This window comes from Methanobrevibacter thaueri (genome assembly GCF_003111625.1).
In the GTDB taxonomy this organism is placed as follows: Archaea; Methanobacteriota; Methanobacteria; order Methanobacteriales; family Methanobacteriaceae; genus Methanocatella; species Methanocatella thaueri.
Map to the genome: position 1 here is coordinate 1 of NZ_MZGS01000032.1, position 57,671 is coordinate 57,671.

At 36.7% G+C, this 57,671-nt stretch carries 42 protein-coding genes (1 of these 42 running past the window's edge); 11 read left to right on the top strand and 31 right to left on the bottom strand.

What is annotated here, in order from left to right; translation table 11 throughout:
* Positions 1–228: 228 nt before the first annotated feature.
* From hisB to MBBTH_RS10560, 12 genes are all read right to left on the bottom strand, one after another.
* Positions 229–807, bottom strand: coding sequence for an imidazoleglycerol-phosphate dehydratase HisB (hisB, locus tag MBBTH_RS10505; protein ID WP_116592991.1), 579 nt, complete (start codon positions 805–807; stop codon positions 229–231).
* 39 nt (positions 808–846) lie between these two features.
* On the bottom strand, positions 847–1,050 hold the full coding sequence (locus MBBTH_RS10510; RefSeq protein ID WP_116592992.1) for a 4Fe-4S binding protein: 204 nt from the start codon (positions 1,048–1,050) through the stop codon (positions 847–849).
* A 9-nt stretch (positions 1,051–1,059) separates the two neighbouring features.
* On the bottom strand, positions 1,060–1,752 hold the full coding sequence (locus MBBTH_RS10515) for a TOBE domain-containing protein (protein WP_116592993.1): 693 nt from the start codon (positions 1,750–1,752) through the stop codon (positions 1,060–1,062).
* 57 nt (positions 1,753–1,809) lie between these two features.
* Positions 1,810–3,369: a flippase gene (locus MBBTH_RS10520; RefSeq protein WP_116592994.1), complete on the bottom strand. Its 1,560-nt coding sequence runs from the start codon at positions 3,367–3,369 to the stop codon at positions 1,810–1,812.
* A 51-nt stretch (positions 3,370–3,420) separates the two neighbouring features.
* Positions 3,421–3,996, bottom strand: coding sequence for a flavodoxin family protein (locus tag MBBTH_RS10525; RefSeq protein ID WP_116593032.1), 576 nt, complete (start codon positions 3,994–3,996; stop codon positions 3,421–3,423).
* Positions 3,997–4,222: 226 nt separating this feature from the next.
* Positions 4,223–4,546, bottom strand: coding sequence for a DUF2149 domain-containing protein (locus MBBTH_RS10530; protein ID WP_116592995.1), 324 nt, complete (start codon positions 4,544–4,546; stop codon positions 4,223–4,225).
* Positions 4,547–4,550: 4 nt separating this feature from the next.
* Positions 4,551–5,198 (bottom strand): MotA/TolQ/ExbB proton channel family protein, encoded by a 648-nt coding sequence (locus MBBTH_RS10535; protein ID WP_116592996.1) that lies wholly within the window; start codon positions 5,196–5,198, stop codon positions 4,551–4,553.
* 9 nt (positions 5,199–5,207) lie between these two features.
* On the bottom strand, positions 5,208–5,918 hold the full coding sequence (locus MBBTH_RS10540; protein WP_116592997.1) for a DUF2162 domain-containing protein: 711 nt from the start codon (positions 5,916–5,918) through the stop codon (positions 5,208–5,210).
* A 100-nt stretch (positions 5,919–6,018) separates the two neighbouring features.
* A complete protein-coding gene (locus tag MBBTH_RS10545; RefSeq protein WP_243409824.1) occupies positions 6,019–11,181 on the bottom strand; it encodes a cobaltochelatase subunit CobN in 5,163 nt (1,720 codons plus the stop codon).
* 167 nt (positions 11,182–11,348) lie between these two features.
* Positions 11,349–14,459 carry a DUF3344 domain-containing protein gene (locus MBBTH_RS10550; protein ID WP_116592998.1) on the bottom strand — a complete coding sequence of 1,037 codons (3,111 nt, stop codon included), beginning with the start codon at positions 14,457–14,459 and terminating at the stop codon, positions 11,349–11,351.
* 65 nt (positions 14,460–14,524) lie between these two features.
* Complete coding sequence (locus MBBTH_RS10555) at positions 14,525–18,289, bottom strand: DUF3344 domain-containing protein (protein ID WP_116592999.1); 3,765 nt, start codon at positions 18,287–18,289, stop codon at positions 14,525–14,527.
* A gap of 183 nt (positions 18,290–18,472) precedes the next feature.
* Positions 18,473–20,857, bottom strand: coding sequence for an Ig-like domain-containing protein (locus MBBTH_RS10560; protein ID WP_116593000.1), 2,385 nt, complete (start codon positions 20,855–20,857; stop codon positions 18,473–18,475).
* A gap of 164 nt (positions 20,858–21,021) precedes the next feature.
* Between MBBTH_RS10560 and MBBTH_RS10565 the strand changes: the two genes are divergently transcribed.
* The gene (locus MBBTH_RS10565) at positions 21,022–21,873 is read left to right on the top strand and encodes a phosphoserine phosphatase (RefSeq protein ID WP_116593001.1); all 852 of its coding nucleotides are present in this window, start codon (positions 21,022–21,024) and stop codon (positions 21,871–21,873) included.
* Here MBBTH_RS10565 and MBBTH_RS10570 read toward each other — a convergent pair.
* The 4 genes from MBBTH_RS10570 to MBBTH_RS10585 form a co-directional block, all read right to left on the bottom strand.
* Complete coding sequence (locus MBBTH_RS10570) at positions 21,870–22,151, bottom strand: zinc ribbon domain-containing protein (RefSeq protein WP_116593002.1); 282 nt, start codon at positions 22,149–22,151, stop codon at positions 21,870–21,872. The genes MBBTH_RS10565 and MBBTH_RS10570 overlap by 4 nt on opposite strands.
* Positions 22,152–22,204: 53 nt before the next feature.
* Entirely contained in the window at positions 22,205–23,446 is a 1,242-nt protein-coding gene (locus MBBTH_RS10575) for a bifunctional 5,6,7,8-tetrahydromethanopterin hydro-lyase/3-hexulose-6-phosphate synthase (RefSeq protein WP_116593034.1), read from the bottom strand.
* Between the two features lie 52 nt (positions 23,447–23,498).
* Positions 23,499–25,322: a threonine--tRNA ligase gene (locus MBBTH_RS10580; protein WP_116593003.1), complete on the bottom strand. Its 1,824-nt coding sequence runs from the start codon at positions 25,320–25,322 to the stop codon at positions 23,499–23,501.
* A gap of 260 nt (positions 25,323–25,582) precedes the next feature.
* Positions 25,583–35,572 (bottom strand): Ig-like domain repeat protein, encoded by a 9,990-nt coding sequence (locus MBBTH_RS10585; RefSeq protein WP_165814076.1) that lies wholly within the window; start codon positions 35,570–35,572, stop codon positions 25,583–25,585.
* 371 nt (positions 35,573–35,943) lie between these two features.
* Here MBBTH_RS10585 and cfbB point away from each other — a divergent pair, with 371 nt between their 5' ends.
* Complete coding sequence (cfbB, locus tag MBBTH_RS10590; RefSeq protein ID WP_116593005.1) at positions 35,944–37,287, top strand: Ni-sirohydrochlorin a,c-diamide synthase; 1,344 nt, start codon at positions 35,944–35,946, stop codon at positions 37,285–37,287.
* A gap of 5 nt (positions 37,288–37,292) precedes the next feature.
* Positions 37,293–38,336: an oligosaccharide repeat unit polymerase family protein gene (locus MBBTH_RS10595; RefSeq protein WP_116593006.1), complete on the top strand. Its 1,044-nt coding sequence runs from the start codon at positions 37,293–37,295 to the stop codon at positions 38,334–38,336.
* A 45-nt stretch (positions 38,337–38,381) separates the two neighbouring features.
* Here the strand turns inward: MBBTH_RS10595 and MBBTH_RS10600 are convergent, their stop codons facing one another.
* Positions 38,382–39,284 (bottom strand): restriction endonuclease, encoded by a 903-nt coding sequence (locus MBBTH_RS10600; RefSeq protein WP_116593007.1) that lies wholly within the window; start codon positions 39,282–39,284, stop codon positions 38,382–38,384.
* Positions 39,285–39,398: 114 nt separating this feature from the next.
* On the opposite strand from MBBTH_RS10600, the gene surE reads away from it, so the two are divergent.
* Positions 39,399–40,175 carry a 5'/3'-nucleotidase SurE gene (gene surE / locus MBBTH_RS10605; RefSeq protein ID WP_116593035.1) on the top strand — a complete coding sequence of 259 codons (777 nt, stop codon included), beginning with the start codon at positions 39,399–39,401 and terminating at the stop codon, positions 40,173–40,175.
* 5 nt (positions 40,176–40,180) lie between these two features.
* Here the strand turns inward: surE and MBBTH_RS10965 are convergent, their stop codons facing one another.
* Complete coding sequence (locus MBBTH_RS10965; protein WP_165814077.1) at positions 40,181–40,324, bottom strand: hypothetical protein; 144 nt, start codon at positions 40,322–40,324, stop codon at positions 40,181–40,183.
* A 76-nt stretch (positions 40,325–40,400) separates the two neighbouring features.
* On the opposite strand from MBBTH_RS10965, the gene MBBTH_RS10610 reads away from it, so the two are divergent.
* A complete protein-coding gene (locus MBBTH_RS10610; protein WP_243409825.1) occupies positions 40,401–40,598 on the top strand; it encodes an LSM domain-containing protein in 198 nt (65 codons plus the stop codon).
* Here MBBTH_RS10610 and MBBTH_RS10615 read toward each other — a convergent pair.
* The 5 genes from MBBTH_RS10615 to MBBTH_RS10635 all read right to left on the bottom strand — a co-directional run bounded on the left by MBBTH_RS10615 (position 40,595) and on the right by MBBTH_RS10635 (position 45,487).
* Positions 40,595–41,599, bottom strand: a complete 1,005-nt coding sequence (locus MBBTH_RS10615; RefSeq protein WP_116593009.1) for a methanogenesis marker 12 protein — start codon at positions 41,597–41,599, stop codon at positions 40,595–40,597. The two genes, MBBTH_RS10610 and MBBTH_RS10615, sit on opposite strands and share 4 nt — an antisense overlap.
* Positions 41,600–41,653: 54 nt before the next feature.
* Positions 41,654–42,646, bottom strand: a complete 993-nt coding sequence (gene ilvC / locus MBBTH_RS10620) for a ketol-acid reductoisomerase (protein WP_116593010.1) — start codon at positions 42,644–42,646, stop codon at positions 41,654–41,656.
* A gap of 131 nt (positions 42,647–42,777) precedes the next feature.
* Entirely contained in the window at positions 42,778–43,305 is a 528-nt protein-coding gene (locus MBBTH_RS10625; RefSeq protein ID WP_116593011.1) for a beta-class carbonic anhydrase, read from the bottom strand.
* Position 43,306: 1 nt separating this feature from the next.
* Complete coding sequence (ilvN, locus tag MBBTH_RS10630; RefSeq protein ID WP_116593012.1) at positions 43,307–43,792, bottom strand: acetolactate synthase small subunit; 486 nt, start codon at positions 43,790–43,792, stop codon at positions 43,307–43,309.
* Positions 43,793–45,487 (bottom strand): acetolactate synthase large subunit, encoded by a 1,695-nt coding sequence (locus tag MBBTH_RS10635; RefSeq protein WP_116593013.1) that lies wholly within the window; start codon positions 45,485–45,487, stop codon positions 43,793–43,795. It lies immediately after the preceding gene.
* 95 nt (positions 45,488–45,582) lie between these two features.
* Here MBBTH_RS10635 and MBBTH_RS10640 point away from each other — a divergent pair, with 95 nt between their 5' ends.
* Together MBBTH_RS10640 and MBBTH_RS10645 are read left to right on the top strand one after the other, a co-directional pair.
* A complete protein-coding gene (locus MBBTH_RS10640) occupies positions 45,583–45,915 on the top strand; it encodes a DUF2085 domain-containing protein (protein WP_116593014.1) in 333 nt (110 codons plus the stop codon).
* Positions 45,905–46,147: a zinc-ribbon domain-containing protein gene (locus MBBTH_RS10645; RefSeq protein WP_116593015.1), complete on the top strand. Its 243-nt coding sequence runs from the start codon at positions 45,905–45,907 to the stop codon at positions 46,145–46,147. Before MBBTH_RS10640 ends, MBBTH_RS10645 begins: the two co-directional genes overlap by 11 nt.
* Positions 46,148–46,151: 4 nt before the next feature.
* On the opposite strand, the gene argF is transcribed toward MBBTH_RS10645, so the two are convergent.
* The 3 genes from argF to purD all read right to left on the bottom strand — a co-directional run bounded on the left by argF (position 46,152) and on the right by purD (position 49,287).
* Entirely contained in the window at positions 46,152–47,060 is a 909-nt protein-coding gene (gene argF / locus MBBTH_RS10650; protein ID WP_116593016.1) for an ornithine carbamoyltransferase, read from the bottom strand.
* 62 nt (positions 47,061–47,122) lie between these two features.
* Positions 47,123–47,953 carry a TMEM175 family protein gene (locus MBBTH_RS10655; RefSeq protein ID WP_116593017.1) on the bottom strand — a complete coding sequence of 277 codons (831 nt, stop codon included), beginning with the start codon at positions 47,951–47,953 and terminating at the stop codon, positions 47,123–47,125.
* A 23-nt stretch (positions 47,954–47,976) separates the two neighbouring features.
* Positions 47,977–49,287 (bottom strand): phosphoribosylamine--glycine ligase, encoded by a 1,311-nt coding sequence (gene purD, locus MBBTH_RS10660; RefSeq protein WP_116593018.1) that lies wholly within the window; start codon positions 49,285–49,287, stop codon positions 47,977–47,979.
* A 111-nt stretch (positions 49,288–49,398) separates the two neighbouring features.
* Between purD and MBBTH_RS10665 the strand changes: the two genes are divergently transcribed.
* The 4 genes from MBBTH_RS10665 (at position 49,399) to MBBTH_RS10680 (ending at position 52,462) form a co-directional block, all read left to right on the top strand.
* Positions 49,399–50,046 (top strand): Ig-like domain-containing protein, encoded by a 648-nt coding sequence (locus tag MBBTH_RS10665; protein ID WP_116593019.1) that lies wholly within the window; start codon positions 49,399–49,401, stop codon positions 50,044–50,046.
* 109 nt (positions 50,047–50,155) lie between these two features.
* Positions 50,156–51,526 carry an MATE family efflux transporter gene (locus MBBTH_RS10670; RefSeq protein ID WP_116593020.1) on the top strand — a complete coding sequence of 457 codons (1,371 nt, stop codon included), beginning with the start codon at positions 50,156–50,158 and terminating at the stop codon, positions 51,524–51,526.
* Complete coding sequence (locus MBBTH_RS10675; protein WP_116593021.1) at positions 51,516–51,932, top strand: MarR family winged helix-turn-helix transcriptional regulator; 417 nt, start codon at positions 51,516–51,518, stop codon at positions 51,930–51,932. The genes MBBTH_RS10670 and MBBTH_RS10675 overlap by 11 nt, the downstream gene beginning before the upstream one ends.
* Positions 51,929–52,462 carry a nitroreductase gene (locus MBBTH_RS10680; protein ID WP_116593022.1) on the top strand — a complete coding sequence of 178 codons (534 nt, stop codon included), beginning with the start codon at positions 51,929–51,931 and terminating at the stop codon, positions 52,460–52,462. Before MBBTH_RS10675 ends, MBBTH_RS10680 begins: the two co-directional genes overlap by 4 nt.
* 35 nt (positions 52,463–52,497) lie before the next feature.
* Here the strand turns inward: MBBTH_RS10680 and argS are convergent, their stop codons facing one another.
* The 5 genes from argS to MBBTH_RS10705 form a co-directional block, all read right to left on the bottom strand.
* Positions 52,498–54,198: an arginine--tRNA ligase gene (gene argS, locus MBBTH_RS10685; RefSeq protein ID WP_116593023.1), complete on the bottom strand. Its 1,701-nt coding sequence runs from the start codon at positions 54,196–54,198 to the stop codon at positions 52,498–52,500.
* A gap of 18 nt (positions 54,199–54,216) precedes the next feature.
* Positions 54,217–54,642 carry a signal peptidase I gene (locus MBBTH_RS10690; protein WP_116593024.1) on the bottom strand — a complete coding sequence of 142 codons (426 nt, stop codon included), beginning with the start codon at positions 54,640–54,642 and terminating at the stop codon, positions 54,217–54,219.
* Positions 54,643–54,646: 4 nt separating this feature from the next.
* A complete protein-coding gene (gene hemL, locus MBBTH_RS10695; RefSeq protein WP_116593025.1) occupies positions 54,647–55,921 on the bottom strand; it encodes a glutamate-1-semialdehyde 2,1-aminomutase in 1,275 nt (424 codons plus the stop codon).
* Between the two features lie 9 nt (positions 55,922–55,930).
* Positions 55,931–56,560, bottom strand: coding sequence for a cobalt-precorrin-8 methylmutase (locus MBBTH_RS10700; protein ID WP_116593026.1), 630 nt, complete (start codon positions 56,558–56,560; stop codon positions 55,931–55,933).
* A gap of 77 nt (positions 56,561–56,637) precedes the next feature.
* A protein-coding gene (locus tag MBBTH_RS10705; RefSeq protein ID WP_243409826.1) for a BaiN/RdsA family NAD(P)/FAD-dependent oxidoreductase crosses the window boundary here: on the bottom strand, positions 56,638–57,671 show its 3' portion. Its footprint extends 208 nt past the window's final position; 1,034 of the gene's 1,242 nt are visible here — the last part of the coding sequence; its start codon lies off the right edge, out of view; it ends in the stop codon at positions 56,638–56,640.

Here is a 57,671-nt window from a genome sequence, read left to right on the forward strand (position 1 = left end):
TAAAACGAATATACAACGAAACAATACAAAACGAACTCATACACCAAAACAACAAACAAAATACCTGAAAATAATAAAAATTAATGCAAAAAAATTTTTAAAAAATAATTAATTTTGAGTCGCCCTCTTTTTTAAAAATCAACGCCACACCAAAATGATGTAATCCAAAACAAGTGAATACTCTCTATTTGAAATAATAAAAATAAAAAAAAGATAGCTAATGATTAGCTATAATACTCCTTTTGTAGAAGGAATCTGATCATGTTCAATTTTAACCGCTTCTTTTAAAGCTTTGGCGAATGCCTTGAACACTGCTTCCGCCTTGTGGTGATCGTTTGCACCTTCGACTGTGCCGTAAATGTTCAGCTTGGCGCTTGAGGCAAATGATTCGAAAAAGTGAATGACGACATCAGAGGTCATGTCTCCAATCTTTTCATTTTTGAAGTTCAGTGCCATGTTGCAGTAGCTTCTTCCGCTAATGTCAATTGCCACTGTGGATATTGATTCATCCATAGGAACCATTGCATGGGCCATTCTTTTTATTCCCTTCTTATCTCCAATGGCTTCAAGGAAAGCCTCACCAAGCAAAATTCCGACATCCTCAATTGTGTGGTGGTCATCGATTTCGACATCCCCTTTTGCCTTTATGTCCAAATCTATCATGGAATGTTTGGAAAATGATTCCAACATGTGATTAAAGAAGTTGATACCTGTATCAATGTTGTATTTACCTTCCCCATCCAAATTCATTTTTATTGCTATATCGGTTTCTGATGTTTTTCTTGAAACATTTGAAATTCTAGTCATAGTTTAACCTATCGAATAATTAATTTTACCTTAAAGGATTTAAACTTCTTCGCCCGGACGTATAATTTTAATGCAGTCTGTAGGGCATTCCATTGCACATAGTGTACAGACATGACAATATCTTAAATCCAATATACGTGCAACGCTGCCAACTTTCCAAATTTTAGCTGATTTGGGGCAAATCTCAGCACATTTTCCACAACCAATGCATTTCTCCTCATCAACTAAAATCTGTAACGGCATAATATCACCTTATAATTTTAAAGTTGCGACAGACATCGCCTTGAATCCTACATAGACCTCTTTTCCTATGTTGAGGTTCAGCTCTTTTTCAGCGGAAACGGTAATATCGGAACATAAGGTTACGCCACCAACATTGACCTTGACACGAATGATTTCGCCCTCAAGCCTCATTTCGACGATTTGTCCCTTGAGAATGTTACGGATGCTTGAAGTCTGAGGCTCCAGCATCAGGAAGATGTTGTCATAACTGATTAAAGCCAATACATGATCTCCAATCTCATAATTCCTATTCAATGGAGCGTTGATTTGGAAACTTTCCATCTTGATGGTCATTACGCCTTTAACATCGTCAATATCAATTATTTCAGCCTCGATTTCATTGACATCCTTGTGAAGCTCCATGATAGCATTGATCTTTTTACATTCTTTAAGGATAGAGTAGCCCTCTTCTGTGAGAGTGGTTCCTCCACCTCCGCCTTTTCCACCTTTTGTTGTACTTACAATCTTAACATCAAGTGTTGATTCCATCTTTTCAATGTAGTTTAATGCGGTCCTATATGAAACCTTAATTTCCTTAGCGGCACTTGTTAAGGAACCGGTCTCCAAAATGGACTCAAGCAATCTGTATTTCTTGGTATCAAGTAAAAAGGAATTGCCGTCCACATTGATTTTGTATTCAACACCTGCACTAACATCAGCCATATTATAAATCCCCCGAAATATAATAGAATTATTTATATATTTTATATTTTAAATAGTTTAGTTTCTAAATGTTAGTCTTTCGACAAAATTTAAAAATTTATCGATAACTTTCGCTAATGGCCCCAACCTAGATGAAAAGCGTCTTAAACTATCGATTTCCTCTTTTTGGAAGAACTTGACCAATATCAAAGCAAAGAAATAAACGATGACACAAGCAAAAATGCCTGGGAATAACCATAATGTGGTTTTAGGAATGAAAAATGCGAATGCCCCCATAATCAATGCCGCAACGACTATCTTGACAATAGAAACTGTAGGAGCTTTGGTATTTGTTAATTCAAATACAAAGTAGACACATGGAATCATCATCAGAAGGCATGCGAGACTGGTAGCCAATGCCCCACCTGCAATTCCCAGGAACGGAACCATATACCAATTAAGCATTCCTGTGACAACGGCTCCGCCAACAAGAATGTACATAGGTATTCTAGGATTTCCGATACCCTGAATGATACTTGTGGAAATCGCAAAAATTGAATAGAATGTCATGCCTATTGAAAGGATTGCCAATGCGCTGGCACCTGCAACATAGGCGGGATTTTTAAAGTAAAGGATTCTCAATGTAGGGGATGCGAACAGTGCAAGTCCGACACACATCGGAACAACAAACAATAATGAGAGCTTATAAGCTTCGGAAACGTATTTCTGTAAAGTCTGATTATCCTTTAGCTTGAACGCTTCAGAAGATGCAGGCAGAATTGTTGTTGCAATAGAAACAGAAATGATTAAAGGCAAACGTGCAATCGGATCGGCCGCCGCAAAAAATCCAATCTCATCAAAGGTTAAAAACCTGCCCATAACGATAGTACAGATATTGTAAATGAGCATCTCGGCAATAGCCGTAATGATAACGGGTATTGAAAATTTCACCAGGGTTCCAGCAAGGGACAGCTTATCCCTTCTTGTGAAAACAAAGTCTTTACTTGGCTTTGGAATATATTTGGGCATATACACCTTAAAGATATATGCTGCAGCCACAACAGATAGTGAGTAACCTAAAACAGTACCCCACAATGCTCCAACGGTGGACAATCCTATCAGAACAAATGCTGTAGCGAACAGAATCATACCAATCTGCTCAACGGCACGGGTATAGACGATATACTCCATCTTATAGACACCCTGGAATGCTCCTCTCAAAGCGCCGACAATAACACTGAAAGGTGTAATCAAACCGACAATCTGAAGCGGTATCAGCGCTGCAGGCTTTCCAAGGTAATGATCTGCGAGATAAGGCGCCACAACAAATATCATCAGCACGCCAAAGAAAAGTCCCAGGAATATCATTATCTCCAAGGCCGTGTAGATTGTCTGGCGAGCCATGTCGTGTTCTTCAACGGCCTCATACTCGGCAACGTACTTGGCTATTGCTGGAGGCAATCCTCCGGCCGATAAGGTCTGGAAAATTCCTTGAAACGGCAGTGTAATTCCCAAAACACCATAGGCAGTAGGTCCTAGGAGTATCGCCATCAAGAAACGATAGACATAACCTCCTATACGGAAGATTATGTTTCCTATGAGAATTATCAAACTACCCCGTACTAACTTATTAGCCATATTTTAACCTTAAAAAAAGTTTTTTAATCTATTTTAACTTGATTATAATATTTAAATGTATTTATTTAGGAAATTTTCAAATTCGTGCAATGTCCTATCCAATGACTCCATTCCGTAAGCATCCTGCTTTATTTCGTCAATTGAGTCCTGAGACCAGAATGAAGCGCCCAAATTAGACCCGAAAGGTCCGCCACTGACAGGGATAATACCATGTATCATGAAGTAAGTTATATTTGACAGATGGGCAAAATCCTGACCTCCTGTACGGTCTCCCCCAACGGCAATGCTCATTCCAATCTTTCCCCTTAAAATGTTATAGTCAATTGCCTCCAGGGCACGGGTCCTGTCCATTATGATGGATAGATTGGCGGAAATGGACCCTGACTGGACAGGAGTCGCCAAGATGATTCCATCCGCATTTAGAAGGTTTTCATAAACCTCCCCCATGTCATCCTGAATGATGCATTTTTTGTTTTCCAGGCAGTAATCACAGTGAAGGCATGGCTTTAAATCCTTATTGTTACAGGTAAACATCACCGTTTCACAATCAAGCTTTTGTAACGCTTTTTCTAAAATATATTCAGTTGTACTGTTTCTTGGACTTGCACAAATTCCAAAGACTTTCATGAAGATAATTTTATTAGAATTAATTAAAATATATTTGGGAATTTTCACTTGGACACAATCTTGGAGGAGATTACAAGGAAAATATCCTCAAAACACAAATTTTAGATTTAAAAATAAAAATATGAGCACATAGTTTTAAAAGATGTATCCTACAATAAACCATTTTAAAAAAAATTAAAATATTAAGGTTTGTATTTAGAAAAAAAATATTTATGACTGAAGAATATTATTCTTCAACCATAATCAGTTTTCCCGTTGAAGGGTCTTTATATACTGTTCCCATTTCCATATAACCTTGACCTGAACTGTTTGAAGTGTCCGGTGTTTCATTGAGTTGATGGCCTTCTGTAACTTCAGTAGTCTGTTGCGCCTCCTGAATGGGTTGATTCTGATTTTCCTGGAAAACAACGCTCTGCATATTCCAGCTGATTACTACAAAAATCAATAAACCAACTGCAATTACAAGCATTGCATCAACAAGGTTAGATGTCCCTGCCATAGGGTCTTCTTCACTTTCAGTGAAACGTTTTTTACTTTTTTGCCTTACCATTAAATCACCCTTGATTTAATTTGTCTAAAACACAATCAACCAAAACATCCAAGTTGGATAAGTATTCCTCATACCATCTGCGTCTAATTTTAGCAACAACATATGCTACAGCACCGGATCCGATACCTACTACCGTTGTATCAAAAGCTACAATAATTGAATTTGCCAAGGTATTGATGTCTCCCGCTCCTAATGCTGCAAGACCGGGTCCCATTGGAATCAATGTACCCATTAAACCCAATGTAGGTCCAATACGTGTAATAACATCTGTTCTCCCAAGGGATTTGGTAAAACCATTTTCTTCTGATTCTATTAATTTACGTGCAAGTGCTTCTCTTGATTCTTTTGTAAGAGATTGTGCTCTTATTACTTTCATTAAGATTAATTTTTGTGATTTTGGAATTTTTGCACCTTCAACAATTTTTTTCACATCCTCAATTGATGGAGCATTATTTATATTGAAAACCAACTTTTCAATTAAATCCGTTGATACTTTCATCCGTGAAGTATACTCCGATACTAGACCTCCAAGCATCAATATTGCAAATAGTGCAAATAATAATAAAAAGATAACTACAGGAATTTGTAAACCCTGTGAGATTGCATTTAATGCTGATGTTAAAAATTCACTTCCGGGAACTGTTGTAACCATGTAATTCACCTACGATAAATGACTCCTATTTCTTGATATAAACATTCCAACCACAATAACTACAACCAATAATATTACAAATATCGCTAAATTATCAGTTGATGCTATTGTAATCGGATTCATTGTATTTATTAAAATATCGGTAATATATGGCAGGAATAGTGCTGATATTAAATAATAAAGTCCTAAAAAAAACATAAAATTGCCTAATATGATCGGATATGGCTTGTCCAAAAATACTTTAACAAATGATTTTGACATGAAATATGTTATTATTATTGTTGCCACAAGTGCAAGTGCAACATATATACTCAAGTTTACCGCACCTAAACCAATTGTTGGTGCAACCAATAGTACACTAACTAAAATTGATCCAAAACAACATGGACATGGTGCAATAACTGCCATTGCAGTTGCTGCTGCAGTATTCCTTTCATAAACTTTGTATTCTCTTATTGTAAATATTCCCGCTGCAATCATGATGGCTGCCATAATCAGGAAAAATTCAAAGTTATAGGCATAAATCCAGTTTGTAATTTCCTGTGTAAAAAATGAGGCAATCCAACAGAGTATAAGAACTCCACCACCATAACCAATTGATACACCAAGTAAATACTTTTTGGAAAAATTGGCAAGCCCTGTTGCAAGGCCGAGCTTTATTCCGAATATTAAAACTGCCGCCAATATTCCTAATTGCCATAATGTTGAAATAACGTCCATAATTTTCACCTATTAATAATTTTAAACTTAAATAAAACATTTCCTTGAAAATATTTTATTTAAGCTTAAAAAAATAATAAAAAAGGTTTATATAAAACCTTTATTCATTAAAATTGTAATTATAGTCAAAGTCTACGACTTCCTCTTTTTCTTCATCTTTATTTCTAATGTAACCTAATCCTATGATAATTACCAGTCCAATGACTGCAAGCACTGCAAGGATTGATAATCCGGTGTCGGATGATGATTTTGTAACAACCGGATTGATTTCAGCTGCTTTTTTACCATCCTGTGATGATGCGCTTTCTCCTGCATCTCCAGTGCCCTGAGACATGCCTGTACTAGGCTGACTTCCATCCACTCCCACTCCATTGCCGGAAGATGTACTTCCAGTTGCGGACTGTTTGGTGCTTGATGTGGAAGATGAGTTTGTCTCAACGGTGGATGTTGCATCTGATCCTTTTTGAGGATTTGGAGTTGAAGCGTCAGCATCATTTTGTGAAGGGTCAACTGAAGCATTAGTTTGAAATACCGGGTTTTGGGTTGCTTCATAGAGTTTTGGCAGTAATTTTGCAAGAATATCTGCATTAACATATGTTATTGCCCATTGCATCATTGCCACATTACCGCAACTGCAGTCACAGCATGCAACACCGTTTTGCACGGTTGCCTGTGCCCAGGTATTTGCAATATCCCTTATTGTTGCATCATCCGCATTCCAATAGCCTTCCTTAATTGCTGTAAGCATTGTTCCTGACATGGATATTAATGAGTATGCATTGTTACCGGATTTTAACCATTCGTTAACGCCTATTCCATATTTGTCTCCATAGTATGTATCATATACTTTTTTCCACAATCCATCAGATACCGCTGAAGGACGGGTAACCTGCCAACCGAACAAGTTGGTGACAAATTTGTTTGAAATATATCTGGCACCGCTGTAACCTTCATTCATCATACCTTTAATCCATTCAGGATTATCATACCTTGCTGTAATTTCTGCATTCATTACTTCTTCAAGAGATTTCACATATGGATGAGCCTTATCTGCATACATTAAAATATTCATTTTTGGAGTTTTTCCTGAAATCTGTTCAACAGTCATTGAAAGACCTCCCCAGTAATCGAAGAAGTCATCATTGTCTAAAACTCCATACTGATTGGTGTTACGACTTGCAACAATTGTATCCGCATTTGATAATGCTCTAAAGAACACTATAGGATTTGTATCACCCCAATAGTTTTTGGAGTACATGTTTCCCATTCTTCCAAGATAGAAATCAGCAAGTTCAGAAGTATCATTCCAAGTCCAGGACATCTGAACGAGTTTTGATATCCCTGCACCGTAATCTCCATTTGGAGGTGCAAATATTCTTGTAATCGCACATTCACCTGCATAAGTGGCATTATAGCCAATGCTTAAATAGTATAAGCAGTCCTCAATCCAATGTTTAGCAACATAATTATCTTCTAAAGATTCAGAACCTATTCCCTGATAGTTAATTCCTTCCATTACAAATTCAAGAGCTTCCAATAGTTTAGCTCCCTCTTTTGTTTTAATAAGAGTCCTATTATTCTTAATAGTATTATATGAACAGGCCAATGCCATTCTAAATGCATTATCCATGAGAACTGCTTGAGATGAGTATAAGTCCCTGAATAAACCACTTGTAATGACTGAAACATCAATTCTTTTTTTAGCCCATCCTTCAGGCCTTACTAAATCATCAAGAGGAACAACCCCTGGATATGCTTCTGTTTTCATACCGGTGACATATCCTTCATCATCTACACCTGCAGATGCTGAAGCGTGCCATTTTACCTGCATACCAAGCAAGTATAATACGGTGGATACCAATGCACCATCGTCTCTTGCAGTTTCTACACACCAAATACCCATGATGATTTTTTCTGTTTCATCATCAAGGTCTGCCAGTGTCAAGAGTGCAAGAGTTTTTGCATATTCATAGGCATCAGTGGTCGGAAGTTCTGCAGACTGATCCTGAAACATATTATAGCCTGTCGGCAATATTCCCGGTGTTGCAATCAAATCTCCACCATAGCCAATAGGTATGTATTTACCTTCCAATCCCTTAAGCATTGAGTTTAATTCATTGGCAATACTTTCATTAATCAAATTGATGTATTTTTTAGCCTGATTTAGGCATTCCAATAAATTATTATCATCAATATTTAAAGTGCTGTAAACCGTATTTGCATCCCAATATATTAAAGCCTTACAAATGTCATATGATTTATTTAGGATGAATTCTCTTTCAAATGCAGTTAAATCCTCATAATTCTTTGAATAGTAGTGGTTTGACAATACTTTATAAAGATTTGTAGTTCCCTTATTTCCGGGCAGGTCAAAATCATGGGATATCATTGCGGATACCGTATTTGCAACATCATTATCGTTCCACATCTCACCGATTGCATGAAGACCTAATGGATATAAAGTATTTTGCATTTCCTTAAGGAATGTGTTTGTATAACTGACCAAATCAGCATCACTAAGCGCCTTGGTCTCATTTTCTGATAGGCCAAAACTACCGTAATACAAATTGTCAATTACAATTGCTCTCAATTCATCTGCCAATACTTTTTTGACAGTTTCATTAAAGGTATTCTCATATTCTTCAATGATTTTTGCAGAAACTGTCAAATTACCATATAATTGAGTGTATGCCATTGGAGAGGTTAAATGTGAAATCATCACTGCAAATCCTCTTCTTTTAGCCTGAATTGCTTCGCCTAAACCATCAGTAATGTAGAAATATAGCTGAGGAACATCTCCCACCACAACAGATCCATAATCATTGTAAGATAAAAGAATCTCTTTTCCAGGCAGCCATTCGTGTGTTCCATGTCTTCCTACAAATATCATTGCATTTGAATATCGGCTTTGCATATAATAGTAAGCGGCAAGGTACTGATGAGTCGGTGCAACAGCGGTACAGTGATAAAGGTTTTCAATATCTGACTCCCATCCCCTTTGAGGTTCAGGTGCAACAAATATGTTACCGAATGTTAAACCCGGAATTACAAAGTAATCAATTCCATTACGGTTTACCATCATGATATTACCTGGTGCTTCACCCCATCCGTTTAAACCTGATATATTAAGGGATTTGAACTCTGCATAATACTGTTCAAATATTTGATAATCACTGTATGAGCCGGTAGATGCATATTGCTTTAAGCTTGCCACAATATTCTTTAAAACCTCTGTTGCCCTGACAGTGTTGTTTTCAGGAAGCAGTGCCGCTACCTGATTATACCACTCATCAATTGTATCGCCAATTGTTACAGTATATTGAAGCTCAACAGCCCTTTTTGTCAACTCTGCAATATATGCAACAGGACCTTCGGAAACCTGTATTTTTACAATATCATCTAAAGTATTATACCAGTTCACATATTCTTCAACCGGGAATAATGTGATGCCTGGTTGGTCAGCCAATTTTTGAAGCTCGCCCGGAGCCCAATTAGCGACATTAATACCGCATCTAATCATCTCATTTTCAAGTTCAGATACATTTTTAGGCAGTTCACCAACATTATAACCCGCATCTTTTAAAGTGTAAAGCATATTATAGATACTTGTTATTGAGTCCAAGTAACTGGAACCGATGTTCTGTTTTCCCGGAGGATAATTATAGTAAATAATGGATAAAACTTTATCATCATTTAATGTATAACGTAAATCCACCCATGAGGAAATTCTATCGGTCAATAAATTGATATTTTCATGATGAGGGGAATAACCGGTGATTAGGGCACCAGTTCGCTGAGACAATGTCTTAGCAGCCCCACCAATGAAGGTGGCATCAATTATACCTTGTGCTTCAGCAATTGATACATGCCACCATTTATCACTCATAGTGGTTGTCAAACCGGTTGAACTTAACTCCCACTGAGCATTTGACACATAATCAGAATGAACTGCCCTAAATACAGGAACTCCTACCTCTTCAAAGAAATCTGTAGTGTTTGCAAATGTTTCACCACCCACACCATATGCAACCATAGATACAATCGCATCGAGATTTACATCATATTTTGAAGGATCCGCTAAAAATTCCTGATAAGTTGGCGCTGTTGTGAAAGTCTCAACCATTACCATAAGCTGCTCTTTAGTAGCACCCGCTGCAAATACCGGAATTACATTGAATCCTTTAGATTCCAATTGCTCTACAATCTCATAACATGGCTGCAGCGCATTTGAATTTACATACATTGTACTTTCCAAAACACATGCAACACGGGTTTTTGAACTGTCAAAGAATTCTGCCTTATAATCCTCCAATGAATACCATTTGTCCCGGTAAATACCATATAATCTTGTTCCGTCACTAGTTGGTTCTTGATACTCCAAATCAAATCCAAGATTATTTAATATATAAAGGATTTGGCCTTTAAGGTTATCCTTATTGTTAATATCCTTATATAAGACAATGTTATTAAATATAGAGTTGAATCTGCTTCCAAAGTCAGTTCCATAAAATTCAATAATGTCTTCAAATGCAGTTCCCCTTTTTGTGAGTGTAAAGTATGTGACTATTTCCTCATTGGTAAATCCGTCAAATATCTTTACCCCATTAATAACATTTTTCTTCAATAAGTCAATAGAAGTTGATGTTGAACTTAATTTTCCAGAAGGAGGTTCGAGAATTAAAAATATGTCCTTTTGCGCTAAAGCAGGATAATTTCCGATGAGACTTGTCAAAACAGCATCCACATCAGTACTAATCCACTCGCCAATGAATGCATCTGAATTATCAATTAATGCATACAATTCATCTTCAGGCATATCTTTGATTTGTTCCCCACTTCTAATAACCAAATTTACATCCAAACCATTATCAAGTAGCTCTCTAGCAGCAGTATCCAGAATATTTGTTCCGGAATTGTCACTAATAAAGAAAATGGTTTTTTTACCGGACCCTTGAGAAGATAAAATCTCTTTAGAAGAATCACTTACCTCAGTATAACTATCTAAAGCAAGATTATCATTAGAATTATCACTTTCGTCTTCCTCTGAAACATCTAGATTATCATCAACTTGAATTGTTGAATTTTTATTTTCAACAGCTAATTCACTAACATCATTTCCAACACTTATGTCAGATGAATCTTCAATTGAAATGCAATCTGTTTGATTAACTGATTCAGCCGAAATTGCAAGCATTGTAAATGACAATAGAATAATCAAAGCGAATGATAATATAGAAAATTTCTTTATGCCAAATTTCTGCATAATAATTAATCCCCAAATTATGCATGATAATAAATCATAACCATCTATTATCAAAATAGTATATGTTTATAATAATTAATAAATATTTTTGAATGAGTAATACTTTATTTGTAAAAAAACTGAAAAAAGTAATACTTTTAAAAAAAATGAAATAGAGAAATTAATCTCTATTTTTTTACGGTTAATTTTTTGCTTACTGTGTCTTTACTGTATGTGACTTTGTATGTGTATTTTTTGCCTGCTTTAAGTTTTTTAAGAATGTTTTTCTTAATGGTGAATGTTGCCACACCTTTTTTATTGGTTTTAGCTTTTAAAGTTTTTCCATTGATTTTAAGTTTAAGTGTTTTGCCTTTGAGGTACTTTCCGTTGACTTTTTTAAGGGAAACTTTAATTTTGAGCTTTTTAGCAGATTTTTTGACTTTTTTGTTGGAAGCTTTAATAATGCTGTTAACTTTGACATTATTTGTTACTTTAATGCCATCGTAAGATGCGCTGACAGTGTATTTGCCTGGGTTTAAACTAAGTTTAACCTTAGCAACACCATTTTTATCAGTATTTGCAGAAACAACTTTACCATTAACAGTAAATTTAACAGTTTTACCAGCTAATGCTTTACCATCCTGAGTAACTTTAACAGAGTAATATTGATTACTGGTATAAAGCATAGTAACATCCTTTGCTGTTAAAACTACTTTAGGTTTTGATTTTTCTACAACTAAAATTTGCTGTAAAGCTAAAATTCCCCCTCCGGTAGAAATAAAACCGACAGTGTTTGAACCTTTAATCAAACTAGTCACATCACTACTGAAATACTGAAGAGAATGGGCATTATCCCCACTCCAAACGTTACTGTAAACATTATCATTAAAAGTCAAATCAGCTAGATTATCTTTAGCGTTAGCTGCAAAGACATACCATTTGGCAGATTTAAGTTTGTCTATGTTAACATTAATATTATCAGTAATGTTTACAGACCTATCCGCTTTGTTATAACTTGTTTTGGATAATATATCAGCACCGTTTTTAATATAAATATTTTTTAAATTGCCATCACTTTCATTATATAATCCAATTAATGCCGGAGGATAGAGTGCAGCGTAAGTGCCGTTCACTTTAATTAAGTCAAGAGAATTAGATCCGTCCTTAATTAAATCTGAAACATCATAAATTATAACTCCATACCAGGACAAGCCATAAGAACCTAAGTTTGTCTTATCCCTATATTTACCGACAATACGGTTAGAAATATCAACATTATTAAAAGTCATGTTGAAAACCGGAAAACCTGCCGGAGTTTTATCATAATTATATGAAATATACAATAGGCCATTTACAAAAACAGAATTTTTTGGTAAATTTAAAGTAAACTCATAAGATTTATTGGCTGCAAGCTCATCACTTCCGAAATATGCATCAGCACCTAAAACATCGATTAAAACATTGCCTGTTACTGTTGTATTCAAATTGAATTCTAAATCATCAGTTGGATAAGCAAAATCCTTGTTTAAATAACCGTTATACCTGATAGGAACGGTAATATTGCTTTTTGCAAGTAAAACATTCTCATCATAAACTTCAACAGTATAGGTTACATGATTATTTATTGCACCGGCTAAGGTGGACTCATCAATAACTCTAACTGTTGGGTCAATTAAACTGATTTCGTTTAATGAATCCTTTAATTTCATAGTTTGAGTTGAGACGATATTTCCATCTGCCAATAATTTAACAATATAATTACCATCATAATTAGCATTTATTGATGCTGTAATTACATTATTGGTTCCTGCATATGCAGTATTTGAATACTCTGTGGCAATTTTTGAAACGGTAACCTTTGTATCTTCCAATGTTGTTACAAGAAGTTGATGAAATGCAACAACAGTAGTGGTTGTTGCAACAAAACTAATATTATTTGATTCCTTGATAATTGAAGTTACATTTGCTTGATACATATCCATTGTTTCACTGTTACCGTCATAAACATTTTCAAAAGTATGATTGTTAAATACCAAATTGGCATCACGTGAATGAGCACTTCCTGCAAAAACATACCACATTGCTTCAGTGACCTTATCCATTGAAATATCTACTTTACTATCTGCTTTAATTGGTCTGTTTCCGTCATTATAGTCATTATATAATAAATCCATACCATTTCCAAAGTAGACATTTTTATAAGATGCTCCTGGTTTTTCATACAATGTCACAACAGAACTTGAATATAGTGCAGTTGAACATCCTCTATTTACAACAATTGTATTCTGTTTATCAGGTCTAGTTAAATCTGTAATATTATATCCTAGCAAACCATATTTTAATGCACCCCATGTAGAACCCATATTGGCTAAATCAAGGGAAGACCAAAGGAGCCTATCTGAAATATCCACATTATTGAAAGATACATCCAATAGTGGAAAACGATTATTCAAATCATCCGGAGTGTGATCCCAGTTATACAGAATGTATAAATATGATTCTGTTATTTTTCCCCCACTCAATCTGAGATTAAATGATTCGCTTCTTGAACCTGTAGATGCTCCGCTATAAGTATTTGAGTTGAAACTATAGAAAACCACATCACCCTTAACTGATGTAGAGTAAGACCAATCCCATGATTCGGATTTTGGATATGCATAATCCTTACCCAAATATCCGTTATACATAACATCAGCGATGATTGAATTTTGTGTGATTAATGTATCCATCTGATAAATCTGAACTGTATAATTGACTTTTTTATTATCTGCACCCCTTACAGTAGTTTCATCAATTGGCCTAATTGTAGGATCATTTAATTTGAACTTTTGATTGCCTGCAGTTAACTGAACATCTAATGAATCAACTACCTGATTATCCGCTAACAGCTTAATAGTAAAATTATCTTCAACATCAGAGTTGATTGTTACTGTCAATACATTAAATGTTCCCGGAAAACAGATATAGTCAGCAGGATATTCTGTACTTATCTTACTAACAGATACTGCTGAACCCTGAGTTTGCTTTTCACTAGATGAATCTGAACTTAATGTATTTTTACTGGACGGTTCATCTGATGAGGAAATATCATCAGTTATAATATTAGAATTAATTGATGAATTATCATTTTCAGATAAACCAATATAATAATCTTTTGAATTATCTATCTCTTCAGTTACTGCCATATCATCAATATTTTGAAAAGTGTCATTAGTATTCACTGAATCCTGAGCCACAACGCAACTAAGAGAAATCATCATGAAAAATATGAAAATCAATAAAAGAGAATATTTTTTCATTAAAATAACCACCTTCAAACAATTTAAAAAAAAAAAAGATTAAAAATAGAGATATTATTCAATCTCTATTTTTTTACGGTTAATTTTTTACTTACTGTGTCTTTACTGTATGTGACTTTGTAAGTGTATTTTTTGCCTGCTTTAAGTTTTTTAAGAATGTTTTTCTTAATGGTGAATGTTGCTGCACCTTTTTTATTGGTTTTCGCTTTTAAAGTTTTTCCGTTAATTTTAAGTTTGAGGGTTTTGCCTTTGAGGAATTTTCCGTCAACTTTTTTAAGGGAAACTTTAATTTTGAGTTTTTTAGCAGATTTTTTGACTTTTTTGTTGGAAGCTTTTATGATGCTGTTAACTTTGACATTATTTGTTACTTTAATGCCGCCGTAAGATGCGCTGACAGTGTATTTGCCTGGGTTTAAACTAAGTTTAACCTTAGCAACACCATTTTTATCAGTGTTTGCAGTAATAGCTTTACCGTTAACAGTGAATGTAACAGCTTTACCTGTTAATGCTTTACCGTCCTGAGTAACTTTAACAGAGTAATACTGATTACTGGTATAAAGCATAGTAACATCTTTTGCTGTTAAAACAGGTTTAGCCAATACATGAATAATAGAATTCACAGTCATTGCTTTATATTTGTCATCCCCTAAATATGTACATTTAACTATATTGTCCCCAGCAGTTAAACTAGGAATGTTAAATGTAGCGGTACCATTGGTAACTTCAGAGAATAATTTATTTCCATCAACTTCCAATAAAACATAACCTTTAGCATCACTTGGTAAATCCATTGTGAAGCTTGAGGTTTCACCAGTAGTGATTTCTGCAGGTAAATTCAAATTAAACAAAGCAGTTTCAACAACAAATATTTGTTGTAATGCAGTTATTCCACTTCCGGTAGCAACAAAGCTAACAATATTGGAATCTTTTATTAAATCGGATACATCTGCAACATAATATTGAACAAGATTGTAGTCTGTACCGTTCCAAACATTGCTGTAAAGTTTATCATTGAATACTAAGTCTCCTCTTCCGGAAGTACCTCCAGATTCAAATACATACCAATAAGCATTCTGCATTTTTCCAGCATCTAAATCTACTTTATTTGTAACATTCACTAATCTGCCGGCTTTATTATAGCTACTTTTAGTTAATTGATCAGCGCCATTTAATATGTAAATATCGCTTAGAACTGTACTGTTAGTAGTGTTGTACAATCCAATTAATATGGTAGGATAAACTGCAACATTGGTTCCATTAGCTTTGATTAAAACAAGAGTGTTGTTTCCATCTTTAATTAAACCGGACACATCATAAATAAGAACACCATAGTATTTTTTACCATAATCACTAGTACCTAGATTAGTTTTATCCCTGTATTTTCCAAGGATTTTGTCTGAAATATCTGCTCCGTTGAAGGTCATGGTAAATACCGGATAACCTGCAGGGGTGAAATCAGAAGTATATGGAACATATAAAAGACCGTTAACAAATGTTGAATTTCCAGGTAAAGTTAAAGTAAAGTTATCAGTTCTATTATTAATTCCAGTACTAATATATCCACTTTCAGTGATATCGACTAAAACACCGCCGGAAACGGTAGTGTTTAAAGTGTAAGGTTCATCACCGGTAGGATAAGCATAATCTTTACTTAAATAACCATTATATCTGATAGGAACTGTGATATTTTTAGTTGATATTAATTTATCACCATCATAAATCTCAACTGTATAAACAACTTTTTTGTTAGTGACATCAGCAGCATAAACAGTAAATTCATCAACAGGTCTGATTGTAGGATCAGTTAAAACAATAGTTGAAATTCCCTTGGTTAAATCAACAGCACTTTCATTAACTATCTGACCGTCTGCCAATAATTTAACAGTGAAATTATTATTAGAACCAATTGGGATAGTAGAATCAACTGTGGCAGTTATTACATTATTGGTACCAGCATAAGCAGTATTTGTATATTCAGTTGCAATATTTGTAACTTCCACATCCAATTCACCAACTGTTGTAACGATTAATTGAGTTAAAAGAGTAGAACCTTGACCCGGAGCAATTGCTTTAAGGGTTATATTATTTGATTCTTTAATTATTTCAGTTACATCTTTACTAAAATAAGCTGTATTAGTAATAGTACTATCACCAGGGAATAGATTAAAAGTATTATTATTAAATTCAGCATTAGGTATATTACAACAAATTGCAATAGACCCAAATAAATAATATGTAGCATCAATAATATTATCTAATTTAACATTTACTTCATTTTCAACTTTATTGGCATCTATATAACTTTCACCATTACCGAAATAAACATTTTTTTGAGGGGCTCCAGGTTTCTGGATTAAAGTAATAATATATTCATTAAAACTAGCCACACGATTTGGAAGATTCATATATAAGTAATTACCTTCATTAGCTTTTATCCAATCTGTAATATTAAATATAAATAAAGAATGGAAATAATTCCCATCTGGAAAAGTATAAATATCCATTAAGTTATCAGTGATGATATGTCCATTGAATTGAATTACGTTTAATAAAGATTCTATGGTTGCACTTTTATGATTTCTAATAGGTAAAAAAAGATAAGATTCAGTTATTTTTTCATCTTCATTTAAATTTATAGTAATGTTTGTATGATTAACTTCACCTGAGCCTTGATAATCATTATATATGAAAATATCTATATATCCATTAACAGTAGTATTGTAAGACCAATCATAAATACCAGAAGTTAATTCATGTACATCAGCTAAGTTTTCTTCAGAACTGACAGACAATACTTCACTTAAATCAACACTTCCCAATAAATCATTACATTGTTTTGCAGGAATTTGTTCTTCTTCAAGAGTTAAAACACCTAAAACTGTTTTCATGGAAAAACCATAATAACCACTACCAGGAACCCATCCTAAAACTGTATTGGAACTGCCAGGCATATAGTTTGAAATATCATACCATTCATTACATTTATAGTAACCTCCAGAAGCAGTATTATTCGCAATTGTACTGCAACCATTTATTGTAAATGCAGGATTTGAACTTGAAAGAATAACATTTCTCAAATTAGCATTTTTCGGATTTGAAATAGAGGCTGTTTCAAAAGTGGTAGTTGCCGGTTGATTAAACCATGCCTGACCTGATTTAATCCAGTAATAAATTACATCATCATCCCCGTCATCATAAGCAACAACTAATGCAAACCATTTAATTCTACCATCAAAACTATATCCGTTAATACGAGAAGTCTCAATTTCAAAATTTAATGTTGTACCATTTAATCCACTGATTGTGTCTGTAATATCATATCTCATATCATAATCAGAGTAGACTTTTGTTATGTTTGCATTAATAGTATACACAGTACCGTCAGTAGAGCCCTGAGTACAAACTAAATTTTCACTTTTGAATAAATTTCCATTCATATATATTTGAGCATTTGCACCATATGTTGGCTGAGCACTGCCTGAATAGACATTAGCATGCAAATATGCCTTTTTAATAGTGGCATTTGACGGAACATCATAGGAAAATGAAGAATAAGTTCTAAATAAATGATCATCTTCAGCAATGTCAACTCCCCCAGAGACATTACCACTATCTACAGTTTGAAAATTACTTACATCATTAATATTTCTATCTGCTGATTCATCTATATCAACATCAATTTCTTCTGCTGATTCATCCATATCCACATCGATCTCATTAGATACAGCAGTGACATTTGAAATATCACTATCTTCTGCTGAAACCGAACTAATAGAAACAGCAATGATGAAAATTAAAGTTATTAAACAAATTAAATACTTTCTTTTCATTTTATCTCCTTATTTAAATTTATAAAAACCAATAATACATGAAGTATTACAAAAAAGTAAAAAATGAATATGTTAGTAATACTAATTAATGCATTATTAATAATATTATATAAATAAGAGTATATAAAATTTACTTTAAAAATATATGACATTCAAAAAAAAGAATGAAAAAATGAAAAATCACTATTTTTTAATTGTGATAGTATTTTTAATAGAAGATTTTCCATATGTTGAAGTTATAGAATATTTGCCGACTTTAAGATTCTTCAAAGTTAAAGTGGCTATTCCCTTTTTATTGGTTTTTGCCTTATAGGTTTTTCCTTTAAATTTGAAAGTGATTTTCTTATTTTTAAGAGCTTTGCCTTTCGTGTTTACAAGCTTGGCCGTGAACTTGATTTTCTTAGATTTCTTTTTGGAAATGTTTTTAGCAGTCAAAACCGGCTTTACAACTATTTTATTTGAAACTTTAAGATTTTTATAAGTGGCTGTAACATAATAGGTATTTTCCTTTAGTGTAATCTTATATGATGCATAACCGTTACCATCAGTGGTGGCTTTAACTGTTTTTCCTGAAATTTTAATTGAAACTACCGCACCTTTGAGGGGTTTACCGTCATCTGCAAAAAGGCGAACCTTATAATAGCTTCCCTCTCCAAAATACATCACAATGTCAGAACCTGTCAGTTTTGCCTGGGATATGACATTGATTTTGTTTGTAATCAGGGAGGAATTATAAATTACCGGATCATTAACGCAAGCAGTTATTAAAAAATTACCTGCCCCAAGAGCGATACTTAATGTTGAAACGCCGTTTTCATCACTTTTAATGTGATATACCTTACCGTCAACGGTGACATTTAAGGATACATTGCCTAAAGGATTGTTATTGTCATCTCTAACATTAATTTTATAAATGGCATTTTCACCGCATTTAACGCTAATATCAGAGGCAGTCAGCCTGACATTTTTAAACACAACTGCAGTGTTTATACATCCAAGACAATTGAAAATTTCAGGCTGTGAAACATCACATCTGATATTATAAATTCCAAGAGGTAAATCGACATTTACACTTGCAGTACCATTTTCGTCGGTAGTTGGATAATATGTTTTCCCATTAACTGTAACATTCAGTGAAACATTAGCCAAAGGATTATTGGCCATGTCTGTCAATTTTACAGTGTAGGTTACATTATCCGGGTATTTCACATAGACATCAGATGAAATTAACTTAACATTTAATGGAGAATATTTAACAGGTGATGAAAATGTATATGAATCAGCAACAACACCGCAGTCATATATTACTATTGTATAGTTCACGTATTTTGGACCATTTAAAATATTATATTCCTTTCCATAAGTATTCATGTCAACCAACTGAAAATCACATCCCTCTTGCGGAATGTAAAGGAATATTTCATCATCTTTAATGCCGTCAACATACAGTCTGGTTAAATATTTACCCGGCCTGTTTGCACCAAAATGAGCATTGACAGCGGTCACATCATCATTTAATGTAAATCCTCCGACAGTGTGAACATCTGAAATGTTTAATGAAATGTTCTCTTTTCTAGGAGTTGATTTGATAACGGTTAAAACCAGTTTTAAGGATGGAGTGCCTGCCCATCCTGCACCCGGACCGTATTTGATAAGTGTGTCACTTGAAGCATTATAAAGATTTGTTGCATTATAAATATGGCGCTGATAATATCCGCCGCTGATTGTACAAACATCCCCTTCATCAAGTGAATTGCATGAAACCCCGTTGACATCTATTTGAGTTGTACCGCTTGAAAGTAAAACCGAATCAATATTAAAATAGTCAGTTTTTCCTAAAGATCTTGTTGCATAGTCAATATATAATGGTGTGTCCATCCAGGTTTGACCGTGACGAATCCAATAATAGATTTCATCATCATCCCCATCATCATAAACAGTGACCAGTGCCAACCATTTTATTCTTCCATCAAAATTCTTTTCCATTTCCGCCTTTAAATCATGGGAAAGCATTGTAAAATTTACTGTTGTACCGGTTAAACTTTGAATTTTATCGGTTATGTCATATCTCATTTCATAATCTGAATATACTTTAGTTATATAATCATTTAGCTCATAAATTTCACCATCAATGGAACCCTGGTCAATGAATAATGTTTCATTTGCAAATGATTCTCCATTGATTGTAAATTTAGCCCCCAGTGCATAGCTTGGCTGTGCACTGCCTGAATATACATTAGCATATAAAATAGATGACTTTATTGTTACATTTTCAGGAACATCATATGACAGATACCCGTAGTATCCCTCACGCTTAACCGTTTTTTGAACACCATTAATGGTAACATTTTCTTCATATTTTATCTTTTTTGCATCCCATGGATTGGAATCAACTACATCAACACCTCCGGATGCGATTCCAAAATCAGTTGTCCTGTCATTCATATAATCTGAAACATGGTCATTTCCAGTAACATTTGCAACATCCTGAACATCATTGGCATATATGCAACTACATGAGCATGCAAAAATAACTGTTAAAATTAAAAGAATGAAATATTTTTTCATGTAAACTCCACCTTCACGTTATCTAATATTCTATTGAAATAATACATTTAAATATATTATTATTACAAAATTCGCCATAAAACCTAAAAAAGTAATACATCAAAATTCATAATATTTATTTAATTAAAGAAATATAATTATAATATTAGTAAAAGGGGAAGACTATGAAATATGGAAAGGGCATTGTAAAAAAATATTCAAGAGAATACAATAGGACTCTGAAAAGCGGTGAACGTAAAAAGTACACCACAGAACAAATCCAAATCACAGTGCCTAAAAACGAAGACATTTACGAAAACAAGGAATCAGTTCTAATCATCCCTAACTCAGAAATTGAGGAATTTAAAAATAGAGAGGAAGAGCTTGGAGCATTAAGAGTAGTTAATTACTTATATCTTGAGGAAGTGAAAAAATTGGAGAACGAACTAAAAAACATGAATAATTCAACTGCTTTGGAATATGAAAAGAAAATTGAGGACCTTAAAGCGGAGCTGGAATTAAAAAATAAAGCTTTAAATGAAATGGAAAGCAAATACAAATCACTTCATCAAGACAATATTGACTCTCTCAAACAAGAAAATGAAAGCGTCAAAGACAAGCACTCCAAACTCATAATTGAAAATGAAAACCTCAAAAACAAGTTCGTCAACATAAAAACAGAAAATGAAAACCTCAAAACCAAATATTCAAGCATCAAAGAAGAAAACAAAAACCTGAAAAGCAAATGTTCAAAGTTAAAAGAAGAACATGAAAGCATTCAGGAAAGCTACAATAAGGTTTACACTAAATACGATCATTTGAAACAGGAAAACCTCAATACCAAAACCAGTTATGCCGAAATCTTTGAAATGAACGAAGATTTGGAAAAAGATTATGAAAGCTTACGCCTTGAATACAATGATCTTGTCGATAAGTACAACGATATGAGCGAAGAATTGTATAATCTCAAAACAACCAAGAGCCATGATGAGTTCATAGCAAACAAGGTTAGAGAATTTATATTAAATAAGGGTTAAAGAGTTTTGTAATCATCCTGAAACTCAGGATTCCACCTTTTCAAACCAGGAATGAACATTGCTGTGATTCCAGTAGCTTGAGTTTCGGCAAGTCTTGGATTTTTTTCCATCATCTCTTTAGTTTTTCTAACAATCATCTCTTCTAAAGTTATATCAGGTTCAGTGTACTCGCCATTTTGGTAGCAATCTTTACAAAATTCCGGATTAAGACTACCGTCCTTGTTTGTACCGTAATCCTCTTTTACAATTGGCTGTCCACATGAATTACAAAATCCCATAAAAATACACCTTAAAAAAAATAGTAAGGTAAATTAGAATGAATCTAATTTACTTAGTCGTCTTTTACTTCAATATTTTCGTCTTCATCCATTGCAAGTCTCATGTTGTCTGGATCTGGGTCAAAGTGTTCTAAGAAGTCTTGTGCAGCTCTTCTTACGTCTCTTGAACCAATGATGTATCTACCTGCAATAATGATGTTAGCGCCTTTGATAATTGCTTCTTCAACATTATTAGGTTTGATACCACCTGCAACAGCGATTAAACCTTTATCACCTAGAATTGCTTTAATGTCTTTAATGTTACCCCATTCGGTCATGTCACTGGTGTCTTCACCGTGTTCTGCCCTGTAGGTTTCCATATCGACATTTCTGTGTAGCAATACGATGTCAGGTTTTAAGTCTTCAGGAAGTTTAGCTAACTTTTTCTCGAATTCAGCAACGTTCATCATATCAAGGATTGAGTAGATACCTTGTTTTTGGGTTTCATGAATAGCTTTAGCAATAGATTCAACGGTACCGAGACCGGAAATAGCTACTGCATCAGCGGTTTCGTCTGCTGCCATTTTAACTTCCACACGGCCGACATCTAAGGTTTTCAAGTCTGCAATGATGAATGCATCTGGACGTAAAGCTCTGATTTTTCCAATAATTCCAACACCGAATTTCTTAACAAGCGGAGTACCTGCTTCGAGTAGGATTCTGTCGTTGTCCGGTAAGTCCTTGATGATTCTTTCCATTGCTTGCTCGTTGTCAAGGTCAAGTGCAACTTGCAAGTATGGTGGGCTCCAGAGTTTTTTGACTTTGAATCCCATGATTGGGTGAGTTCCACGATCTTTTTCCGCAAGCACTTTTTCGATGGATGGGTATCCTTCCATAGCTCTTCTGATAGCTAATTTTGTTGCTCCGTAATTGTATTGGTAGATTTTTCTGTAATCTTCAGCTGAAGGGTCAATAAATACACTTACATTGATTACGATGTCTTCTACAATGTCTTTTGGAATGTATCCATCTTCCACTGCATCAGCAACTGCTCTTGCAACAGCTGTTTGTGCAGGTCCGAATATTTTACTTGCGTCTTCTAAGTCTCCAACAGTTACTTTAGGAATGATTAAAGTAGCTGGCTTGGTCATTAAGTTAGGTCTAATTACACTTGTTAGTGGAGTGTGGCCTACGGAAAGGTTTGATAAACCGTTAGCGAAAGCTTGGCCTACTGGTCCTTGCTTATCACCGATTAATAAGTCAACGTGTGCTAATTCAGGGCCGTCTCCAATAAGAGCTTCTCCTATTCTATACATTGGGTCCATTAAATTTCCTCCATATTATACTATAATTTTTATTTTTAATAAACTATTGGAAGTTAATCCTTCTTGAGATATCTTTTGGTAAAGGTAATCTTCTGAATGGTTTTCCTTCACATTTAGCATTAATTTCATCGATTAATTCATCTGCTGTCATGTCAACCTTTTCACCGGTTTCACGTACAGTAACTTGGAATTTACCTGATTCGACTTCCTTGTCTCCAACGACAAAAATGTACGGTATCCATTCCTGGGATGCGTTTCTTATTTTCTTACCTACACTTTCATCCCTGTCGTCAATGTCAACACGGATGTTTGATGAGTTGATTTTTGAGTATAACTCTTCTGCAAATTCCTTGTGGGATTCGCCGACAGTCAAGATTCTTGCTTGAATCGGGCTTAACCAGGTCGGAAGCATTGGTGCCCTTTCATTGATTTCAATTGCGGTCTTTTCAAGCATTGCACATAAAACTCTCTCAATACTGCCTGTCGGTGAGGTGTGCAATATTGTAGGGTTATGTTGATTGCCGTCTTCCCCTAAGTAAGTGATGTCAAATCTTTTACCGCTTTCAACATCAATTTGTACGGTTGGGTTTTCAATCGGACGGCCTAATGCGTCAATGTTTGCGAGATCGATTTTACATACCCAGTAGTGGTGTCTTTCAGGCAGGATTTCCAAAAGAATCGGTTTTTGGAATTTTCTTGCTATATCATACATCCACTCTTCATTCTCATCAAAGAAGTCCTGGGTTGCTCTGAAAATCACTTCGAAATCGAGATTCAAGTCGACACCGGTTTGCATACACATGTCGGTCTGTTGTGAAAATTCTTCAAGTGATGCCTGCACGTCAGTACAGAAGGAGTGACAATCAGGCATTGTGAATGCCCTTAATCTTTTAAGGCCGACAACTTCTCCTTTTTTCTCATAACGGAAACTGTATCTGGTCAATTCAAAGATTTTTGCAGGGAAGTTTTTCCATGTTAGGTATGAGTCGGACATTAATCTGAATGCACCGAAACAAGCTGCAAATCTGAGCATCAGGTTCTTTTTGGTGTCTGTCCTGTATTGCCTTTCACCAAACTTGTAGGCATGTTCGTAGATAGCCTGGTTGTCCAAATCGTAGAAGATTGGGGTTTCAACAGGCATTGCTCCACGGTCTACAGTCAAATCATAAACGTAATCCGCCAGAAGGTCTCTGATTAGCTTACCTTTAGGGTACCATCTGAGGTTTCCCACATCGGATGCAGGCTCGTAGTCACAGATTTCCTTTTCCCTCATGATTTTCACATGAGGAGGTTCGCCTTCATCGGATGCTCCGCGTCCAAGCTCATAGTCTACCAATTGCTTGAAAGCATGGTTTTCAAAGTTAAAGTCATCAATTTGAGTAATCTTGTCCCCTTCAAGGATTTGCCACTTGGAAGGTTTTCTTTCGACCTTTTCCTCTTCCGCATCGGCAGTGATTGTTCTTGAAAGTTCGCTTAACGGGTGTCCTTTACATGAAATTTCAAATGCCTTATACCATCCAAAAGGTACTCTTTTAACATTTAAGTCTTTAGCTAAAAGTGCCTGCTCTGCATCTTTCAAGATTTGAACAGCGACTTTTGGAGAGCTTAATGATGAAGATAAGTGAGCATATGGATACAATACTATATTTTCAGCTTGAACTTGATCATTAGTTTTTAAAACTTCTTTAACTAAATTTTCAACAATGCCTTCTGGATTATTTTCGTCGTCTTTTTCAACAGCTGTAAATACTACTAAAGAATCATCAAAGGAGCCTTGTTTTTTAGCCTCTTCAATTTCTTCGGCTACAGGTGTTTCTTTTTTTACATTGTAGTTTAAATAATCAGAATGAATAAGAAGTATTCTCATTTAATCACCTAATATTAGTGATTTAATTTTTGATTTTAATATTATATAAAAATAGCGAGAACGAAAAGTATCGAAAATCCGATGGAGATTTTCCTATCAAAATATAGCATTTAGCTATCATCAAATAAAAAGTAGTAAAGAAAATATCAATTTAATTTATTCTTCATTGTGTTTAGTTGATTGTTAGAATAAGATCATATATTTTCATTAATGGAATATACAGTAATTGAAAAATAAAAAGAAAATAAGGAAATTAATCCTTATTTTTTAATGGTTAATTTTTTGGTTACAACGTCTTTTCCGTAAGTTACTTTGTATTTGTATTTTTTACCAACTTTGAGTTTTTTGAGCATGGATTTTTTGACTTTCCAGGTTGCAACTCCTTTTTTGTTGGTTTTTACAGTGTATTTTTTACCTTTGAATTTGACTTTAAGTTTTTTGGCTTTGAGAACTTTGCCGTTGACTTTTTTCAAGGTAATTTTTACTTTTGTAACTTTTTTGGATTTTTTGACCTTTTTGTTCTTAGCTTTGATGACGTGTTTGATGGTAACCTTGTTGGTTACTTTTACACCTTTGTACTCTGCTGTGATAGTGTATTTTTTGACTTTTACTTTGGTGTTGAGTTTCAAGGTTGCGTATCCTTTACTATCTGTTTTAACGGTGTATGTTTTGCCGTTGTATTTGATAGTAACTTTTTCACCAGCACCAACTGCCTTACCGTCTTTGGTTACAAGAACTTTGTAGTATGCTTTGGCTGAGTAAACAGCTTTAACATTCTTGTTGTTTGTAATCTTGTAAACAGGTTTTTTGACATTTAAAGTAGTTGATTTGGAAGCACTGGAGTATTTGTCGTCACCAGTGTAAGTAACAGTTACATTGTGTTGGCCTTCAGACAAAGCAGGTACGGTAACACTAGCTGATCCGTTTTCTAAAGCTGCAACATATTTGGTTCCGTCAACATCTACTATAAGGAAACCGGTAGCATCTGCCGGTAAGCTAATTGAATAGGTAGTAGGTGTTTCGGTATCGCCGTTTTCAGGAATAGTCAATGCATCTTCAGGTAGATTTGAAGGTACAGTAACTTCTTTGGTTATTGTTGCATTGTCATATTTGCCATCGCCAGTGTATGAAACGGTTGCGGTGTAGTTTCCAGGAGCCAATCCAGGAATACTGATGCTTGCAGTACCGTTTTCAACTGGAGCGTAATAATGTTGGCCATCAATATCTACTAATAAATATCCGCCAGCATCTTCAGGTACGCTGATTGAGAATACGGTATCAGTACTGTTTTCTGGGAAGTTGACATTGAAATCAAATGTTGGGTTTTCAGATACTGTAAATTTGGCAGTTGCTGAATCTCCGGTAAACATGTTATTTTCAGCATTTGTAATAGTGACGGTGTAGTTGCCGACACTTAATCCTGATAAGACAAGTTTGCCGTCTTTGATTTGATATGTTTGTTCAACACCGCTTTCATTCACTACAGAATATGTTACAGTAGTTTCATTTTCAACTGTGTATGAAATTTCAACTGTGTGTCCGAAAGTTACGTTGTCAATAGGGTCAATAGTGACTTTTGAACCGGCTTTTTCAACAGTTACGGTTGTGTTTACAACTTCAGATGCGTTATAATGGTCGTTACCATTGTATTTTACACCAATTGTGTGTGTGCCTTTACCTAAACCAGGGATGCTTACTGTTGCATTAGCGTATTCGTCATCAAGCACGACAGTTGCATATTCAGTACCATTAATATAGATGGTTACATTACCGTTTGCGGAATCAGGGTTCATATTAACTGTGAATGTAGCGTTCTGTCCACCTAGAATGTTTGCAGTGACATTAGTGAGTTCAACAGTTGCTGCACGTTTAGGTACGGTGAATTTAGTACTGTTGGTTGCATTGTTGAAGTTATCATCACCTAAGTAGGTTACCTTGATTTCATAATCTCCAGGGACAATGTCAATTAACTCTAAATTATAGATACCATTTTCAAGATCTTCTAAGCGTGCAAGGCCGTAACCTTCAATCAAGATTTGACCGGTTGCTCTAGCAACTGTTAGGCCTCCAGTGATATTGCCGACGAAAATTGAAACAGCATCAGGTTCTTTATTATTTATATCTGGAATAACCGCAATAATAACCATAGGATCAGCTTTGCTTACTTCAAATGATTTGAGATCATAAGCTGAAGTATAATTATCATCACCATCGTAGATTACATAGTAGGAGCGTTTACCAGCATTGACAAAATCAGCAGGCACGGTAATGTTTACGGTACCATTGATTAAATCGTAACCCATTTGGTTAGTCGGTTCGCCATCGATTAAAAGCATTACTTTACCGGTAGCATTTTCAGGTAAAACCACTTGAACTACAACATTTGCATCACCGGCCTTAATATTTGGGCGGATTTCGGTTTGCATTGTAGGTTCTGCCTTATTGACAGTGAATTCTGCAGGAGCAGCACTGAAAGTGTAGTTATCATTACCATCATTTTCGACTACAACAAAATATTCGCCAGCGGCTAAGTTAGACAATACAAGGGAACCATCGTATTTACTGACATTAGCGTCAAAAGTAACATAACAAACTGGTACTAATCCTCCATAAGCAACATTAATTTTTATAGTAGTTGCGTTTAAAACTGTGTATCTAATAGTTACATTATTTCCATAGGTAACTTCAGCAATAGGTTTAATTTCAACGGATGATTTGGCTTGTTTTACTTCAACAGTGGCCATGCCAGTGTGAGAAGCATATCTGTTATCACCAGAGTATTCTACAGCGAACAACTCATAAAGGCCAGCGCCTAATCCTGGGATTTCTACAACAGCCAATCCGCCTTCAACAGTAGCGTTGAATGTTCCTACATCTGGAATAATTACGGTCACATTACCTTCTGCATCCATTGGAAGTTCAACAGTTACAGTAGCGTTTTCACCATAGGTAACAGTGCTTCCTGAAATTTGGATAACGTTTCCTACATCTATTTTATTTACTGTGAGTATTTGTGAAACGTTTTCGGATGCTGTGTAGTTTTCGTTTCCAATGAATTGAACTGTAATATTGTAGTCACGTGCTTCAGGTAACCAATCGGAAGTTATCATGAATTCCGCAACATTTGAATCCCATTCTCCAGGACCCATTACAATATATTCCACTCCATCAACCCAAATGTTTAAAGCATATACATCAGCTTTAGCATCAATAGTGGCTTTGAAATCAGCATTTTCACCTATATTAATGTCAGATGGACCAGTAATATCAACGGTAGGAGTTGCTTTGGCCACCTTAACTGTTTCAGTGTCATTCCATACGTTCAAATGATCTTCATCGCCATGATAGAATACCCCAATAGCCCAACCAGTTTCATTGGCAGGTAAATTAGGAACAGTTATTGAGGCGAAACCTGCAATGGTAACGTCTAAGGAGAATATACCGCCGACAGTAATGCCTACCCTACCATCCAATGGAGTGCCGTCAGCTTCAGTTAAAGTAATGTTGATGACAGCATCTTCACCGTAGGTGATGTCCTCAGAGGTCACATTCAAGATTGGGTCAGGATAGAGTACAGTGAATATCTCGGTAGCGTAAGCACCATTATAATTGTCATTGCCTGGGAAGATTCCTAAAGCGGAATAGTGGCCAGAAGCCAATCCGGATACGTTGAATGAACCGGTTCCGTTAGCAACGGTTACAGGGTATTCTGTGTTGTTTACAATGACATTGAATGTTTCATTCAATCCTTCACCATTGACGCCTAATAAAGTTACGTATATGGTAACGTTTTCGCCCACTGGGATTGAATCGAATCTGACTTCAACAGTGAATTCTGTTACGTTTGCTTTTGGAATATCTAAGATACCGATGTATTTTACTAAGCCAGCCAAATTATAATTGGTTGAAATAACTTTTGGACCAGCTGTTTTAATAGTGTAGTCTACAGTGTACAATCCGGTAGTTTCATCAAAGGTAATTTCGTCAATGGTTTCTCCGTTGACTGAGAATCTGAAATCGGCATCATAAATGGAATTGCCTTTTTCATCAGTCAATGTAGCATTGAGAGTGAAAGTATCTCCTAATTCTGCAGGAACAGTTTGATTGCATAGGAATGTAGCATTTAATGCAGCAAGAACATCAATTCCAGCTTTAACATATATTTGTACTGCATCACCAGTGATTGTGTTGTTTAATAATGCTAATGTAGTGTTTGGATACCAAAGATATATTGCATTGGTATCTGCTTGAGCTTCATTATCATTAAATACTGAATTTGTAACACTAGCGCTTCCACTGGAAATAATTGCCCCACCTTTTAAAGATGCGGTGTTTTCAACAAAGGTACAACCGTCAACTACTAAATCACCATAGCCTTCGTTTTCAACAGCACCACCATAAGGAGCAGTGTTGCCGATAAAGTCTGAATCGCTAACTGTTACAGTAGCAGCATTAGTCCAGAAGTATACAGCACCACCATCAGAAGATGCGGTGTTGTTGATGAAAGTACAGTTGTCAATTATGGAAGCAGCATCAACGCCAGGAAGGCTTACAGCTCCACCAAGGTTAGCAGAGTTAGCAATGAAAGTAGAATCAGTGATTGTAGCAGAAGATCCGGAAGGATGAACAACAATTGCTCCTCCTTGAGTATTGGAGGTTCCTGAGCTTCCTACACCTACACCTTTGTTGTTTTCAAAGGTACAGTTTTCAACATTTAATTTTGAGGATTCTACGAAGATTGCACCACCGAATGTAGCGTTGTTTCCTTCAAATTTAGTATTCACAACAGTTAAACTATATGGTTCTGTGTTCATGTATCCGAGTGAGCTTATTGCTCCACCATAAGATCCAGTGTTGTTTGCAAAGTAAGAATCTTTAATGTAAGTTTCACCGGAAGTCACTACAACACCATCTAATAAGTCACCGTTGTTTCCGTCACGAATGACGATGTCTTTAAGGTTGTTGGTAATGTTAGTGTTATTAATGACTAGAGTGCCTTTTAAGTTGTAGATTGCTGCTCCGCCGTTGTCAGCGTTTGCTGTACGGAAAGTGATGTCGTTGCTGTCAAATACACAATTATTAACATCTACTAAACCTTCTGAGTAGATTGCTCCACCACGGTAGGTAGCAGTGTTGTTAATGAAGTTGACAGTGCCTGCAAAGAGATTGCCTGTAGCACCTACATAAACTGCGGCACCTTTTTCGGCTTTTGCATCGCGAAGTGTTGCATTATTTAAAGTAAATTTATCGGAAGTTACATTAAATATTCTAGCTTGGCCGTTACCACTAATAGTTGATCCGTTACCGTCAATGGTTAACACTTTATTGATTACAATACCGTCAACAATAGCTGAATCGAATTCTGGGTTGTATGTGTAATCTCCATCCAATACGATGGTGTCGCCAGAATTAGCAGCTTCCACTAAGTTAGCTAAATCAGTTAAGGTTCTGAAAATGTTAAGGGTAGCGGTTTCGATTTCACTAGCATCTTCAAGATTTGCAGATACAACAAAAGTACCTGTTTCACTAGGAGTAAATACAGCACTGTAAACACCAGTAGTAGCATTAATTTCAATGCCTTCTACAATTGTGTCGCCTACAACAAATCTAAATGCATTATCAACAATTAGATTTCCATCCATATCGGTTACAGTAGCATTGAGAGTGTAAGGACTCATATGGATATTATAAGTGCCATTATCTAAAATTCTAACTTTTAATGGAGTAATTATAGTAGTGCCGCCTTTGGCTAAAATTTGTGCATCAGTACTGCCAGTAATAACATTATTAGACAATGCTAATGTATTATAATTCCAAAGATAAATAGCATTTGTGTTAGCAACAGCAGCTTCATTATCATTGAATACTGAATTTGTAACACTAGCGTTACCACTGGAAATAATTGCACCACCAGATACAGCAGCCTCATTTTCAACAAACTTAGAATTGTCAACTGCCAAGTCACCGTAACCTTCGTTTTCAATAGCACCACCATAATTAGCAGTGTTATTAGTGAAGTTTGAACCGGTAACAGTTAAATCAGAGTGACTAGAGTAGTATACAGCACCACCATCTACAGCAGAGTTACCAGTAAATGTTGAATCAGCAATTTCTAAATCAGCAGTATCAGACCAGAGGTATACAGCACCACCACTAATATCTGCAACGTTGTCAGTGAAAGTACAATTGTCAATAATGGAATCTTCACCAACGCCGGCAAGACTTACAGCACCACCAAGTTTAGCTGTGTTTCTATTGAATTTGGAATTGGTAATTGTTGCGGATGAACCCTCGGACATAACCAATATTGCTGCTCCTTGAGTTTCAGCTGTGCCTGAGCTACCTATTCCTACAGCGGCATTATCATTGAAGGTACAATTATCAACAGTGAGCATTCCGCCTTCATTGTAAATTGCTGAACCGAAGGTAGCATTATTTCCTTCAAATACTGTATTATAAGCTTCTAATACAGACCCATTGTTCTGATATATTCCAGCTCCCCAAGAACCTGTGTTGTTTGCAACGTAAGAGTTGTTGATTATTACAGCTCCGCCAAAATTAAAAATCACAGCATTGATTAAGTGACCATCATTTCCATCACGGATAACAATGTCTTTCAAGTTATTTGTGACAGCAGTATTATTGATATATACAATTCCGCCATTGTTGTAGATAGCGGCTCCACCGTTATCATCATTTGAGGCACGGTAAGTAATGTCATTGCTGTCAATTACGCAACCATCAATGCCCACTAAACCTTCAGTGTAAATGGCTCCACCACGGTAGGTAGCGGTGTTATTGATGAAGTTGACATTTTCGGCCATGAACATTTCACCTTTATTGATGTATAGTCCCGCACCTTTATCGGCTTTACCGTCACGAATTGTCATGTTTGATAACATTATCATGTTTGAAGTAACATTGAAGACTCTGGCTTGATTGTTACCGCTGATTGTGTAACCTTTACCGTCGATGGAAATTCCTTGGTCAAGTACAATACCATTTACTAAAGCGGAATCGACTGTTTCGTTGTAAGTGAAGTCGTATGGTAATTCAAATGTGTTTCCTTCAAGATTGTCAAGTTGATATTGCAAGTCTGTGAATGAACCTTTCTTGATTACAACAATTGTGCCTGTTGTAATGGTTAAGTTATTTGAATCGGATGTGACAGTGACAGTGTAGGTTCCAGGAGTTGTAATGGCAACTGACCTTTCATATCTGCCGGATGTTGAATTGTAAACAGCACCATAAGATGTAGCCAATTCATCAATGTAGAATTTTAAAGTATTATCTTCAATTAAATTACCATTGTCATCAGTGACAACAGCATATAAATTTACATCTTCGATAAAAGTATGAGTTTCGGCATCTAAAACTGTAACAATTAATTCAGAAGTAATTGAACCGTCCCAGTTACCTATTGCAGTAGCATCACCGGCAATAGTGTTATTAGATAATTTTAAAGTACCTTCAGTTGAAATAGCACTACCCCAACCAGCAGTGTTTCCTTCAAATTCGGAGTTTTCTACAGTTACGGTGGCATCTCCTTGAGTCCAGAGATATACTGCTCCACCGTCATTAGCAGCGTTATTGATGAATGTACAATTATCTACAGTGGTATCACCGTCAACGCCAGCAAAACTTACAGCACCACCCGCATTAGCAGAGTTGCCAATGAAAGTAGAATCGCTGATGTTTGCTGAAGCGCCAGTAGGGAATACTACAATAGCTCCACCATGAGTATTAGAAGTGCCAGTACTTCCAACACCTACACCTTTGTTGTTTTCAAAGGTACAGTTATCGACTTTTAAGTTTGAGGATTCTACAAAGATTGCACCACCGAATGTAGCGTTGTTTCCTTCAAATGTAGTATCAATTACATTTAAAGTGTAAGGATTAGTGTTCATGTATCCTAGGGAACTTATTGCTCCACCCCATGATCCAGTGTTGTTTGCAAAGTAAGAATCTATAATAAAAGTATCACCGGTAGTTACAACGACACCAACTAATAAATCACCATTATTACCACTACGGATAGTGATGTTTTTAAGGTTATTGGTAATATTGGAGCGGTAAACAGTTAAAACACCGTTTAAGTTGTATATTGCTGCTCCACCGTTATCATCGTTTGCTGTACGGAAAGTGATGTCGTTGCTGTCAAATAGACAATCCCCAACCAGTACATTACCTTCAGAGTAAATTGCTCCACCACGTTTTACAGCAGTGTTATTGATAAAGTTAACACTATCAGCCATTAACTTAGCACCACTGTTAACATAAACACCAGCACCTTTTTCAGCAGCACCATTAGTAATAATCATATTATTTAATGTAAGAGTTACACCATCAGCAACAGTGAATAATCTGGATACATTAGCACCATCAATAATTACTCCATTACCGTTAAGAGTGATGTCTTTGCTTATTACAACACCAGTGTCCTTAATTGCGGAATCATGATTTTCAAGGTAACTGAATCCGTAAGTTAAATTAAGAGTTCCATTAGTATTAGCATCAATTAAAGCTTGTAATGAGCTTAATGGACTTTCAAATATTATAGTGGCAGCGGTAGTGTGAGCCGCATCATAATCTTTTGCAGTTACTTCATAACTACCTGGGTTTGTGAAAGTGTAGGTAGCTGTGTGAGTTCCAGTAGTTTTATCATAAACGATAGCAACTTCGTCGCCACCAACTAATAAAACAAGATTTTTATCAATAATTGCATTTCCATTGTCATCAGTAATATAAGCAGTTATCTCATTGGTTGGTAGGATAGTAACGACAGTTTGACCTTGTAAAATGTTAACAAATAGTTCTGATTCGATAGTACCATAATAGTTAGCTATTGGTGCGGGACTAGCGCCAGTAATTGTATTTCCAGATAATTCCAAATCAGCGTCATTGGAAATGGCACTACCAAATGGAGCATCATTGTCAACAAATGTAGAATCTTTTACGGTTACAGTAGCGCCATCAGCTGCATAGTTGTAGATTGCTCCACCTTCGCTGTAACCTGTGTTTTCAACGAATTCACAGTCATCGATTAATACATCCCCAGCCCTACTTATACTTACGGCTCCACCAACTTTAGCAATGTTTCTATTGAATCTGGAGTTACTAATGATTGCACTAGAAGTAGAACCCATGACCAATATGGCTGCAGCTTGAGTATTAGCTGTTCCCGGACTTCCTACACCTTCACAGCGATTATCAGTGAAATTACAGTTTTCCACAATAATAGATGTGCCTTCATCATAGATTGCAGCACCGAAAGTGGCTACATTGCCTTCAAATACTGTATTGGTTACTGTGAATGTTTCGTTACCTGTTACATATACTCCTCCACCCCAAGATCCGCTGTTGTTTGCGATGTAGGAGTTTATGATGTAGAGACGGCTTGTGGAAACAATTGCCGCATTGATAAAGTCTCCAGCATTTCCTGCACGATAGACTATGTCCTTAATGTTGTTGATGACCTTGACATTATCTAAATTAGTTGTTCCGCCATTGTTGTAGATTGCTGCTCCACCGTTATCATCGTTTGCAGAACGGAAAGTGATGTCGTTTCCGTCAAAAGTGGAGCCTGTCGCTTCAAAGTTTCCTTCATTATAAACGGCACCACCGCGATAGGTAGCGACGTTTTCATTAAAGTTAGTTCCGTCAACCACTAATGTTCCGGTAGAGTATACCGCTCCACCTTTATCAGCAGTGTTTTCAGTTAAGGTAGAACCAGATATTGTGGCGATGCCAGTGTTATAAATAGCACCACCGAGGGAAGCGTTATTAGCTGTTAATGTTGAACTCATAATATTAACAGTACCCTCATTGTAAATAGCTCCACCGTTTATTCCATTACCATTAGTCAGGATGACATTATTTAAAAGTACAGAGCATCCTGAATTAATCTTGAAAATTCCACCTAAATTCTTTGCATCGATTGTGTATGCATCGTTACCGAAGATATTGAAGTTCTTGTTGATTACAATATCGGATTCCCCTTCTGCTCTAATATAGTTAGATTGGAGGTTTACCATTCCGGTAGTTGATTGATCGATTTCTGCTTGAAGTTGGGTGAAATTCTTATCACCGACATCAGCCAATACGTCTGTGTTGTCCGTTACCGCGAGTGCGTCAACGTCTTCTGAAGCCACCTCTTCAATAGGAGCTTCATCTACAGCCTGTATGGCTGAGTCTGAAGTATCATTAATATCTGCTGCAGAAACAGCAGAAATTGCTAATATCATTACCATTACTAGCAACAATATTGAAATTTTCGATTTCTTCATTTTTATACGCAACCTCATTTTTCGATTTAATCTAAACTAAAAATTTTAGATTAATCGTGTTATATATATGATGTGTATAATATATAAAGTAATCTATATAATTTTTAATTTTTTTAAAAAACAATATTGCCTTATCTAAAAAAAAGTAATAAATTTAAAAAATAATTAAAAAAATTATAAAAAATTAAACAATTTTAAAAAAATATTAGTAAAAATAACTAACTGTTTATAATTTGTTTTCAAGCGGGAAATATCTCTCCTAAAATAAACAAACCGTAAAAATTCAATTAAGACCAAACATTAAAAATATATTTAAAACTATATAATATATTATTATGAGAATAATTCTAGCAGGCACCGGAAGTGCAGTTGGAAAAACCACAATTGCAACCGGAATAATGAAAGCCTTAAGTGAAAAGTACAATGTGCAACCTTTTAAGGCGGGTCCCGATTATATCGACCCTTCCTACCACACACTGGCTACAGGGAACACTTCAAGAAACCTGGATTCATTTTTCATGAAGCCTGGCCAGATTAGAGACTCTTTTTTAAAAGGAATGGAAGGCAAGGACATCGCAGTCATTGAAGGGGTCAGAGGATTATATGAAGGAATAGATTCAATCAATGATATAGGAAGCACTTCAAGCATTGCAAAAGCTTTAGACGCACCGGTAATTCTAATCATCAACTCAAGAAGCCTTGTGAAAAGCGCTGCAGCACTAGTTCTTGGATTTAAGGCTCTGGATCCTGAAATCAATATTGCAGGAGTAATCCTAAACAAGGTAAAAAACAAGGCACATTATGAAAAGACCAAAAGGTCAATTGAAGAGATAACAAAAACCGAAGTAATCGGCGGAATTGTGCGTGACGACAACATTTCAATTGAACAGAGGCATCTGGGCCTTGTTCCTGCACGTGAAAGGGAAACCTCAATCAAGTTCATTGACATCTGGTCAAAAACCATTAAAGAATCGATTGATTTGGACAGACTGGTTGAAATAGCAAAATCTGCGCCTAAAATAACATCTGAAACCATTCCTATTTGGAACAAGTTAAACAAGGAACCTGTCAAAATCGGTGTTGCATATGATGAGGTGTTTAACTTCTACTATAAAGAGAACATTGAGGCTTTAGAGGCCAATAACGCTAAAATCGAATATTTCTCACCCCTAAGTGATGAAAATCTCCCTGATGTAGACGGACTGTATATCGGTGGAGGATATCCCGAATTATTCTCGAAAGAGTTATCCGCAAACACTCAAATGCTTAAGGACATCAAACAGTTCCACAATGAAGAAAGACCTATTTTTGCAGAATGCGGAGGCCTGATGTACCTTATGAATTCCATTCATGATGACAAGGTGGTTGACATTTATCCGTACAAGGCCGTTTTGACAGACCGTGTGCAGGCACTCAAATACACAATAGCTGAAGTGCAGGAGGACAACATCATCTCCAAAAAGGGAGAGGTGTTCCACGGGCATGAATTCCACTACTCAAAGGTCATTGTTGATGAACTGAAAAATCCATTGGCATTTAAAGTGACCAGAGGAAAAGGATCATACGAGCTTCAGGACGGTTTTATGGAGAAAAACACTCTTGCAAGCTATGTTCACACTCACGTTGCTGCAATGCCTAACTTTGGAGGAAATCTGACTATTTCAGCTAGGGAACTTTGAGATTAATGAAGGATGAAGTAGACTTTTTCAATCCGATGATATTGGTCGTCGGAATACTCGCATTTCTCGCAATGGGCTACATTGGCTCATTCAACTACAGGTTTGAAGATCCCCTAAAGCTGGAAGTGATACTGACAGTTGCCCTTGCATGCATCGTGTTCATTGTTGGCTATTTAATTTCAGCAAAGAAAGTGAATCCTAAAAATTCATCTGATTTTGATTTTTTAGGCGAGAAACTGCTATTGTCCCTGACAATTATCGCCCTAATATTGCAAACATTGAATCTGGTCCTTTTAGGAGGCATCCCTCTTTTTGACAGCACTCTAAAGGCAAATGCAACAACAAACATCTGGAGAGTCGCATACCCCCTATTCCTAATCATGGTCAATCTGCTTCTGGCAAAGCACTACAGCAGGAAATACCTTATTCTTGTCCTTGCGGGAGGGCTGATTTTCGGCCTTAACGGTTACAGAACATCAGTTTTGGGAATCTTGGGAAGCTCATTCATAACTCTCTATTACCTGGACAAGGTTTCAAGGAAAATGGGAATTGCCTTTATTGCGCTAATCGTAGCCGGATTGATGGCCGTAGGATACATTGCATCACAGTCAATCGCAACACAGCACTGGACACTCAACCCATTGGAACTGATATTCTACCGTGCGGCATTCACCCTGGAAGTCCTTGAAAAGATAATTCCGTTGGCAGGAACAACAAACGGCAAGATACTGTCGATGATTTTCTCATCAGGAAGCCCAAGAACATTCATAGGAAATTATGTGCTTCACTATGACGTCTGCCTGACATCAACACTGTTCGGACCCGTCATGCTAGATTTCGGCCATATCGGCTTAACAATTCAAATGCTGTTTATGGGAGTGTTCCTCGGCATTCTAAACAAACTAAAAAAAGGATTCGGAATCGGAATCTATTCCATCATCTTGACCCATACAATTATCTGGATTGAAACCGGCCCTACAGACATCATGGTCTGGTTTTTATACCTGATAGGACTATTTTACATTACAATATCCTTTAAAAAAAAATAGAGTGAAATGAGAAGTTAATCTCATTTGCTTGAAACCACAATTAACCTATACAAAGATTAATAAAATCAATATGATTAATGAAATGAAGAATATGAATGTTCCTTTTACAATGAAATCGGAATTCCTATCGGCATATAATGATAAACCGTAGGATAAGAGTAAAGCAACAAGCATTTCAATTAATCCTGTTATACCTGAGTCCATTCCCAACAATCTGCCGGCAATGAATGAAATTAGATATGAAACAACCACTACAACCAAAATCATTACGATAGGGTTTTTAATAAGGGTAAAGAACAATGAATTGGAACCAAAACCGCTATTTCTGGAATCATAATTATATAGGCTGGTTTGGGAGTAATGGTCTCTTGAAGGAGCGCGAATCCTATCGAGCAATCCTGAAGCGAATGGTGTGTGATCCTCATCAACCTGCCTGTATAAGGTGTTCTTATATACATGAGGATTTGCATCCCTTCTCTGCATTATATACTCCATATCAGAGGCGTCATAAGTGTATTCAGGGTATTCGTCTTCAATGTATTGTGACGCACCGCCATCATAAGGGGTATTGTCCAATGTTGTCTGGTTGGTTCTGTCCTGATACTTGCGGGCAAGCTCAAGCAGACCGTCCCGGTCAACCAATTTAATGTTTTTCCTTAAAGCATAGTTTTTAGCCTGTTCGGAAAAATAAGATGATGAGACGATAAGCACCTTAGAAGCTTTAAGGCTTGTCTGGATGTCTTCCATTTCCCTTAAGACATCGACACCTATCTGAAATTCTTTATCATAATTTTTACATGCTACAACTACTCCAAAATCCCCAATTGTTGTGGGTAGAATAGCATATATGTCAATGACCTTTTGTGAGGTTTTAAAATTCTTGTAAACCTTAAAACCTGAGTCCTCCATTACTTTTGCTACGAAATTAATCAATTGTGGTTTTTCCAAGTTTCCACCCTTATGTGTTTTATTACAATAATATTATATTTTATAATTGAAATTGTTATTAAAGTTTTTTATACTGCACAAAATATTTTAATAAAGTGCTATCTTATTAAATATATGAAAGCCTTACTTAGTAACGATGATGGAATAACAGCTTCAGGAATCCTGGCATCCAAAAAGGCGGTAGAGGATTTATGCGACACATATGTGGTTGCACCTGAAACCCAACAAAGTGGAATAGGCCATGCCTTAACATTATATGAGCCATTAAGAGTGAATGAATACACTTTAAAGGATGGAAGTAAAGGGTATGGTGTGGGCGGAACACCAACCGATGCAGTGACAATCGCATTATTCGAACTAATGGATGAAAAGCCAGACATAATGATTTCCGGAATAAACACCGGATTCAACATCGGACAGGCGGAACTGACAACATCAGGAACACTGGGAGCCGCAATAGAGGCCGCAAGCTTTGGAATTCCAACAATCGCAATATCCCAAGAGGTCACACGGGATGACATCAAGTTTGAAAACGGCGACATACAGGTTGATTTTGATTTTGCGGGAAAAATGCTTAAGAAATTAACTAAAATCGTTTTAAAAAAAGGTTTACCTGAAGGAATTGACCTGCTGAACGTTAATGTTCCTGCTAACCCTTCAGATGATAAGTTTGAAGTTGTAGGTTTAAGTGAAAGGATGTATAATCCTGTTATTGAAAAACGTTTGGATCCACGTGGAAAGCCATATTACTGGATTGACGGCGAACCCTATGAGGCCCACAAGTCAGGCAGTGATGGCCATGCGTTAAGGAAGTTAAATAAAACTTCAATAACACCATTAAAAATAGATTTAACCAGCGGTATGGATTTAATACGTGAATGGTTTGATTAAAATACTTATAAGTTTAAATCTTTAAGTATTTTTTCTCTTTCTTCTCTAAGTTCGTTTAAAATCTTTTCATCAGTACATCCGTCTTTTTTTAACTGAGCTATTGTGCGTGTAATAGCTTCTAAATTGCTTTCTAATTGATTGATTGCCATAGTATATATTATAAACATTAAAGTATTTAAAGTTGAAACTTCAAAATAAAAATAGAATTATCAAGGATTTGAAATAATGAGCGACGATAACGTAAATAGACTTTTTACTCAATTTAAAAATAAATATGTAACTGTTGATTTAAGAGGAGATTACCAAACAGAAGGAACAATAATAGCTATCGATAATTACTTAAATCTTGTTTTAGAAAATGAAAACGGCCTTGAAACTATCAAAGGCGGAAACATTATCTTTATAAGTTTAAAAGAAGATTAGATATTTACTTCAATACCTAATATTTCTTTTCTACCCTTATAAACGTCCATCGCTATTTGAGCTGCACCAATTGCTCCAGACTCTTTAGAAATAACCTTTAAAGGATACTTGTTTTTGAAATACTTATTGATTTCGTCCTTAAAGTCAAATGGAGTGGTTGCACTGCCAATGGAACCTGTCAGAACTATTCCCTCAATATCGTTTTCACACACGACATCAAGACCTGCTATCTCCATTGCAACGGTCATGACCAATGTGTCAATGGCCAATTTGGCTTTCTCATCACCGGCAACATAATTTTCCAATAGCTGATCCTTCATGTTAGCCACTTTTCCATCGATTTCAGCGATTTTAATGGCTCCAGCATGTGAAAAGCAATCGTTTGCAGATGCATTGTTCTCATCGATGTCACGTATCATCTCCAAATCCAGCGGTCCGTGAACAATTCCCATGGCGCCAAGGCACGCATCGATTGCACCCTTGATTCTGCCGTCCTCAATGAGAATATCAACACTGTTGGATGAAATGTCGGCAACTATGAAATTGCTCCATCCGGTCTCTTTCACAGCATTATATGAAATGCTGACCTTTTCCGGACTTGCCTGATGAGAGTAGGCTGCCCTGAACAGTCGGTCCAATGAAGTGGAGTCCTTGTGAAGTCCAGGAATCATTACAGACGGAAGGTTCAGCTCTTCCAATTCATCGAAAACGCTGGTTCCTCCACCGGTGACCTTACCTGCACCGCTCATGGATAATATTCCACGGTCCTTGACCTTGTCAGTTGGTAAAATTTGGCTTATGCCATCGCCCATTGCGTATGTGATTGCCATTAATTTAACATCATCTAAATTAACACGTTTTTTAAGTTCTTCTGAGGCAGAAACAAGACCTTTCTTACTTTCCTCCCTTCCGATTTTAAAAACATCGACAATATCGCCCTCATCTGATATTATGCAAAAAGAGATTCCAGTTGTTCCATGGTCCATTCCAATAAATACCATGATTACCACACTAAATATAATATTAAAAATAAATAAAAAAAGAAAAAAAGACGTTTATTCGTCTTTTTGTAATCCACAAGCTTTTCTAAGTCTTTCTCCAACAATTTCGATTTCTTTTTGACCTTCAGCAGCTCTCATTTCTTTTAAGTTAGCGCCGTTGGTAGCGTTTTCTTCAGCCCATTGTTTTTTGAAAGTTCCGTCTTGGATTTCTTTTAAAACTGCTTTCATACCGTCTTTAGCTTCCTGGGTAATGATTCTATTACCTCTGGTTAATCCACCGTATTCAGCAGTGTTACTTACATCAGTCCACATTCCAGCAAAACCTTTTTCGTAAATCAAGTCTACGATGAGTTTTACTTCGTGGCAGGTTTCGAAGTAAGCGATTTCAGGTTGGTAACCTGCTTCGACCAAGGTGGTGAATCCAGCATTGATCAATTCGGTAATACCTCCGCATAAAACGGTTTGTTCACCGAATAAGTCGGTTTCAGTTTCTTCTTGGAAGGTGGTTTCTAAAACGCCTGCTTTGGTTAAGCCACATGCTTTTGCCATACCTAACGCTAATTGTAGTGCATCGCCGGTTGCATCTTGTTCGACAGCAACTAAACCAGGGATACCGAATCCTTCCTCATAGGTTCTTCTTACCATGGATCCAGGTCCTTTAGGTGCAAACATTACAATGTTTACGGTTTCGTCAGGTTTGATTAATCCAAAGTGGATGTTATAACCGTGAGAGAATGAGATAGTGTTACCGTCTTCAACGTAAGGTGCTATCTGTTCGTTGTAGACTTTTTCCTGAATTTCATCAGGGAGTAAAATGTGAATGATATCAGCTTCTTTTGAAGCATCTTCAATAGTTTTTACAGTCATTCCATCTTCTTTTGCTAAGTTCCAGGAACTGCCGTTTTCTCTTAAACCTACAATAACATTAGCTCCACTATCAGCCATGTTTCTAGATTGTGCTCTTCCTTGAGAACCATATCCAATTACTGCAATGGTTTTGCCTTCAAGAGCGTCTGTATTTACATCATCGTCGTAATACATTTTCATTTAAAATCATCTCTTAACTAATTAATTGATAAAATTTAAGATATCCAATAAAATATCAAATAATACATTTGACTTTTTATATTAATAAAAGTAACTTAAATCAAATAAAAAAAATAATTGAATAGATGGATTTAGTAACCATCTACTAAAACTTTCAACTCGCCGGTCACGATATCGATGATGAGACCGTGTACAGGCACGTCCGGAATCAATGGGTGATTCTTGATTTTGTCCACAACGTCTTTAACGTTTGCTTCCTCAGATTCGAATCCGCCGATCCATTCTGCAAGGTCATATTTTGCAATGTCCTCTTCCTTGATGCCCCTTTCAAGCATTTTTGCTTTCAAAGCTTCAGCATCTGCACCAGCCATACCGCATTCAGTGTGACCTACAACCATGACCTCTTCAGCTCCAAGGTTGTATAAAGCTGCTCCGATTGATCTAATTGCATCTTCACCTACAATTGAGTTTCCAGCGTTTCTAACTATCTTTGCATCTCCCCTTTTCAAACCGAGTGCAGGTTCAAAAAAGTCAATCAATCTGCAATCCATACAGGTTAAAATAGCTAATTTTTTAGCTGCATGGTGAGACATTTCTTCGCCTTCAAAGTTCTCTACAAATTCTTTGTTGTCCTTTAATACATCTTCCAATATAGTCATTTTATACCCCCCTTGACATAGCTGTGAGGCCAGTACGGGCTATTCTTTTAATTCCATAGCCCTCCAATAAAGATATGAATGCATTGATTTTCTGTTTATCTCCAGTGAGCTCAATTAATAGTGTTTCTTCTGTAACATCTAAGATATGTGCTTTGAAAATATTAGAATATTGCATTATTTCAGCTCTTGCCTGTGCATTAGGAATGGCTACCTTTACAAGGCACAATTCCCTTTTTACGGCAGTTTTAGTGATATCTTTAATCTTGATAACGTCAATTAATTTATTCAGCTGTTTTGTAACCTGTTCAAGACCCCTTTGATCTGCATGAACGGTGATTACCATACGGGATAGGCCTTCCACCTCTGAATTACCGACAGTGATGCTGTCAATGTTGAATCCTCTTCTATTGAACATTCCGGCCACTTTTTGCAAGACCCCCGGTTTATCTTCAACCAGTGTTGAAATAACGTGATATTTCTTATCCATCTAAATCACATCCTTTTCAAGTTTGTATTCACCAATCATCTCATTGATTCCCGCTCCAGGAGGAAGCATAGGCAATGCCTCTTCAGAGTCTATTACAACATTTAACAAAACAGGCTCATTATCCTTAATTGCACTTGATAAAGCTTCTTTGGTTTCGCCAGGCTTGGTGACTCTAACCCCATTGACACCGAAACTTTCCGCCAGCTTGACAAAGTCAGGACTGTTGCCCAATAGGGTTTGGGAGTGCCTTTCATTGTACAATAAGCTTTGCCATTGATATACCATTCCTAAGGTCCTGTTTTCCAAAACGACTGCAATTACCGGTATATCATACTCTTTTACGGTAGCCAATTCTTGACAAACCATCAGGAATCCGCCGTCACCATTGATTGATACGACAGTATCATCAGGACAGGCCACTTTAGCACCGATAGCTGCAGGGAATCCGAATCCCATGGTTCCAAGACCTCCTGATGAGATGAATTTGCGTGGCTTTTGAGTGTCAAAGAAATGTGCAGCCCACATTTGGTTTTGACCGACATCAGTTGTTAGAATCGCTTCTGGATTTAAAGCCTCAGCAATTTCCTTTATAACGGTTTGCGGTTTTAAAGGAACATCATCATAAGTGACGCGAGGAAGTAACTCTTTCTTCTTCTGCTTGATCATATCAGCCCATTCGTTTACTTCAGATGATGACTTATAATCTTTTAAAACTTTATTTAATGAGGATAATGTATTTCTAGCGTCTCCTACAATCGGCAAATCAACTTCCACATTCTTACCGATTTCCGCAGGGTCAATATCAATATGAATTACTTTTGTATCTGGCGCGAAACTGTCCAGTCTACCAGTGGTTCTATCTGAAAATCTTACACCAATAGCTATTAACAAATCAGATTCATTAATATAATCATTTGAAACTTTCCTTCCATGCATTCCAAGCATACCTAATGCCAAATCACTGGTTTCATCAAAAGCTCCCTTACCTAAGAGTGAAGTCATTACCGGAGCGTTAATTGTTTCCGCAAGTTTTTTGAGTTCGCAACATGCGTTTGAAATAATAACTCCTGCACCGGCTAAAATCATAGGCTTTTTGGATTGCTTAATCAACTCACTGGCTTTTTTGATTTGTCTGATATTACCTTTTACAGTTGGATTGTAACCAGGTGTCTCGATTAAATCATCCTTGAACTCTGTCAGTTCACCTTCCTGAACCTCTTTTGGAACGTCGATTAAGACAGGACCCGGTCTTCCAGTGGAAGCTATTTCAAAACTGGATTTGATTATTGAAGGTATCATATCCGGATTTTTAGGTTGATAGCTATATTTAACGATTGGCATTGTTATACCAATTATATCCGCTTCCTGAAATGCATCATTTCCAATTAAATGAGTAGGAACTTGACCAGTAATAGCCACAATTGGAGAAGAATCCATGTAAGCTGTTCCTATACCAGTTACAAGATTGGTTGCACCAGGACCGGAAGTTGCCAAACACACACCCACACGACCAGATGCTCTCGCATAACCGTCAGCTGCATGAGCTGCGCATTGTTCGTGTCTAACTAGTATATGATCCATGTCCGCATCATATAGCATGTCATAAAACGGTATGGTTTGTCCGCCAGGATAACCAAATATTGTTTTAACCCCCATATTTTTGAGGGATTCAATTATTGCTTCTCCGCCTCTCATTGTAAAAACCTTTTAATTTATTATAACAATACTATGAATACAAAAATATATATAATTATTGAATTAATACTAATGTTAGCAAGTTGTGTGATACAATGAATTTCACTAAATATCTATGCCACAGAATGCCTGAAAGGAGCTTTTTCATAAAAGGCCATCAGTTTCCGGTTTGTGCAAGATGCACAGGATTTTATACCGGACTGATGATTTATCTAATTGTGAATCTCTTCTATAAGCACCCCTATGACTGGAACATGCTGTTCATTTCAATGGTTCTTATGGTGCCTGTGGCAATAGACGGTTTCACACAGTACTTCGGTCCAAGGGAAAGCACAAATACATTAAGATTCATAACAGGCTTTATTGGTGGAATAGGCCTTATAATCTTTTTAAAAATAATAATAAGGTGGATTATTTATGTTTTGTAAAAACTGTGGAGAAGAAAATCCGGAAAATGCAGTCTATTGTAGAAACTGCGGAACAAAATTAATAGAAGAAGTGAAAAAAACAGAGGTAATCGAGACCCCTCCAACACATAACAACCAAAATACTTCAAATACAAACACAAATTCATCATCCAGCGGTAGTTCAGACTGGATAGGGTGCTGTCTATGTTTAGTTGCTATATTTATAATTTTTGCAATATTTGGAGGATTATAACATTCTAATCCTTCATATAATAATATAAAACGGCCTTTTGGGCATGCATCCTGTTTTCAGCCTCGTCATAAATCACAGATTGTGGTCCGTCAATGACTTCTGCTGTAACTTCCTGACCCCTGATGGCAGGCAGGCAGTGCATGAAAATGGCCCCATCATTAGCAAGGCTCATCAAATCGGAGTTAACTTGGAATGGTGCAAAATCTATTTCTCTTTGTTTTGCTTCGGCTTCATCACCCATACTAACCCATACGTCAGTGAAAACCGCATCAACATTTTGCAAGGCCAAACCGATATCATCAGTTATTGTTATTTCGGTGTTGTTATCGTCAGCATACTCTTGAGCAGTTTTTAAAATGTCTTCATTTGGCTCATATCCTTTAGGGCAAGCCAGGGACATGTCCATTCCGAGCAATGGAGCAATTAATAATAGGGAATTTGATACATTGTTTCCATCACCAACGAAGCAGATCTTTTTGCCTTCCCAATCGCCCAAATGTTCTTTTATTGTTAACATGTCGGCCAACGCTTGGCAAGGATGTTCCAAGTCAGTCAATCCGTTAATGACAGGCACGTCAGCATGTTTAGCTAACTCCTCAACATCAGAGTGTTTAATTGCACGAATCATTATTCCGTCAACGAAACGGCTTAAGACCTTAGCGGTGTCAGAAATCGGTTCACCTCTACCCATTTGCAAATCATTGGATGACAAAAAGATTGCTCTTCCACCCAGTTGATACATTCCAACGTCAAATGAAACTCTGGTACGAGTAGATGACTTTTGAAAAATCATTGCCAATGTTTTGCCTTCAAGAGGCTTTTCTTCCATTTCTCCCGCTTTAATTTTACTGGCTAAATCCAAAATGTATTTAACATCATCCTTAATATCGCTAACAGACAACAAACTGCTCATTTAAAATTCCCCTCTAATCTTAAGAAAAATAATTATATCTAGGTAATGTATATTAAATGTTTCTATGGGTCCATTTTAAATTTAATATCTCTAAGAGTGGAAATTACAGGGACCAAAAAATACAGATAAATGAAATTGTTTGATATATTGTAATCTAGAAGGTTTATAAGGACTGTAAGCCCCATTATAATGTAAAATGTGTTGTAAATATATTTTTTCTCACTATCTGAAGGTTTGTTTTCTAAAAATCCCCTGTTTGAAGCATATCTGAACATTAACAGGAAGAAAATAATTGTTAACAGTATATTTATTCCAAGAACCACATTGGCCAGGAAAAATTGGGAGTAATTTCCTACAACCGAGGTTGAAAACGGAATGAATGAAATTGAAGCCAGATAAAATATACTTAGCCACAAATAAGGAATGTTCAAATTGGTGATTTTCATGAATTCGTGGTGATACAGCCAGAATGAGCTGACCAATATAAAACTGACAAGAGTGATTCCGATTGTTGGAGTTATTGACTGGAGAAATGATGCAAAGTCCGCTGAGGAGGATATGACTATCTCAGGCAATGCGATACCGAAAACCAAAAGAGTCATTACCATTCCGAAAATACCGTCAGTCAAGCCGAGTATTCTACCGGGATCAACATCCATGTCTTTTTCAAATGACCGTTTGAGCTTTTCGTAATAACTCATTTTGATGTCGTCCAACTTTTCCTCAACAGCCGTATTGGAGTATTTTTCTTGAATATCCTCTTTAAGGTCATTGATTTTTTGAAGAGTCTCATCATCCAAATCATCGGTTAAATTCCAAAGGGCATCGCTGAGCTCTCCTTTTAAATCTTCAAAATCTACTGGGTCTTTAATATCCTCTTCAGAAATAAACATCACCTAAAAATAAAAAAAGAAATTTAGTTTAAAATTTCTTTCATGTGTTCCACACGCTTATTCACAAGTTCTGTTGTTCCCACATCTCTTCTGTGGTAAACATTACCCTTAACAAATCCGCATGCCTTTTCAGCTATCTTTTCAGCTTCCTCGATGCTGTCACCACTGGCCACTATACCCAAAGCTCTTGAGCCAGACAAGTGGATTCCATCATCTTCAGCTGAAACAGCCGCATAGAAGACCTTTGCGCCCATTTCCTCAATTGCCTGTTCATCGACTTCGATTAACTCGCCAGCATATTGGGTTTCAGGATATCCGTCAGGCACGATGTATTTACATACGCTAGCCTTGTCCTCGAATTCTACCTTATCAAGAGTGCCGTCGACAATAGCTTGGCAAACATCAATTAATGGAGTTTTAAGTAAAGGTAAAACGTTCATTGCTTCAGGATCGCCGAATCTTGCATTATATTCAATGAGTTTAGGTCCGTTAGCTGTCAGCATGAATTGACCATATAAAATTCCTTTGTAAGGTTCTGCTTCCTTAGCAATTGCTTCAATGGTTGCCTGCATGATTTCAACCGCTTTATCATAATCTTCCTGAGTTAAGAATGGCAATAATCCACCTACATCAGAGTATGAACCCATTCCACCGGTGATTGCGCCGACATCTCCTTCAAATGCATGAGGATGGTCCTGTGCTGCAGGCATTGGTGCCAAGTTTTCACCGTCACAGAACGCTTGGATAGTGAATTCCTCACCTATCAATCTTTCTTCAATGATTACTTGGGCAAATCCACCCATCACATTGTCAATAACTTCACATGAGTATTCCTTTGCTTCCTCATTATCTTTAAGATGGTCTCCGACGATTTTTACCCCTTTACCACCTGTTAATCCTACAGGCTTTACTACAACATCCTGATCGAATTCATCCAGGAATGCTGATACGTCTTCTGAATTGTCAAATACCTTATAGATTAATGACCCTTCGATTTCATAGTCCTCAAAGAGTTTTCTCATGAATGATTTGTCAGTTTCAATTCTTGCCGCACTTTGGGTTGGTCCCACACATTTGATTCCATTTTTTTCAAGCTCATCGACTATTCCTTTTCCGAGTGGAGCTTCAGGACCTATAAATGCAATGTCTATACCCTTTTCAACGGCATATTCGGCTACCTTTTCAACTTCACCCTCATCTCCTTGCTTGAATTCAGCAATTTTTGACATTCCAGGGTTGACTTTACTCATGTAGCAATACAATTCAACATCATCTTTTAAACCATCAGCGATAGCATGTTCACGGGCACCAGTTCCAACAACTAAAACCTTCATAATAAATTCTCCTATTGGTTTATATTTTATTGTTAAAAATATTTATAATTATTTTTTTTAAAAAAAACTATTATATATTAAAAATTATATAGTTTAAATTGGTGAGGAACTATGAGAAATAATAACATTATAATTATAGCATTGATTGTTATTGTCTTAATAGTCTTAGGTGTTTTTGTATTTACCCACTTGCCATCAGCAAGCCATGACGGTAAAATGAATACCCAAATAGACTTTTTAAGCCAAAGCACATTGAAAAATGGTGAAGCAGTGCAATTCTTACTTAAAGACGAACAGAATAACGCATTAGGAACTCAAAACATTACTATTACTTTTGTAGAAAACGGTGTCAACCAAACCTACTCTGTCATTACAGATAATGAAGGTAAAGCATCACTTGTTTTAAACAATGAAAATCCAGGAAGCTATGATGTAATCGTTTCATATAACGGAACCGCAAAATACAACGGATGCAGCGCAAAACAAACAATTAACGTTGAAGAGGGAGCAGCTGAAACTACAGAAGCTTCAAATTCCGGTTCTCAACCTGCTACACAAAGCAACTCAAGCGCAGGTACATCAATGTATAATAATGGAAACTCCTCAAGCGCTCAATTATACTATGACAGCCAATACAATTTCTATTATGATCAAAATGGTATAATTCGTGGCGGACAAAATAACGGATACTCCGCAGACTACATTAGAGACATCTATGAGTCTGGAAACATGGTTGACGAAGAGGGTAACTTACAATAAACCCCCTCTCTTTTTCTTTTTTTTTGAAAAATATTTTTTACACCACTACATTTAAATACTTACACTTGCATATACAAGAGTATAATTGCATATGCAAGAGAGGTAAAGCATGGAAAAAAATGAAAATGTAGAAATGATAACAGGTGACCCTAAAAAGGCGATAAACAAACTATCAATCCCAATTATAGCCAGTATGTTTTTGATATTCGCAAATAACATTATTGACAGCATATGGGTTGCGGGACTTGGGGCAGAACCCCTGGCCGCACTGGGATATGTCACACCCCTGTTCATGATAATGGTCGGATTCGGAAACGGACTAGGAGCCGGTGGTAACTCACTTATATCAAGATACATTGGAGCTGAAGACAAGCATTCAGCAAACAATGCTGCAATACATAACCTGATTTTGAGTTTTATAGTCTCAATAATCATTACTGTCATATTCCTGACATTCCTTAAGCCATTGCTTGTCCTAATGGGCGCATCATCCGTCTTGGATTATGCAATGGAATACGCTTTCATCATATTCGCATGGACATTTGGACTTTTGGTTCCTCCAATTGTCGGAGGGGCATTCAGGGCTGAAGGAGATATCAAAAGAGCCACAGTCCCAATAGCACTGGCTGCGATAATAAACATGATTTTGGATCCTATCTTCATTTATGTGCTGAACATGGGAATTGCAGGGGCAGCTTGGGCAACAGCAATCGGACCATTCATAAGCCTACTGTTAATGTTCTACTGGATATTCGTTAAAAAAGACACCTACCTTTCTTACAGCAGGAAAGACTTCCATAACAACTTCAAAATGTATAAGGATATCCTAGTGGTAGGTATTCCGGCAAGTCTCGAACAGCTGGTATTGTCCGTCCTTACAATATTCGTAAACTACATGCTCACAATAGTGTCCGGACCGACCTCAGTGGCCGTCTATACCGCAGGATGGAGAATAGTGAACATCGGAATGCTTCCGGCAATAGGAATCGGAACCGCCGCAATATCAGTTGCCGGAGTGGCATATGGAGCTCGCAAATACGAAAACCTAAGGGTGACCGCAAGATATGCGGTGAAAGTGGCTCTAATAGCATCAATAATCGTCTGCATAATTCTATATGTATTTGCAAACCAAATCGCATTGATATTTTCATATTCAGAAAACAGTGCAGGACTGGCACCCATGATAGCCGGTTTCCTACAGATAATGTGCCTGTTCATCCTATACGTGCCGTTTGGTGCAAGTGCAGGTAACGTGTTCCAGGGAGTTGGAAAAGGAACAATATCATTTTTCCTAACAACATTCAGGGAATTCATACTTGTGCTTATATTTGCATACCTTTTGGGATTCACATTCCACATGGGAGAATTCGGAATATACTGCGGAATGCTCCTTGGAGGGGGAATAGGTTCCCTGATATGTTATGCATGCATTGAACTGTACATCAACAAGCTGATAAGGGGTAGGGAACATGCCGTTTGATAAGGATATACCGACATCCCCATTGGTTTCACTGCTTCACAGGAAGCAAACAGCATTTCTAAACAACAGGCTAAAGGACGTTGACTTGAGTTCAGGATTATACCCGTTATTGGTAAAATCCTATAAGAACGAGGGAATAAGCCAGGAGGAACTGGCCGACGCCCTGCACATCAACGAAAGTACAGTGACAAGAAACCTCGAAAAGCTTGAAAATAAGGGATTGATAACCAAAACCCCACAGAAAAGGAAAAAGATTATAAATGTAACAGCTGAAGGGGCCAAAATAGCCCAAACTGTTATGGACTATGATGATGAGTGGGATGAAAAGATAAGAAATTCCTTAAGCGATGAGGAATATGGCGATTTCAGAAAATCACTTATAAAAATCTGTGAGGATTTAATATGAACGAAACTATAGAAAACCTAAAAAGCAGAAGAAGTATCAGAAAATTCAAGGACGAACAGATAACAGACGAGGAACTGAAAACAATCCTAGAGGCAGGAACCTATGCGCCAACCGGAAGAGGTGCCCAATCACCAAAGATTGTTGTAATCCAAAATCCTGAAACAATCAAAGAATTCTCAGCATGGAACAGAAGCTTCTTCCCAACAGAAGTGCCGGAAGACTTGGATCCGTTTTATGGCGGTAAAACATTGCTCATTGTTTTGGCAAATACCGAATGGCCAACCTGGAAGGAAGACGGTTCAAGCGTATTGGCGGTTCTCGTTAACGCAGCACATGCCGTTGGTCTCGGATCATGCTGGATACACAGGGCATACGACGAATTCCATAGCGAAAAGGGAAAAGAGCTATTGAAAGAATGGGGAATTCCTGAAAGTTATGAGGGAGTAGGCCACGTTGTGTTGGGATATCCTGACATGGACGCTCCGGAACCATTGCCTAGAAAAGAAGACTACATCCACTTTGTGGATTAAAAAAAAGAAATTAAAGATGAGTTAATTTTACTCATCTACATTTTTTCAGGTGCACTTACACCTAAAATGTCTAAAGCGTTTTTAATAGTTATTTTTGCTCTATCAACCAAAATCAGTCTGGTATCTTCCACATCAGAACCAATTACCTGTTCTGTTTTGTAGAACTTGTTGAATGAGCCTGCCAAATCCTGTGCGTATTGTGTGATATTGTGAACCCTCTTTTTGTTAGCACAATCTTCAACCACCTGTGGGAATTTAGCGATTTGGCGAATCAAGTCTTGTTCCGCCTCGTCAGGACTCCATTCATCGCTGACTGTTAATGAGCTAATGTCCTTGCCTGATTTCTTAAGCAATTTGCATGCCCTTGCATGTGCATATTGGATGGATGCGCAGCCTCTTTCAAAGCTTAATGCCTCATCCCACTTGAATGTCAAGTGCTTTTCAGGGGACAGTTTTGCAATGAAGAATCTTACGGCACCGATACCGATATCCTCTGCCATAGGAGCGATTTCATCATCGGTCAAGTCAGGGTTTCTTGACTTGATTTCATCGGTTGCCCTTTTGACGGCCTCATCAATCAAATCATCAACAGATACGAATTTACCTCTTCTTGTTGACATTGATCCTTCAGGCAATGTGATGAACTCGTAGAATATTACTTCAGGAGGTGTCTGTCTGAATATCTCTTCAAATATTACCTTGATTTGTTTTGCGGCCAACTTATGGTCTGAGCCTAAAATGTCAAGTACTGTATCTCCCAAAGTGGCTTTGTATTTGTGGTAAGCCAAATCACGAGTTGAATAAAGTGATGTGCCGTTTGAACGGCGCAATACAAATTCCTTTTCAATGTTGAAGTCTGTGAGATCGATGTAGAGAACATCATCCTCACGGGTGAACCCTTCCCTTTGGATATATTTTACAAGGTCGTCGACTTCACCGCTTCTTATGAACTGTCCTTCCCATACAAAATCATCGTGATTTATATTAATTCTTTGAAGTGTTTCCTTCATTCCGGAAAGACAACTTGAAACTACTTGCTCGAAGATTGCATTTAATTCCTCGTCTTCGCCTTCTTCATATTTTTGAATTAATTCATCTACCTTGTTTGCTAAATTTTCATCCTCTTCAACAGCCTTGTTGGCATCATAGTATAGCTTTCCGATTTTGTGGTCTAATTTCTCACCTTCATAATCCTCAATCTTTAGGCCACATTCGGTTATGCCGCACACGATGATTGCAATCTGCCTTCCCATATCGTTAACATAATATTGGGTTTCGACGTCCCTTCCTGCAAGTTTCAAAAGCCTTGCAAGGGAATCACCGAAAATGGAGTTTCTGATGTGTCCGATGTGCAATGGACCATTCGGATTTGCTGAAGTGTGTTCCAAAATAATCTTTTCGTCATATTCCGGAAGCTGACCGTAGTTCTCGTCAACCTTTTGCAACAACAATTTTGAGAACTTGTCATAATCTATGAAGAAATTGACATAAGGTCCAAAGTTTTGAACTTTAGAGAAGATTTCCGGAACTTCAATCTTTTCGACTAGTTCCTTTGCAACTTCAGGAGGTGAAGTTCTCAACTTTTTAGTAAGTGCAAAAGCGATAGTACTTGCAAGATCCCCTAATTTAGGATTAGGAGGAAATTCCAGTTTAAAATCCCTATCAATTTCAACATCATATTGATCTAATGCCTTATTGATGGCATCAATAGCTTGTTTTTCAATTTCAAAATACATTAACTCACCTTATAATAATTATAAACCTCTTAGCCAGAGGGAAAGATAACCAATTTTTGGAATGACAACCAAATTATCGCCTAATGTCACTACTTTTTCCTGTATTTGGCTTGCTTTAACATAATAAGGGTCTGCACGGTCATTGTTATCCCCCTTAATCACATACATCGTAGTTCCATTAATGTCCGTAATGTTGATGACCCTGTGAATCACCGGCTGGTCATACCATGCCGCATCATAAACGACAACATCACCCACTTGCACCTCTTCAGGGTTGAACTCATCAATGCCAAAGAAATTGGCCTTTTGAACCATCACGATGTCTCCCCTGTAAAATGCAGGTTCCATACTTCCTGAAACAACCACATTCAAGTGTTGTGCGGCAATCAAGACAATAATAAGAATTATTGCATAGGATGCAACTTCTTTCCAATCGATTTCCATTATATTACCTTCTTCTTTTTTTGAATGCTGCTCCCAATCCTAATTCAATAGCATCAGAAGTCTTTTGTAAATCCTCCATACTATGAGCATTTGAAATGAAATTACACTCAAATTGAGATGGAGGGATGAATATGCCTTCTTTCAATAATGTCTTAAAGTATCTCAAGAATATCTTTCTGTCAGATTCCTGCGCATCGGCATAATTGTAAACTGGTGCAGGATTGAAATAAATTTGAAACATTGAAGCGAGTCCAACAGGCTGAACGTTATAGCCCTCATCATCAATGATTGATTGAATGTTTCCTCTAAGGAAATTGCCTTTTCTTTCCAATTCCTTATAGAAAGAGTCATCCAATTGTGCCATTGTGGAAATGCCCGCCTGGACAGATATCGGATTTCCGGAAAATGTTCCTGCCTGATAAACCGGACCTTGTGGAGCTATCAATTCCATAATCTCTTTTTTACCACAGAATGCTCCCATTGGAAGTCCTCCACCGACAATCTTACCCAATGTGGTTAAATCAGGAGTGACGCCATAATATTCCTGAGCTCCTCCACGGGAAGCTCTAAAACCGGTGATCACCTCATCAAATATTAAAACTATGTTATTCTCTTCTGTGATTTTTCTAATAAACTCTAAAAATCCTGGTTTTGGTTCAATGCAACCGACATTACCCATTACCACTTCCATAATGATACAGGCAATGTTTTCTCCTTCTTTCTCAATCAGTTCGGTGAGAGCCTCTTCATCATTGAACGGGACTGACAATGTGTTTTTAGTAGTGTCTTCAGGTATGCCCGGACTGTCAGGAAGAGTTGCAGCTCCGGAACCGCCTTTAACAAGCACATAATCATGAGCTCCATGATATGCCCCTTCAAACTTAACTATCTTGTCCCTGCCTGTGAAACCACGTGCCAATCTGATTGCACTCATTGTGGCTTCGGTTCCACTATTACAGAATCTCACCATTTCAGCGGATGGAATCCTGTCAATGACCTCTTTTGCAAGGGTAATCTCATTTTCGGTAGGAGCGCCATAGGCTGTACCGATAGTCAATTGGTTGGAAACTTCCCTTACAACTTTAGGATTAGCATGACCCAAAATTAAAGGACCATAAGCTAAACAATGGTCTATGTAAGTTTTACCATCTTCATCTGTGATTTTAGATCCACCAGCACTTTTAACAAAAAATGGATAAGGTTTAAAAGCCCTTACAGGAGAATTTACTCCGCCAGGGAAATACTTTTTTGATTCATTGAACAATTCTTCGGAATACATTTTATCACACTATAAATGTTGTATTAATGAGTTTACACATGCTACAGCAATCGGTGTTCCGCCTTTAGGTCCTTCAACAATAATGTTTGGAATTTCTGAATTGTGTAAAGCCTCTTTTGAATCTGCGGCTCCTACAAAACCAACTGGAACTCCGACAATAGCTTTAAGATTCATTTCACCTTTTGCATATAAGTCCATAGCTTCAAAAACAGCGGTTGGAGCATTACCTGAAACGACAATACCTTCAAAATCATTTGAAGCTGCATAACGCATTGCTGCAGCCGCTCTTGTAATCTGATTTTCCTTTGCGATTTTGACTACTTCCTCGTTTTTGATATAACACTCAACTTCCCCTTCATATCTTGTGATTCCATATTTAACCATGTTAATGTCAGTTAAAATGGTCTCCTTATTTCTAAGGGAAGCCATAGCTGCATCTACAAAATCGGGACTGATTTTAACCAATTTTGCATATTCAGGATCTGCAGTTGAGTGTACAATCCTTTCAACGATGTCTCTTTCTATAGGTTCTAAATCTTTGACATCATCTCCAATAAGGCCACGGATAATTTCACGACTTTTGTTTGCAATATCCAAACCTTGTTTAGTTGATGCACCCATGAACATTTTGTCTGTCATAAACTAATTTTTGAATTATATATATGTTAAATATTTTGTTAGTTTATATAAAATAAAATCAAAATGCTGATTGGAAATTATTTTTCACTGGCTGAAATACCTGCCAGGTACCCTGTTGAAAATGCAATTTTAAGATTATACCCGCCGGTAGGTCCATGAGCATCCAAAACCTCACCTGCAAAATATAAACCTGGTGTTAATGTAGACTCCATTGTTTTTGGGTTTATATAATCCAAATCAACACCACCAATAGTTATTTTGGCCAATTTGCTGTTGAAACCAGTGATTTTAAAAGTGAATCTCTTAAGATTTTCAATCAATTTATTCTTGCTTTTCTTATTGATTTGGGATAATATAATGTCCTTTTCAATTCCTATTTCATCTAAAAAGAAATTGATGAAGCTGTTTGTCAAAAATAGTTTCAAGTAGTTTTTCAAGTGGGTCTTGCCCTTGGCTTGAAAGTCTTTTGTGAACTTCTCCTTCAGATTTTCACGTGAAAATTCCGGGCATAAATCAATAGCTATCTCCAAATCCAAATCGGGCTCATTTTCTAATAAGCTATATGTTATATCTCGGGATATCTCATTGCTCAGGTTTATGATGCCTGGGCCTGTCAGGCCAACATGTGAAAACAATACATTTCCCCTGACCTTGCTTTTCTTATAACTTATAATGACATCATACAGTGTTACTCCCGCAATATCTGACAAATCCCTTTTGGTTATCAATGGAGTGAGGCCATATTTGATGTCTGTTATAGGATGTGAAGTCAATGAGTAATTACTGATGTTGCAGCCCGTTTGCGGGTAGGTTACTCCGCCTGTGGCGATGATGATCTTCTCCGCTTTGATTTCATCATTGATGATAAAGCCTTCAGTTATAGTTTTAACTTCGAAGTTATAAGTTATACTTACATCTTCAAGAAGTTCGGTCAGACCATCAAGGACATCCCTTGATTTTCCGCTTTCGGGAAAAATTCTATTGTCATCCTCCTCAACAAAATCAAAATCAAAAAGCGCGAGTAAATCCTCGTTTGTAAATGAGTAAAATGAGTGTTTTAAAAAGTTTTTATTGTTAAAAAAAGTTAATAGCTGTTTGATTGGTTTGGAAT

Coding starts and splice junctions, on each gene's coding strand:
- ilvN (WP_116593012.1), bottom strand. CDS start 43,792: ATGGATAAGAAATATCACGTTATTTCAACACTGGTTGAAGATAAACCG.
- MBBTH_RS10530 (WP_116592995.1), bottom strand. CDS start 4,546: ATGGTAAGGCAAAAAAGTAAAAAACGTTTCACTGAAAGTGAAGAAGAC.
- purD (WP_116593018.1), bottom strand. CDS start 49,287: ATGAAGGTTTTAGTTGTTGGAACTGGTGCCCGTGAACATGCTATCGCT.
- MBBTH_RS10560 (WP_116593000.1), bottom strand. CDS start 20,857: ATGAAAAAATATTTCATTCTTTTAATTTTAACAGTTATTTTTGCATGC.
- MBBTH_RS10670 (WP_116593020.1), top strand. CDS start 50,156: ATGGAAAAAAATGAAAATGTAGAAATGATAACAGGTGACCCTAAAAAG.
- MBBTH_RS10580 (WP_116593003.1), bottom strand. CDS start 25,322: ATGAGAATACTTCTTATTCATTCTGATTATTTAAACTACAATGTAAAA.
- hisB (WP_116592991.1), bottom strand. CDS start 807: ATGACTAGAATTTCAAATGTTTCAAGAAAAACATCAGAAACCGATATA.
- MBBTH_RS10680 (WP_116593022.1), top strand. CDS start 51,929: ATGAACGAAACTATAGAAAACCTAAAAAGCAGAAGAAGTATCAGAAAA.
- hemL (WP_116593025.1), bottom strand. CDS start 55,921: ATGTATTCCGAAGAATTGTTCAATGAATCAAAAAAGTATTTCCCTGGC.
- MBBTH_RS10545 (WP_243409824.1), bottom strand. CDS start 11,181: ATGCAGAAATTTGGCATAAAGAAATTTTCTATATTATCATTCGCTTTG.
- argS (WP_116593023.1), bottom strand. CDS start 54,198: ATGTATTTTGAAATTGAAAAACAAGCTATTGATGCCATCAATAAGGCA.
- MBBTH_RS10655 (WP_116593017.1), bottom strand. CDS start 47,953: ATGTTTATTTCTGAAGAGGATATTAAAGACCCAGTAGATTTTGAAGAT.
- MBBTH_RS10665 (WP_116593019.1), top strand. CDS start 49,399: ATGAGAAATAATAACATTATAATTATAGCATTGATTGTTATTGTCTTA.
- MBBTH_RS10640 (WP_116593014.1), top strand. CDS start 45,583: ATGAATTTCACTAAATATCTATGCCACAGAATGCCTGAAAGGAGCTTT.
- MBBTH_RS10625 (WP_116593011.1), bottom strand. CDS start 43,305: ATGACTATATTGGAAGATGTATTAAAGGACAACAAAGAATTTGTAGAG.
- MBBTH_RS10690 (WP_116593024.1), bottom strand. CDS start 54,642: ATGGAAATCGATTGGAAAGAAGTTGCATCCTATGCAATAATTCTTATT.
- MBBTH_RS10515 (WP_116592993.1), bottom strand. CDS start 1,752: ATGGCTGATGTTAGTGCAGGTGTTGAATACAAAATCAATGTGGACGGC.
- MBBTH_RS10700 (WP_116593026.1), bottom strand. CDS start 56,560: ATGACAGACAAAATGTTCATGGGTGCATCAACTAAACAAGGTTTGGAT.
- MBBTH_RS10615 (WP_116593009.1), bottom strand. CDS start 41,599: ATGGTATTTATTGGAATGGACCATGGAACAACTGGAATCTCTTTTTGC.
- MBBTH_RS10675 (WP_116593021.1), top strand. CDS start 51,516: ATGCCGTTTGATAAGGATATACCGACATCCCCATTGGTTTCACTGCTT.
- MBBTH_RS10965 (WP_165814077.1), bottom strand. CDS start 40,324: ATGGCAATCAATCAATTAGAAAGCAATTTAGAAGCTATTACACGCACA.
- MBBTH_RS10645 (WP_116593015.1), top strand. CDS start 45,905: ATGTTTTGTAAAAACTGTGGAGAAGAAAATCCGGAAAATGCAGTCTAT.
- MBBTH_RS10540 (WP_116592997.1), bottom strand. CDS start 5,918: ATGGACGTTATTTCAACATTATGGCAATTAGGAATATTGGCGGCAGTT.
- MBBTH_RS10635 (WP_116593013.1), bottom strand. CDS start 45,487: ATGAGAGGCGGAGAAGCAATAATTGAATCCCTCAAAAATATGGGGGTT.
- MBBTH_RS10585 (WP_165814076.1), bottom strand. CDS start 35,572: ATGGTAATGATATTAGCAATTTCTGCTGTTTCTGCAGCAGATATTAAT.
- MBBTH_RS10565 (WP_116593001.1), top strand. CDS start 21,022: ATGAAATATGGAAAGGGCATTGTAAAAAAATATTCAAGAGAATACAAT.
- MBBTH_RS10535 (WP_116592996.1), bottom strand. CDS start 5,198: ATGGTTACAACAGTTCCCGGAAGTGAATTTTTAACATCAGCATTAAAT.
- MBBTH_RS10575 (WP_116593034.1), bottom strand. CDS start 23,446: ATGTATAGAATAGGAGAAGCTCTTATTGGAGACGGCCCTGAATTAGCA.
- MBBTH_RS10550 (WP_116592998.1), bottom strand. CDS start 14,459: ATGAAAAAATATTCTCTTTTATTGATTTTCATATTTTTCATGATGATT.
- MBBTH_RS10555 (WP_116592999.1), bottom strand. CDS start 18,289: ATGAAAAGAAAGTATTTAATTTGTTTAATAACTTTAATTTTCATCATT.
- MBBTH_RS10610 (WP_243409825.1), top strand. CDS start 40,401: ATGAGCGACGATAACGTAAATAGACTTTTTACTCAATTTAAAAATAAA.
- cfbB (WP_116593005.1), top strand. CDS start 35,944: ATGAGAATAATTCTAGCAGGCACCGGAAGTGCAGTTGGAAAAACCACA.
- ilvC (WP_116593010.1), bottom strand. CDS start 42,646: ATGAAAATGTATTACGACGATGATGTAAATACAGACGCTCTTGAAGGC.
- surE (WP_116593035.1), top strand. CDS start 39,399: ATGAAAGCCTTACTTAGTAACGATGATGGAATAACAGCTTCAGGAATC.
- MBBTH_RS10520 (WP_116592994.1), bottom strand. CDS start 3,369: ATGGCTAATAAGTTAGTACGGGGTAGTTTGATAATTCTCATAGGAAAC.
- MBBTH_RS10510 (WP_116592992.1), bottom strand. CDS start 1,050: ATGCCGTTACAGATTTTAGTTGATGAGGAGAAATGCATTGGTTGTGGA.
- argF (WP_116593016.1), bottom strand. CDS start 47,060: ATGAGCAGTTTGTTGTCTGTTAGCGATATTAAGGATGATGTTAAATAC.
- MBBTH_RS10525 (WP_116593032.1), bottom strand. CDS start 3,996: ATGAAAGTCTTTGGAATTTGTGCAAGTCCAAGAAACAGTACAACTGAA.
- MBBTH_RS10595 (WP_116593006.1), top strand. CDS start 37,293: ATGAAGGATGAAGTAGACTTTTTCAATCCGATGATATTGGTCGTCGGA.
- MBBTH_RS10570 (WP_116593002.1), bottom strand. CDS start 22,151: ATGGGATTTTGTAATTCATGTGGACAGCCAATTGTAAAAGAGGATTAC.